The sequence below is a fragment of the Bacteroides xylanisolvens XB1A genome, assembly GCF_000210075.1.
Classification (GTDB): Bacteria; Bacteroidota; Bacteroidia; order Bacteroidales; family Bacteroidaceae; genus Bacteroides; species Bacteroides xylanisolvens.
The window spans coordinates 4,389,723-4,432,195 of the sequence record NC_021017.1 but is presented as its reverse complement, the minus strand read 5'-3'; the positions used below and the strand labels follow the sequence as shown (position 1 = coordinate 4,432,195).

The 42,473-nt window shown below is 43.6% G+C and carries 31 protein-coding genes; 9 read left to right on the top strand and 22 right to left on the bottom strand.

Annotated features, from left to right (window positions below; genetic code table 11):
* The first annotated feature begins 220 nt into the window (after positions 1 to 220).
* The 3 genes from BXY_RS16910 (at position 221) to BXY_RS16900 (ending at position 3,193) form a co-directional block, all read left to right on the top strand.
* Complete coding sequence (locus BXY_RS16910) at positions 221 to 1,732, top strand: bifunctional ADP-dependent NAD(P)H-hydrate dehydratase/NAD(P)H-hydrate epimerase (RefSeq protein ID WP_015532498.1); 1,512 nt, start codon at positions 221 to 223, stop codon at positions 1,730 to 1,732.
* 72 nt (positions 1,733 to 1,804) lie between these two features.
* Positions 1,805 to 2,872 carry a DUF4831 family protein gene (locus BXY_RS16905; protein ID WP_009039717.1) on the top strand — a complete coding sequence of 356 codons (1,068 nt, stop codon included), beginning with the start codon at positions 1,805 to 1,807 and terminating at the stop codon, positions 2,870 to 2,872.
* A 36-nt stretch (positions 2,873 to 2,908) separates the two neighbouring features.
* On the top strand, positions 2,909 to 3,193 hold the full coding sequence (locus BXY_RS16900) for a hypothetical protein (protein WP_004301893.1): 285 nt from the start codon (positions 2,909 to 2,911) through the stop codon (positions 3,191 to 3,193).
* A gap of 18 nt (positions 3,194 to 3,211) precedes the next feature.
* Here BXY_RS16900 and BXY_RS16895 read toward each other — a convergent pair whose 3' ends face one another.
* The 16 genes from BXY_RS16895 to BXY_RS16820 form a co-directional block, all read right to left on the bottom strand.
* Positions 3,212 to 3,562: a PqqD family protein gene (locus tag BXY_RS16895; RefSeq protein WP_015532497.1), complete on the bottom strand. Its 351-nt coding sequence runs from the start codon at positions 3,560 to 3,562 to the stop codon at positions 3,212 to 3,214.
* 97 nt (positions 3,563 to 3,659) lie between these two features.
* A complete protein-coding gene (locus BXY_RS16890; RefSeq protein ID WP_004309797.1) occupies positions 3,660 to 5,048 on the bottom strand; it encodes an MFS transporter in 1,389 nt (462 codons plus the stop codon).
* A gap of 249 nt (positions 5,049 to 5,297) precedes the next feature.
* Positions 5,298 to 5,693, bottom strand: a complete 396-nt coding sequence (secG, locus tag BXY_RS16885) for a preprotein translocase subunit SecG (RefSeq protein WP_004301890.1) — start codon at positions 5,691 to 5,693, stop codon at positions 5,298 to 5,300.
* A gap of 6 nt (positions 5,694 to 5,699) precedes the next feature.
* Positions 5,700 to 6,473: a hypothetical protein gene (locus tag BXY_RS16880; RefSeq protein ID WP_008775527.1), complete on the bottom strand. Its 774-nt coding sequence runs from the start codon at positions 6,471 to 6,473 to the stop codon at positions 5,700 to 5,702.
* Between the two features lie 5 nt (positions 6,474 to 6,478).
* Positions 6,479 to 7,006, bottom strand: a complete 528-nt coding sequence (lptE, locus tag BXY_RS16875; RefSeq protein ID WP_004301888.1) for an LPS assembly lipoprotein LptE — start codon at positions 7,004 to 7,006, stop codon at positions 6,479 to 6,481.
* On the bottom strand, positions 6,993 to 8,234 hold the full coding sequence (locus tag BXY_RS16870; protein ID WP_015532495.1) for a sigma-54 interaction domain-containing protein: 1,242 nt from the start codon (positions 8,232 to 8,234) through the stop codon (positions 6,993 to 6,995). Before BXY_RS16870 ends, lptE begins: the two co-directional genes overlap by 14 nt.
* Positions 8,235 to 8,243: 9 nt before the next feature.
* Entirely contained in the window at positions 8,244 to 9,338 is a 1,095-nt protein-coding gene (gene pdxA, locus BXY_RS16865; RefSeq protein ID WP_008645324.1) for a 4-hydroxythreonine-4-phosphate dehydrogenase PdxA, read from the bottom strand.
* A gap of 4 nt (positions 9,339 to 9,342) precedes the next feature.
* Positions 9,343 to 10,383: a DUF4837 family protein gene (locus tag BXY_RS16860; protein ID WP_004309802.1), complete on the bottom strand. Its 1,041-nt coding sequence runs from the start codon at positions 10,381 to 10,383 to the stop codon at positions 9,343 to 9,345.
* A gap of 18 nt (positions 10,384 to 10,401) precedes the next feature.
* Positions 10,402 to 11,436 (bottom strand): 23S rRNA (adenine(2503)-C(2))-methyltransferase RlmN, encoded by a 1,035-nt coding sequence (gene rlmN, locus BXY_RS16855; protein ID WP_004309803.1) that lies wholly within the window; start codon positions 11,434 to 11,436, stop codon positions 10,402 to 10,404.
* 103 nt (positions 11,437 to 11,539) lie between these two features.
* Positions 11,540 to 14,893 carry a DUF4062 domain-containing protein gene (locus tag BXY_RS16850; RefSeq protein ID WP_015532494.1) on the bottom strand — a complete coding sequence of 1,118 codons (3,354 nt, stop codon included), beginning with the start codon at positions 14,891 to 14,893 and terminating at the stop codon, positions 11,540 to 11,542.
* Positions 14,894 to 15,103: 210 nt separating this feature from the next.
* Positions 15,104 to 17,245: a peptidylprolyl isomerase gene (locus BXY_RS16845; protein WP_015532493.1), complete on the bottom strand. Its 2,142-nt coding sequence runs from the start codon at positions 17,243 to 17,245 to the stop codon at positions 15,104 to 15,106.
* Positions 17,246 to 17,364: 119 nt separating this feature from the next.
* Positions 17,365 to 18,621 carry a hemolysin family protein gene (locus tag BXY_RS16840; protein ID WP_004314044.1) on the bottom strand — a complete coding sequence of 419 codons (1,257 nt, stop codon included), beginning with the start codon at positions 18,619 to 18,621 and terminating at the stop codon, positions 17,365 to 17,367.
* 57 nt (positions 18,622 to 18,678) lie between these two features.
* Positions 18,679 to 19,296 carry an LPS export ABC transporter periplasmic protein LptC gene (gene lptC / locus BXY_RS16835; protein ID WP_015532492.1) on the bottom strand — a complete coding sequence of 206 codons (618 nt, stop codon included), beginning with the start codon at positions 19,294 to 19,296 and terminating at the stop codon, positions 18,679 to 18,681.
* A 43-nt stretch (positions 19,297 to 19,339) separates the two neighbouring features.
* On the bottom strand, positions 19,340 to 20,665 hold the full coding sequence (locus BXY_RS16830) for a hypothetical protein (protein WP_008017009.1): 1,326 nt from the start codon (positions 20,663 to 20,665) through the stop codon (positions 19,340 to 19,342).
* A gap of 65 nt (positions 20,666 to 20,730) precedes the next feature.
* A complete protein-coding gene (locus BXY_RS16825) occupies positions 20,731 to 22,008 on the bottom strand; it encodes an OmpP1/FadL family transporter (protein ID WP_015532491.1) in 1,278 nt (425 codons plus the stop codon).
* Positions 21,995 to 22,783, bottom strand: coding sequence for a type III pantothenate kinase (locus BXY_RS16820; RefSeq protein WP_008645330.1), 789 nt, complete (start codon positions 22,781 to 22,783; stop codon positions 21,995 to 21,997). Before BXY_RS16820 ends, BXY_RS16825 begins: the two co-directional genes overlap by 14 nt.
* Positions 22,784 to 23,435: 652 nt before the next feature.
* Between BXY_RS16820 and lnb the strand changes: the two genes are divergently transcribed.
* The 5 genes from lnb to BXY_RS16795 all read left to right on the top strand — a co-directional run bounded on the left by lnb (position 23,436) and on the right by BXY_RS16795 (position 31,568).
* On the top strand, positions 23,436 to 24,623 hold the full coding sequence (lnb, locus tag BXY_RS16815; protein WP_015532488.1) for a lipoprotein N-acyltransferase Lnb: 1,188 nt from the start codon (positions 23,436 to 23,438) through the stop codon (positions 24,621 to 24,623).
* Positions 24,623 to 26,197 (top strand): alkaline phosphatase family protein, encoded by a 1,575-nt coding sequence (locus tag BXY_RS16810; RefSeq protein WP_015532487.1) that lies wholly within the window; start codon positions 24,623 to 24,625, stop codon positions 26,195 to 26,197. Before lnb ends, BXY_RS16810 begins: the two co-directional genes overlap by 1 nt.
* Before the next feature lie 197 nt (positions 26,198 to 26,394).
* Complete coding sequence (gene secA / locus BXY_RS16805) at positions 26,395 to 29,712, top strand: preprotein translocase subunit SecA (RefSeq protein WP_009039709.1); 3,318 nt, start codon at positions 26,395 to 26,397, stop codon at positions 29,710 to 29,712.
* 241 nt (positions 29,713 to 29,953) lie between these two features.
* Positions 29,954 to 31,060, top strand: a complete 1,107-nt coding sequence (locus BXY_RS16800) for a DUF6340 family protein (protein ID WP_004314052.1) — start codon at positions 29,954 to 29,956, stop codon at positions 31,058 to 31,060.
* Between the two features lie 61 nt (positions 31,061 to 31,121).
* Positions 31,122 to 31,568 carry a hypothetical protein gene (locus BXY_RS16795; protein WP_008020975.1) on the top strand — a complete coding sequence of 149 codons (447 nt, stop codon included), beginning with the start codon at positions 31,122 to 31,124 and terminating at the stop codon, positions 31,566 to 31,568.
* A gap of 132 nt (positions 31,569 to 31,700) precedes the next feature.
* On the opposite strand, the gene BXY_RS16790 is transcribed toward BXY_RS16795, so the two are convergent.
* From BXY_RS16790 to BXY_RS16770, 5 genes are all read right to left on the bottom strand, one after another.
* Positions 31,701 to 33,713, bottom strand: a complete 2,013-nt coding sequence (locus BXY_RS16790) for a DUF5689 domain-containing protein (RefSeq protein WP_015532486.1) — start codon at positions 33,711 to 33,713, stop codon at positions 31,701 to 31,703.
* The gene (locus tag BXY_RS16785; RefSeq protein WP_008645339.1) at positions 33,713 to 34,981 is read right to left on the bottom strand and encodes a ComEC/Rec2 family competence protein; all 1,269 of its coding nucleotides are present in this window, start codon (positions 34,979 to 34,981) and stop codon (positions 33,713 to 33,715) included. The genes BXY_RS16790 and BXY_RS16785 overlap by 1 nt, the downstream gene beginning before the upstream one ends.
* A gap of 22 nt (positions 34,982 to 35,003) precedes the next feature.
* Positions 35,004 to 36,755 carry a RagB/SusD family nutrient uptake outer membrane protein gene (locus BXY_RS16780; protein ID WP_008645340.1) on the bottom strand — a complete coding sequence of 584 codons (1,752 nt, stop codon included), beginning with the start codon at positions 36,753 to 36,755 and terminating at the stop codon, positions 35,004 to 35,006.
* 31 nt (positions 36,756 to 36,786) lie between these two features.
* Positions 36,787 to 39,963: a SusC/RagA family TonB-linked outer membrane protein gene (locus BXY_RS16775; RefSeq protein ID WP_015532485.1), complete on the bottom strand. Its 3,177-nt coding sequence runs from the start codon at positions 39,961 to 39,963 to the stop codon at positions 36,787 to 36,789.
* Between the two features lie 247 nt (positions 39,964 to 40,210).
* Positions 40,211 to 41,233 carry a FecR family protein gene (locus BXY_RS16770; RefSeq protein ID WP_015532484.1) on the bottom strand — a complete coding sequence of 341 codons (1,023 nt, stop codon included), beginning with the start codon at positions 41,231 to 41,233 and terminating at the stop codon, positions 40,211 to 40,213.
* 133 nt (positions 41,234 to 41,366) lie between these two features.
* On the opposite strand from BXY_RS16770, the gene BXY_RS16765 reads away from it, so the two are divergent.
* Positions 41,367 to 41,942, top strand: a complete 576-nt coding sequence (locus BXY_RS16765) for an RNA polymerase sigma-70 factor (RefSeq protein ID WP_004315857.1) — start codon at positions 41,367 to 41,369, stop codon at positions 41,940 to 41,942.
* Between the two features lie 313 nt (positions 41,943 to 42,255).
* On the opposite strand, the gene BXY_RS16760 is transcribed toward BXY_RS16765, so the two are convergent.
* Positions 42,256 to 42,473, bottom strand: a 218-nt coding sequence (locus BXY_RS16760; RefSeq protein ID WP_208946832.1) for an ATP-binding protein, incomplete at its 5' end; no start/stop codon positions are given.

Here is a 42,473-nt window from a genome sequence, read left to right as displayed (position 1 = left end):
TTCAGGAGAAATAAAAGTAAGTTCATAATGGTGCTGCATTGAATTATTTTTTGGCGGAGTTATTCTAACACTTAATAGTTCAAAAGCAGATATTTCTCTGACCCAAAGATAGAACTAATGATGAATTAAAAGTTGCAATTATGGTTTTCTTCCCACAACAAACGGGAAAAGTCAGAAGAATCATGTACATTTGTAATCCGAAAACTAAAAGAACATCGCAATGAAAATATTTCCAAGCAGCAGTATCAAGAAATTGGACGCTTATACCATTGAGAACGAACCTATTGCATCAATCGATCTGATGGAACGTGCAGCAACCGTATTAACAAAAGCCATCACAGACAGATGGAATACAGAAACGCCGGTCACTATCTTTGCCGGACCGGGGAATAATGGCGGAGACGCTCTCGCCGTAGCCCGCATGATGGCTGAAAAAGGATATAAAATCGAGGTATTTCTCTTCAACACGAAAGGAGAACTTTCACCCGACTGCCAGACCAATAAAGAATTGGTAGAAATGATGGAAGAAGTAAAATTCCACGAAATCAGTACCCAATTCGTACCTCCCGTCCTGACGCCCGACCATCTGGTAATCGACGGATTATTCGGTTCAGGTCTGAACAAACCGTTGAGCGGCGGATTCGCTGCCGTAGTGAAATACATCAATTCCTCCCCTGCTATGGTAGTAGCCATCGACATTCCTTCCGGACTGATGGGAGAAGAAAACACATTCAACGTAAAAGCTAATATTATCCGTGCCGACGTAACTTTCAGTCTGCAACTGCCGAAGCTCGCCTTTCTTTTCGCAGAGAACACGGAATTTGTCGGAGAATGGGAAGTGCTGGACATCCAATTAAGCGAAGACGGTATTGAAGAGATGGAAACGAACTACGAAATGTTGGAAATAGAGCAAATCCGTTCACTCATCAAGCCACGCAAACAGTTTGCCCACAAGGGGAACTTCGGCCATGCACTATTGATTGCCGGTTCAAAAGGAATGGCAGGAGCCTCTGTTCTCGCTGCCCGCGCCTGCCTCCGTTCGGGAGTAGGGTTGCTGACTGTCCATGCGCCAATGTGCAACAACGACATCTTGCAAACCTCCATACCCGAAGCAATCGTAGAAACCGACATCAACGAAACCTGTTTTGCCGTACCTACCGACACGGACGACTATCAAGCAGTCGGCATCGGCCCGGGACTGGGACGAAACGAGGAAACGGAAGCTGCCTTGTTGGAACAACTGGAACACTGCCAGACTCCTGTTGTAGTGGATGCCGACGCACTTAATATCCTCGCCAACCACCGTCATGCACTTACCCACCTACCGAAGGGTTCCATCCTCACCCCGCATCCGAAAGAACTGGAACGTCTGACCGGCAAATGCCAGGACTCTTACGAACGTCTGATGAAGGCCTGCGAACTGGCCCGTGCCGCCCATGTTCACATTATTTTAAAAGGAGCCTACTCCGCCATCATCACCCCCGAAGGTAAATGTTTCTTCAACCCAACCGGAAATCCGGGAATGGCAACCGGAGGTAGCGGTGACGTACTGACCGGAGTAATCCTGGCACTGCTTGCCCAAGGTTACCCCACCGAGGAAGCCGCTAAAATCGGCACTTACATTCACGGACTGGCGGGCGATGTCGCTCAAAAGAAGCAAGGAATGATCGGAATGATCGCAAGCGATATTATCACCTGTCTGCCGACAGCATGGCGACTTGTAAGCGAATAAAAGTTAAGAACTTACCCTTTTTTCAATAACTTCATTAACTTTGTTTTCAAAACCAGTTAAAAAGAACCGAATATGAAAAAGTTGATTATAGCAGCAGGACTACTTATGACAACGTCCGCCTATGCACAAACCGAAGTACTGACGGGGGTTACCCGAGGAAAAGACTATGGAGTGGTTTACAGTCTTCCCAAAACCCAAATAGAACTTGAAATAAAAGCCAACAAAGTCAACTATACTCCCGGAGAATTCAGCAAATATGCTGATCGTTACCTGCGACTGACCAACGTCTCCGCCGACCCTGAAGAGTATTGGGAACTAGCTAGCGTAAAAGTGAAATCCGTAGGTGTGCCCAACAGCGAAACTACGTATTTCGTAAAATTGAAGGATAAGACAGTAGCACCGCTTATGGAACTGACAGAGGATGGCATTGTGAAAACGATCAATGTTCCTTACAGCAATAGCAGTGCAGGCAAAAAAGCTGCTCCCGCCCCCGCAGTCCTCCAAAAGAAAGCGAATCCTCGCGAATTCCTGACCGAAGAGATTCTGATGGCTAGCTCTACCGCCAAGATGGCCGAGCTGGTGGCTAAAGAGATCTATAATATCCGCGAAAGCAAAAATGCCTTATTGCGCGGACAAGCTGATAATATGCCTTCAGATGGGGCACAGCTTAAGATTATGCTCGACAATCTGAATGCACAGGAAGAAGCCATGACACAAATGTTCTCCGGCACCTGCAACAAAGAAGAAAGAACATTCACTGTCCGCCTTACCCCTGACAAGGAATTCAACAATGAAGTTGCTTTCCGCTTCTCGAAGAAGTTAGGTGTAGTTGCCAACAATGATTTGGCAGGAACTCCGTTTTATATCAGTCTGAAAGACCTGAAATCGGTCAAGATGCCACAGGAAGACGGTAAGAAGAAGAAAGATTTGGATGGAATCGCCTACAACGTCCCCGGACAAGCTATGGTTACACTGACCGACGGTAAAAAGAAACTTTACGAAGGTGAGCTTCCTATTACCCAATTCGGTGTGATAGAATATCTGGCTCCGGTTTTGTTCAACAAGAATTCTACCATCAAAGTTTATTTTGATCCGAATACGGGAGGATTGCTCAAAGTGGACAGAGAAGAAGGGAAATAGAAAAACAAGGAAGTGAACTTCTAAAAAACAAAGAATATGGTTGGTGAAGGACATGCATTCGACATGATACGCCGAATAAAAGAGGGACGGGAAGCTTCCCGCCTACGTCGTGAACGTGCTAACGATAAGTTGAAGCATCTAAACCGTGCAAACGAACCTTATCCACTACCTAACACCACTCCTGAAGAAATGGAACGTATCATCCACGACTCGGAGAAAAAGAAAGAGAAAGACAGCAATTATTTTGTTTGGGGAACGCTTATTATCATGGGAGTCCTGATAGCAATTGCCGTCATACTTTGGGCTGTATTTATCAAATAAATAATAATAAGTTCCTATTTATACGACTGGTATCACCAGTTTTATAAATCCATCTTTCTGCATTTGAGAAAGATAAGCCGATACACGCAACTCGTAGCCCTCTTCATTTTGAAAGTGGTCTGCGAGTTTTTCTATAATCTCACGAACATTGCGTTTTCCATCTATCAGTTCCCATACAGCTGTACCGTGTTCTTCCAATTTCACATGAAGTTCTTTCGACATTCCTTTTGGCACAAGGAAGCGTTGCATCCACGGATATTTAAGACGGGGAAAGGAGAGCACAATTGTCTCCCCTTCCCTTTCTGCTGTAATATGTTCACTGCGACAGGGAATGACCTCTAACAGGTTGATTTTCTCTTTGGCAGCCATACTTCTTATTTTTTATTTCAGAGTATTCATACTGATACTCTTCTGTTTACACCTTGATACAAAATTCCTTTGTTACTTTAGGTATTGAATTTCCTAGTTACTTTTGGATATTCGCCTCTTCCAAACCGTATCCCTTCTTCTTGTTCTCTGCCTTCAACATCAAAGCCACAATCAGAGCAAGCACACCAAAGAGAGCAAAAATAGCCATCGGCAACGTGTAATCATAAGTCTGTGCACCGTCTACTACCGGACCTTTGCAATAAGTATTCAACACCCATCCGATCAACAAAGGAACACCCATCAATCCCCAGTTCTGTACCCAGAAAATCAATGCATATGCGGTACCCAACTGTTTTTCCGGAATAATCTTCGGAACAGACGGCCACATAGCTGAAGGCACCAACGAGAAGGCAAATCCCAATATAATCATGATGATAGTAGCAAACCACCATATATTCAGTATAGGCAGAGCAAACATCGTATGCACAAAAATAAGCATCACTGATCCGATTATCATCAATGTGGCTCCCTTACCAATACGGTCATAAAGCGAGCCGAACAACGGAGTCAGGATAATCGCACCAATCGGCAACAATCCGGGAATCGTTCCCGCCAACTTCGGATCTACATTATACTTCTGCACCATCAAGTCGGCAGCATACTTGATAAAGGGGAATACAGCCGAGTAGAACAATACACATAGTAATGCAATCAACCAGAATCCCTTATTCGTAATGATATACACAATATCTTTCATACGGAACGGCTCTTCCGGTTCCAATCCCTCTGCATCCAAAGAAGCATCCAACTTCTTATCATAGAAAGTATAAAGGAAGAAAGCAATCGTACCCACGCACAACATAATCAGACAAAACAAAATCGGAGCAGGAATATTGGTATGGAATGTGCCACTCTCATCCGTAGATCCGAAAAAGTCGGCCAAAGGAACCGTGAGCACCATTGCCAGAGTTGTTCCGATACGTGCCGTAGCCATTTCAAGTCCCATAGCCAATGCCATTTCCTTACCCTTGAACCATTTCACGATAATTTTGGAAACTGTGATACCGGCAATTTCCACACCTACACCGAAGATAGCATACCCCAATGCAGCCAGGGTTACCTGTGTTTTGAATCCGAAGAGCATGGCACCTTCCGGAAAAGTAGTAGAAATCGCATAGTATTTCAATCCACAACCAAACACCATCAATAAGCAAGCCCCCATTCCGGTGAAACGAACTCCCATCTTATCCAAAATGATACCACCGAAGATCAGCATCAATAGGAATACATTAAACCACCCGTAAGCGCTTGTGAAGAAACCATAATCAAGACTGTCCCATAGTAGTTCTTTCTCAAGCATGGGTTTTAGAGGAGACATTACGTCAGTGAGGAAATAGCCGCATAGCATAGTAAATGCGACCAATGCTAGAACACTCCATCGGAGTACGGCGGAGTCATTCAATTTCTGTTTCAAATGTTCTGTCATTGTTATATTAAAAAATAGTAGTTAATAATCTTCATACGACCAACAAAGGTAGTTAAATCTCGTTTGTTTCTATCAAAAAGAGATTGTTTTTACAAGAAAAAGTTAAGTGCGGATTACACTGACCACGCGGAAGATTGAAAATCCGTGTAATCTGCGTAATCCGCACTTAAATATCAAAGAAATGCAGCATCCGTCTGCACCTTCCCATTAATGGTTTTACCCCAAAGTCTTACCTGACAACGGAGTGAATTACTCTGCTGCAGGAGCAGGAGTTTCAGTAGCCGGTGCCGGAGTTTCTGTAGCAGGTGCATTGGTAGCAGGAGCTTCAGTTTGCGGCGCAGCCGTACCTGCGGGTAAGTTATACGGGTTAGTCTGTTGTTCTTTCTGTGCCTGTTCCAACACTGCGTCTTTAGCAACAGCAGAGCGAGGAACTACATAAGCAGTAGCAATGCTCATTACCACCATGAAGATAGCTAAGCCCCATGTTGCTTTTTCCAGAAAATCTGTAGTCTTGCGCACGCCCATGATGGCGTTAGATGAAGAGAAACCAGAAGCAAGTCCGCCTCCTTTTGAGTTCTGAATCAGCACGATGAAACACATCAACAAGGCTGCAATAACCATTAAGATAACGAATAATAAGTACATTTTTAGTTATTTTGAATTAGCGTTAATAATCAATTTCTCCAAAAATCTGATTTGGTCTGCAAAGTAAGCATTTTTTTTTGGATATTTCAAGCTTAATTTTTTAATTATTTCAAGAGCTTTTGAATATCGTTGCTGTTTAACATAGATTTTTGCCAAAGTTTCCGTAAAACAGCTGTCATCTTCCTCTTCTTCCTTCATCGTTTCTTCTTCGGTAAGTTCGTCCGAAGAGGTTGGCGAAGATGGCATTTCTTCTCTTAAAGGTTTCTTGCAGAGGGGAGAGTCGCTCTCGCTCTTTTCTATAAAGTCGTCAATCAGTTCGTAGCCTTTGAGTTTGGGTGTTTCTTCGGCCGGCTGTTCCGTGGCCGGAGTCTCCTCCAAAAGATAAGAGGTGTAATCCATCGAATAGTCGAAGCTGGTCCGGGCAGTCACCTCTTCGGGTACTGTGGACAAGAAAGCGTCGATCAATGCTAATGTGCGGTCTACGGACGGTTCGTCTTTCAGCACCTCCGTGAGAGGTACTCCCTTTTTCCGTGCTTGCACATCATAGCGGTCACCTTCAATCAACCGGAACAACTGCCGTCTGTCTGCAATGTAAAGAACTGCTTTCCGCAGTTCTCCACCAAAACTAATATCATGGAGAATATACAGATTCTTCAGATACAGCAGACGAAGTGACTGAAAATACGGATACCTCGCAAGAAGATTGCGCAGTTCGTACAAAGTATCCCTATTCAGCGTCTCGGGATGCTGAATCCATTGTTGAAAGTTAACAGAAGTCATTTATATTACCAGTTTGCTACAGTTGCATTAAAAATTTGGTCGGTGATCTCTTTAGACATTTCAGCAATCAATCCGTCCTGTACAGCAGTCAACAACTGGGTAGAGTCGTAGGTACGGAACGCAGAAAACTGTTGTTCAAAGTCTTCGGCATGATTGGTGTTGTTGACAAAACGTACATTGACGGTGATAGTCAACTTCGTCTCCGAAGAATAACCGTCGGCAGATACTGCCTGATTGTACTGATTGTACCCTGTGATTTCTCCGTCAATCTGCAAGTCGGCATTTTGACTCGGCTTGAGCAGTTGCAGACGAGTCTGCCGGATGAAGATATCTTTCAGGTCCTCATTGAACTTGGTTGCCAACGGAGCATACACATACTCCGACTTGATCGGGAAGTCGGCTATCGAAATGGTCTTTACCTTATCATAATTGATAGACGATCCGTTAAACTTATAGGAAACAGTGCACGCAATGACTACCAACGGCAAGCCGAACAGTAACAAAGGGCGTATTATTTTCTTAATCCAATTCATATTCTTTTATTTTTCTATAAAGTGTACGCTCGGAAATATTCAAGTCCTTGGCCGCACTCTTCCGCTTTCCATGATGCCTCTCAAGTGCTTTGCGTATCATTTCTTTCTCCACTTCGTCCAGTGACAAAGGAGATTCTTCTACATATTCTTCCGTGTCTTGTATGTCATCATCATCCTTGCAAACCGTGGGCTGCATGGTGTGAATAATAGCAGGTACCGAAGATTGATGCGCCGTCACTACCGGAGTAGTAACCACCGTTCCCATTTGTCCTACCTGCCCCACCTGTCCGGCACGTTCCGCCATCAGGTTGTGCACCATCTTCTTCAGCTCCGCCACTTCCTGGCGCATATCGAACAGAACAGAATAAAGAATCTCCCGTTCGCTCTCAAAGCCTTTACTCTCACGCGTTCCCATCAGCGCGGGAAGACGTTGCGTATTTTGTGCGGGAAGATAATTCTGCAAGATAGCAGCAGAGATCTCCCTGTTGGTTTCAATGATAGATATTTGCTCGGTGATGTTCTTCAACTGGCGCACGTTTCCGGGCCACGGGTAAGCCAACAACTCTTTCTTCGCATCCTCCGTCAACTGAATAGCAGGCATCCGGTATTTCTCTGCAAAGTCTGCGGAAAACTTACGGAACAACAAAAGTACATCGTCACCACGTTCACGCAAAGGCGGTATTTGGATAGGCACCGTATTCAACCGGTAATATAAATCTTCACGGAAACGTCCTTCTGCAATCGCTTGTGTCAGATTGACATTGGTAGCCGCCACCACACGCACATCCGTTTTTTGTACTTTGGACGAACCTACTTTCATAAACTCGCCACTCTCCAGTACACGGAGCAAACGTGCCTGGGTAGACATCGGCAACTCCCCTACTTCATCAAGAAAAATAGTACCGCCGTCGGCTTCGCCAAAGTACCCTTTCCGTTCGCCAATCGCACCGGTAAACGCACCTTTCTCATGTCCGAACAGTTCGGAATCAATCGTACCTTCCGGAATAGCGCCACAGTTGACAGCAATATACTGTCCGTGCTTCCTCCGGCTATATTGATGAATAATCTGCGGAAAACTTTCTTTTCCGACTCCACTTTCTCCGGTAATCAGCACAGACAAATCGGTAGGAGCTACCTGAATGGCAACATCTATGGCGCGCGACAATGCTTCAGTATTTCCAATAATACCGAAACGCTGTTTCACTTGTTGTATCTCTGCTTTCGTCATCACTCGTTTTTAATCTTCGTCTACTGTATCCAGCTTCAGTTTATCACTATCGTCACGTTTCTCGTAATACTGTTTACGCAACGGATTGGCACGAGCCACTTTTTCCCGCTGACGATTACGGAACACGTCGATGGCAACATAGATTGCCTGACGGAAAGAATCTTCACAAGCCACTCCCTTGCCTGCAATATCGTATGCCGTTCCATGAGCCGGAGAAGTACGTACTACCGGCAGTCCTGCCGTATAGTTCACCCCGTCTTCCATAGCCAAGGCCTTAAACGGAGCCAGCCCTTGATCGTGATACATCGCCAGGATACCGTCAAAATGAGTATAATTGCCCGAACCCATAAAGCCATCGGCCGCATAAGGACCGTAGCAAAGGATTCCTTTTTCTTCCATTTCTTTCATGGCAGGGATAATCACTTCCTGCTCTTCCATTCCCAACAAACCACCGTCTCCGGCATGAGGATTGAGAGAGAGCACCGCAATACGCGGAGCGCCGATACCGAAATCCTGTTTCAGACAACGATGGAATATCATCAGTTTCTCCTGAATCAGTTCTTTGGTAATCGTAGTCGCGATCTCTCTGACAGGGATATGTGTCGTCACCAAAGCCACCCGGAAATCATTCTTCATCAAAATCATCAATGACTTATCACCATTGCCCAGACGTTCTTCGATATATTCCGTATGTCCGGGGAAAGAGAACTCTTCCGACTGAATCGTATGTTTGTTGATCGGAGCTGTTACGATAACGTCTATCAACCCTTCGCGATATTCTTCGATGGCACGTTCCAAAGCCCCCAACGCAGCTTTACCGGCTTCGGGATCGGGTTTGGAAAATTCCACTTTCACCTCATCATCCGTACAGTTCACCACGCTCAAACGGTTGTACCCCGCTTCGGTAGCAGAGTTGACAATGCTGAAATTGGTCTGTATATCCAGCGCTTTGCGATGATAAGCCGCTACTTTCGGTGAGCCATAAATGATCGGAGTACATAGTTCCAACATCGTAGGGTCGGAAAATGTCTTAAGAATCACCTCATAGCCCACCCCGTTAATATCTCCTTGGGTGATACCTATCCTTATCTTGTTATCTTCCATGTTTTTATTTATTAGTTTGTTCCGCTTCCTTAGATGCCTCTCCCAATGGAATCTGCTTCTGCTGAACTTCATTCGGAAGTTTCAGTGTATACAGAGATGCTTCCATCTGGCGTACCAGGTTGCGTTTCATTTTATCAGGTGAATAAACAAATATTTCTGCTGTAATAATTCGTTGGTTTTTCTCGTCCAGACGAGTATGAGACACATACGGACCACCCATAAAGTCGCCCTTCATACGCCACAGGCCACGTGCTTCCATTGTGTAGCTGTTCTGTACATTGATCGGACGGACATCGGTCAGCAAACTATCGGTCGACATATAAACGCCTTCCTTGAATCCGGGGATATTGGCTTTCATCACGGAGTCACGTTTGTGCACAAAATATTCTTTGGTAAACGTATCCTTGTCAGTGTACGGATAAGAGTACATCACAAAGTTACGGTCAGCAGTACCTGTGTTGGTAGAAGCCCAAAAGAAATCATCCCCGGTCTTTGAATTAGCCAGTTCGGCATCCACCCAGATGTCGCATCCGAACAAACTGTCCACTTTCTGCGAAATGAAATTACTGTGTTTCCCTTCCAGGAACGTAATCTGACGGTTCATTTCCGCACGGGTAAAGAAGTCGACAATCGTCTTTTTGTTCTCTTCCACAAACTTCTCAAACTCTTCTTCGTTCGGAGCCTGGATAGTCAATATCATCTGCGGATTGGCATACACGTCCTTCGCATATTTGAACGAGGCTTTCGTATATATATCCTGTATATCTACAATAATAATGTTACGTATCAACTTCAGCGTAGAATCATAATCTTTCGGTGAAGTATACATAATCCGGAAAGAAGGTTCCGACTGCGGCAAACCGGGCATATCAGCATCGAGCGCATCATGTAAAGCCCTTCCGGCAGCACGATCCCAAACACCGTGATCTACTACAACCAAAAGCTCGTAAGCACGACCACTAGAGGTGTGATTTCCTTTCAGACCACAAGATGCAACGACAAAGGCTACCAAAGCGATGCATAAAATAAAAGAGTACTTTTTCATGATGTTCGGTTTTATATATTAACTTTCATTATTTTTCTCCTGTTTCGCTGTCGACAGCATACCGCAAGCGGCAAAAATATCTTCGCCTCTGGATGAACGGATAGTGGTGAAAAGTCCGTGTGACGTCAGATAATCACGAAAACGGGTCATCGTATCCATGTCCGCCCCCTCGAGGTCTACCCCCGGTATGGCATGAAAACGAATCAGATTCACCCTGCAATCCAGCCCGCGAAGAAGTTTCAGCAACTCTTTGGCATAGACCTGCGAATCATTGAGCCCTTTAAAAACAATATATTCAAACGAAAGTCGACGTTGTTTACTAAAATCATAGTTTTTTAACAGTTCCACCATTTCGGTGATTGAAAACGCCTTTTCCGCCGGCATTAATTCAGCACGCTGAACGGTCAGCGGAGAGTGAAGGCTGATGGCAAGGTGGCAGTCATTTTCTTCGATAAAGCGCTGCAATCCTTTCCGTAGCCCGACAGTAGAAAGCGTGATACGCTTCGGACTCCATGCGTAACCGTAGGTAGCGGTCAGTAGTTCCAATGCCTTCAATACCTCATCCAGGTTATCGAGCGGCTCGCCCATTCCCATCATTACGACATTAGTCAGTTTGTCCCGTTCCGGCAGCGAATGAATCTGGTTTATGATCTGGCTGGCGGTCAGGTTAGCGGTATACCCCTGTTTGCCGGTCATACAGAACTTACAGTTCATCTTGCAGCCCACTTGTGACGACACGCACAACGTTGCCCGGTCATCATCCGGTATATAAACCGACTCTACAAAATGGTTCTCACCCACTTTATAAAGATACTTCACCGTACCATCTACAGAGCGCATTTCATCTACCGGAGCTTCCGCTCCCACCTCATAGTTCTGCTTGAGCAACTCCCGGTGTTTCAATGACAAATTAGTCATATCATCAATCGAGGCTACCTTCTTTTCGTAAAGCCAGGATGCAATCTGCTTGGCAGCAAAGCCGGGCATACCCAGTCTTTTTGTCAATGATTGAAGCTCTACAAGAGTCATTCCTAAAAGGGGATATTTAGACATTCTTCTTTCTGTTGATAGTTTATATCTGCAAATGTAAGGAAATAAAGTCGATTTCCGTATAGCAGGAATGTAAAAGTTAACAAAAAAGGAAAGTATGCCTCCGTTATGATTCAACCACGCTGATATATTGAAGTAGCTTTTGCGCCATTTCAGAATCCTCGCCATTCTTTTTCACTTCATGACCGTACGCCTCACGGAAACAAGCCAGCGCCTCTTCCCGTTCATTACAAAAGCTGTGCAAAACCCCTAGGTTCTGACAAGCCAGAATCGTATCTTCATCCTCCCATCCCAGATATTTCTTTCGCAGTTCAAGCTCTCTGAAGAAAGCCTCTTTCGCCATTGGATAATTCTCCAACTTCACATAAGCCTGTGCTTTGTAATAATATACCAGACAGGAAGCATTAGGGTCAGTATCATCGTGAAAATCCAAAGACGTTGCAATACGAATCACGTTATCATAGTCTTTATTCATGTAATACTGCTGCATAATATCACATCTCAATGCCTCGTAGCGGACAGTCAATTCCGCCAGACGCGGTTTTTCGCTGAAATACATTTCATGCAGAAGAGACTCACGGAAGAATAAAGTAGACGCCTGCTCATCGCCACGTTCATTCATCATCCGTTTGAATTCCCTGCACAGATAATACAACTGTTTATGACAAGCGACGATCTGTTTTTTGCTATCTATCTGTATAGCAATGTCCAACGCCTGATTCATCAGCATCCATGCTTCATCGTATCGTTTGATATAATAAAGACATTTACCCTGCATACGCAAACATTTAGCCACTCCACCGGACAGTCTGCCATTCAATGACTCGTGCATTTCAGCTACTTTCCGGAATTTCTCGGCAGCACTCTCTTCCTCATCCTTATAGTAATCACAATAAGCCAGATATTCGGAAAGTTCAATGACTTCTGCCTGACTCTTCTCGTCAGCAGAAGCCGCATGATAATCAAGCGCCCTATTCAAATAGATCGCCGCTTCATTGTATTGCTCATTGTAGTAATATGCCAGAGCTAGATTTCGGCAGGTGTTGGCAATCTCCAGTTCCGGAGTCGGTACAATGTTTTCCTGCATCACCAATGCTTTCAAGAAACAGTCGCATGCCGTTTCGTATTCTTCATTACGGGCATACCGGCATCCCTCATTCATCTTCAATACCGACTTGGCAATGAGTGGCATGGCAGCACCTTCCATACTCTTCTCACTCACAGCAGCTGCCGCCTTCGTCAGATGGAAAGAACTGCTCAAGAAAGTAGCCATATCATTAGCAATGACAGGAATTAAAAAAGAATCGATCTCATCAAAGTCCAATTCGGCATAGACTTCAGGCGTAACTTCAGGATTGTCGTTCATGATCGCCTTCCAGCTATCTTCCAACAGAGAACGATTCGTGCGATACAGAATCTCGAAAATCTCCACATCACAAATCCAATCCTTCAATATATCCCATTCTTGCATCTTATAGCATTGATAGGTAATCTCCACTTTATAACGATACGAATCATGGTAGCAGAACTGTTTCATGCGATAGTTATAATCGGCAAAAGTCAACGGATGGGAAAGGATTTCTTCCTCATCCAGCAGAGCGGAAATAATTTCATGGCGACTATCATCTATACATTCGTCATCTTGAGCGAAATAGCGTTCGATTGCCTCTACCATTTGTGTGTCACCAATGCAATATCGCCCTCCTTTGTTGGTGAGCCAGCTGCTCATTTCCACTCTCAACTGCGACCAAAGTATCTGATTAATGTCTGCCATGCTCTTCACTTCATCTTCGGTAAATCCTTCTAAAGTAAGTGAAAGCATCAGAAGCGTTCTTCCAATCTCTTCGAAACCATAATCAGCCGACAAACGCCGTAACACACTGTCATAGAATTGCCCAACCTCATTGAGCCGGCAATATCCACTCATATATTCATTGAGAGCATCGTACTGACCGAACGAAACCAGCTCGTTGAGCAATACACTTAAACAGCGCGGTTGTTTAGCCAGCACCCACGAAGCAAGAATATCTTCCTGTTGTGCAGACAAAGCCTTGGAGTAAGTAGACAAATATTGCTTTGAGAACGACTTGGCATCCGCCTGTGAAAAGCCATTCAACTGGAAATGGGCGTAGCCATTCTGAACAAAGGGCAGGTAGGCAGTGGATGACGCAGAAAAGCTCAACACGACTTTCACGTTCGGGGGAATAGATGCAAATAAAGAAAACAGGGATGCTTCAGTCGGATTCAGATAACTGATGTCATCAATCAACAGAATGATAGGGTATCTTGATGCACCCAGCGCACTCCACAACTGACTGAACTTTTGAATAGAATTCAAATCTTCTTCAATCTCCTTGAGGTTTCGAAGTGTGTTCCCTGAAAAAGTGTTCAAGCCAGCATCTCCCATCAAAACCGAGTTTTTCACGGCGTCCATGATGGATTTGGCAGTGCTTTGGGTCGAGTCCAGTTCTTTTGAGACTTCCGCTGCGAACAAATTTTCTTCACCCAAAGATTGATGCTTGAGTGCGTTCTGGCATTTGGAAGCTAACATTCTCGCCAACGTTTCCGGATAGGAAGACAATGTAGTACTATCCAAGCGATGATAGATAGGAATCATCGGCATATCATTGTTCACCAAATCGCTCCAATGAGCCAACAAAGCGCTCTTGCCAAGACCGCAACCGCCCGTTACCACCAGACACCGCTGTTCATCCGCCGCCAAAAAATCAGCAAACGCCTGATCTGCTTCAGGTATTGGGTGATAGTTGAATAAGAGTTCATTGCGCGTCAGTTGTTCTTGCAATGCTTGATTATCTTCAACGGTCAGTACATCCGGAAACTCCCGTTCAAGCAATTCCGTGAAAGCAGCTTCCACAAGGTTACACAACTGATCGGGCGAATCATACTCCTGCACAGGATAACGATCCTGTTGCAAAATACTCTCTTTCAGACGTTTCAATTTAAGAGACTCCTCTTCAGGGCAAGACAGTTCATCATCTGCCGACTGTTTTATATAAAAATAGGCATGTAACGGATTGGGATTGCGCAGTACACCAAACTGCATTTCAATTTCCGTCACACTCAAATGGTGATTCAAGTCATCTTCTATCCAACGATATTCCAAGCTGTCATTGAGAGTTTGAGATAAATCTTCATAATTGGGACACCATCCATAGCGGTCGCCTACCATACCAATGAAGAAAGGCCGGGAGTTAACGATCTCTTTCAGGCATATTTCAACAACCTTGCCGCTTTTCGCATCTTCTTCTGTGATTCCCCAACGCAAATCAACCAATGAAATGGTGGCACCACGGCTGGCAGCCTTCACTTGCAAACCCTTAAAGAGTTTGACTAATGCAGAACGTTCCATCTCCATGTCTCTGAACGTTGACGAAAGGAATACACGGATAACACGTGAATTTTCAGCGGGAACTGAATACTGGGCTAGTTGTTTAGTCATAATATAGATTCGTATTAGTTAATGAAGTATTTCGCAAAGCCAATTGATAAAGATTAGCAAGATATGGAAATTTAATCAGATAACAAAGACCATAAACAAAAAAACGACCACAAAAAAGGCACGGATTACACGGGTTTCGCGGTTCCCTCAAAAGTTTAAACCGCGTAAATCCGTGTAATCCGTGCCTAATATCTATTACTTGCTACTTGTTTAGAAGAACAAGAAGCGTGTATCTTTTACGTTTGCTTTCAGATACAAATCATTCATCAGACGGCTGGCAAAACGTGCGTGCATGTTAGTCAGCGTAGCTTCTTCAGCTTTTGCGTCGAATGTTTCGTTCAACTTGTCTCTACCGTATACTTGCAATACAAATACTCCGGCGTTACCTTTAATAGGAGCGCTCAACTGATTCACTTCAGCTGCAGAAGCATAAGCACCTACCAGCGGTTCGCTGCTGCGCAATGCTGATACGTATGCAGGAGCTGCAAAAGTAACCATCTTCAAAGAGTCGCTGACTGCATTAGTCATCTCTTTGTACTGGTTGAATGAAGTTGCATTGGCAGCTTTCATGTCAGCCATAATCTTTTCAGCTTTCTTATCTTTTACGATTTCAGCTCTCAACTGATCCTGTACTGCTTTCAACGGACGATATCCTTCCGGCTTAATGCCTACCAGACCTACTACCATCATGTGATCGCTTTCGCCACATTCGTACAAGCCGGAAACATCACCCGGTTTTGCTTTATCAAACGCCCATCTCAACGCTTCTTTTGTACCTCTTACACCACCGATATTGTGTTCAGAGCTGCTCAAATCCATTCTGTCGAGCAGTCTGTAACCGGCTTCTTCAGCGTTAGCTACCATCTTTTCTACACTCGGATTAGCTGCGATAAACTGGCTGAAATCATTATAAGCACGGTTGTAAGTTTCTTTGCTGAACTCTACTTCACGTTTGATAACAGCTACTTTATATTTGTCTTTTACAGATTTCTTGTTCGTTACCTGAAGAATTACGTTTGCTTGTCCCATCGGCAAGTTCACCAGTTCGTTTACACCTGCATTGTTGATAGCAGAGATGAATTTCAGGTTATCGCCGTCTATCTGCGCACCTTCATACTGTGCAGAAGTTAGCCAGTTTGCATCACCAGTCTGACCATATTTCTTTGCCAGATCAGCAAAGTTAGCGCCGCCTTTGATCGCATTGTAGATACTATCAGCCAAGGTCTTTGTCTTCACAGCATCTTCTGCGTATACCTGAATCTGACGGAATTCGACAGAGTCGGCAGCAGCAGCTTTAGCTACAATTTTGAAAGAGTTGATTGTATTGTCGGCACCGTTATAGTAAGGACCATAAATAGTACCTATCGAAGCAGAGTCCAAACGGGCAACTACATCTGACGGGAAAGCTGTTTTGTTATAGAACAAGTCTACATAAGGAGCTTCCGAGCCAGTCGAGCGGATGAAAGAAGTATAATCTTCCGTAGTAGTAGCCAACTGTTCAGTAGCTTCGTCCACTTCTTTCTGGATAGCAGCTCTGTCTTCAGCACTTGCAGTCACTTGTACATCAATGTACTTGATGTCACGAGTTTCCTGATATTGCTTGAATTGTTCTTTCTTCTTGTTATACAAGTCTTTCAGTTCCGATTCTTTCACTACGATTGTAGAGTCCACTACAGAAGAGTAAGGAATACCAGCCATCAACACGTTGTACTGGTTCACTCTTGCATCGAAAGCGTCCTGTGCTTCCACCGGATTAGAAAGAAGAGCTTTAGACACCAATGCCTGATACTTTTCTGCCAGACGGCTCTCGATCAGTGTTTTCTGAATGAAAGACCAGTATTTATACATGTTATTGTATTGTTCAGCATACTGTGCCGGCATTTGTGATTCGCTCATCTTGGCATATTCCACGAGGAACTTGTTCAACATATCCTTGTCGAAGTTTCCTGTTTGCGGATTCTGGAAAGGAGTTTGTCTCAACAAAGGATGAACGCCAGCTTTCAGGATGTCCTGGATTTCAGCAGCAGAAACAGTCAGTCCCAATGCTTTTGCTTCTTTTTCAATCAGTTTATTGTTTACGTAGGAACGCCATACTTCATCGCGCACCTGATTGGTTTGTTCGTCATTCAAGGCGGTCACCCCACGCATGAGTTTCACCACTTCGGTATATTCTTCTACCAAATTCTGATACTCTTGAGCGGAAAGAGCGTCTCCGTTCACCTCACCTACGTCATGTGCCTGATGCGGCTGCATCACCTTCCATGCGTCACCCGCAATGAAAGCAAACAGCGCCAAGCCGATAACAATCACCAATAGAGGTCCTTTCGACCTAATGTTTTGTAACGTTGCCATTTTGATTAATACGATTTATGTTTATTATTATTTCTTTCTTTTGTCGTTTTAGCGCACGAAGATACAAAAAATGCTAATATGCATCTATTTATTGGCTAAAAATTTCTTGATTATCGTCATTATTCCAAGACTTTTAATCGCACGAGTTCTATTTTTGTCGCTGTGACCTTAATTATCTTGAATTGATAACGTCCTACCCGGACCACTTCATGCAACTTCGGGAAGCTCTGATATTGGTTCAGGATCAACCCTCCTACTGTCAGATAATCATCCGATTCGGGCAAGTCGAGTCCGTACGTCTCATTGACTTTTTCTATCTCCAGGCGGGCGGACAACACATACTCGCGTTCGTCGATTTGCTTGCTGATATAGGAAGTGTTATCGTGTTCGTCTTCTATATCTCCAAAGATTTCTTCAACGAGGTCTTCCAGAGACACGATGCCGGACGTACCGCCAAATTCATCCACCACTACGGCAATCGTTTTCTTTTGCTGCATGAAAAGTTTCATCAGTTTATGGGCGGACATGGTTTCGGGCACAATCGGCACTTGTTTCACATTCTCATGCCAGTTTTTCGGGGCACGGAACATTTCCGACGAATGGATATAACCGACTACGTTATCGATATTCCCGTCATATACGATTATCTTGGAGATTCCGGATTCTATGAAGCGGCTTTTCAGCTCGTCCAGCGAAGTAGTCAGATCGACAGCCACCACTTCGGTACGGGGAACGATGCAGTCGCGGATTTTTATGTTCGAGAAGTCGAGGGCGTTCTGGAAGATTTTCACTTCCGTGTCCAGCTCTTCTTCATTTTCGGCATTATCAATGCTGCTTTGTACGAAGTAATCGAGGTCGACTTTTCCAAAAGCTCTGTCGGACGCATCCTTATTAACCTTCATTCCAAAGAGGCGAAGGAAGATACAAGACAAGCCGGAGGCTAATTTGGAGATGGGATAGAGAACCACATAACAAACAATAAGCGGAATGGCAAAAACATTCAAGACCAGATTGGGATTGATTTTGAAGATTGTTTTCGGCAAAAACTCTCCAGTCACCAGGATAATCAGGGTAGAAATAACGGTCTGCGCCAACACCATCAGGAAATGATTGTCAATGAATCCCGCCAGCAGATTGTCGCCGATAATCTGTGCCATCAGAATACCATAGATGACTAGTGCGATATTATTCCCCACCAACATGGTAGAGATAAATTCATTCGGGTTCTTGAAGAAGATAGAAAGGATGCGGGACGTAATTCCCCCCTTGCGTTCCATCTCAAAACGCAGTTTGTCTACCGACACAAAGGCAATCTCCACTCCTGAAAAGAAAGCGGAAAAGACCATGGTGATAATTAGAGAGATATAAATATTCATAAGTTTTGATTTACGATCAGACGATTTACGAGGTACGGTACAATGATATGACTTCGCCTATTTCGCAGCATCTTTATTCACTGAATCCGGCAGTGCTTTTGTTTCCGGTTGGGGCGGACCGCTACTCGCTTCCTCGTCCACATAGAAAATACCTTCAATATTACGAATGGTATATATAGTCATTTGCTGGTTCGAGTCGAAGCCGTGTCCTGTGATAATTCTGTCCGGTTGCTGAATACGTATAAACTTGTCGGAATACACTTTTTGAGTGGCCTCATTCCAGTAGAGCAGTTCGGTATTAAAACGCTCTCCTTTGCGGTTCTGTATATCCACATTCCCTATCAGCTTCCAAAGCCTTTCTTTGTCATAATAATAGGCAGTATCTGCTTTAATACTGGCTTCTACATTAAAGATAGAGTCGAACTGCTCCATATACACACCTTTTTCAAACGCCCAATACGAAGGCTTTTTACGGTCGTACATTATCCACTCTTCCGTGTTCACCCTATAACGTGTCACTCCGGAATCGGAAATAAGGGTAGTAACTCCCAATGTGGTCATCACCGGAAGAGAATCACGTTCTGTGATAGCCTCTCCCATAGCTTTCTGTTTTCCGCCACAGGAAGATAATAAAAGAAGCATAACAACCACCCCGAAGGTGATTGTTATGCTCATGCTTTTATGCAACAAACGGTTTCTTCGTTTTCGCAACATACGGTTATCTAATCGTTGTAGTCTCTCCTATCCAACCGCCGATAGTGATGCGGTCGCCTTGCTTGTAACCTAACATAAACAGGTCTTTAGCTTGTGGAGTATGACCAGAATATCTACCGATCAAGCTGTTAGCTTCTTCAGCTACGCTCGGATCTACTTGTTTTGCACGTTGCAGTTTGTCGATTACTGCAAAGTAAGTACACTTGTTCAAAGCTGACTCGTCGCTCCAGTTAGGGCTCATTGCATACAGATTGGCAATCAGGATATATGGAGCACCATAGTTTTCGTTGAACCCGATAGCTTTCTGGCAATATGCTCTTGCTTGAGACAGTTTTTTAGCAGAAGCCAATACTGCTGCGGCAGCGTATGCTTTTTCAGCTTTCTTCACGTTGTCAGTTTCCAATCCAATGGCTTCGTCGAAGAATTTGACAGCACCGTCGATGTCACCTTTCTTAAATGCTTGGTAAGCACATCCGGTAGCGGCATCTGCACTAGGTTCTATTTTGTACACATAGAAAGCAGCCTGTTGATAAGCTTCGCTTTCCGTACATCTCATCATTTTCATGATGTCAATTACTTTCTTCAAGTAAGCCAGGTCTGTTTGGTTAGCTTCTACTTTCGGTCCATAGATGTTTTGCAGTGATTCGCAATCAGCTGTTCCGCTGTTTACAAACAAAGCAACCAGATTATCTTTGATACCTTGCAAGTTTTTCTTCTTTGCTTCGTTCGTTTCAGCAGCAATAGCAGCATCAGCATATTCAGAAGCAGCCAGATAATCCTGAATGAATTGTTCCTTATGGTTAGGATCTGTTTTCAGTTTATCCAAAGACATTTGCAGGAAATAGAAGATAGTAGCGGCAGCAGATTCAGCTTTTACTGCATTTACCGACTGGCTCAACCATTGATAAGCCTGATTAACATCAATTTTCGGAGCGAAAGCGATGTAATCTACTGCTTTGATACCCAGAGCTTCATCAGCAGAAGACACTTTTGTACCTTTAGCCAAGAACTCATCTGTGTATTTGATACGCAAATCATGCGTATTCATCAGTTCATCAAAATATTTCTGATATTCCGGATTATTCCTATCCTTGATTTGTCCCATCAAGCCTTTCAGAATTTTATATCCGTCAGTAAAAGTATAGAAACGAAGCGTCGGGCAGTTTTCCAACACAGCTTTCCAAGGAGTATACGCATCTTTAAAGTTACCTGCACGCACAGCTTCATGCGAGATACTACTGTTCGAGTTACAGTTAGTCGCATCCTGTGCTACCACAGTGGTTGCCCCTGCCGAAAGGAACAACATAGCCACAAGCGTTTTAATTTTCATTGTATCTAAATTTTAGTTGTTATTATTATAGTCGTCTATTCTTTCTCTTCTTACATTCATTTCAATTACTCTACTCTGCGTTTGAAGAACCAACGTTCGTTGAACGTCAATCCGATGCTAACGCGGAAGATATTTTCGTTTACAAAGGTCGATTCCTGTCCACTTACACGAACAAACTGTCCGCTGATGCTAAGGATGGAACGGGAACGAGGCACAGGCAGACCGAAACCGGCTGTTACGCCATATTCGCGGGCTGCGTCTTTACCGCCAATCTTATAATACGGAGTCGTATAATAAGCTCCCAAACGATATTTGATGTGGGATAAATAGGAACGTCCAATCAAATTGGGAATATATTCCGCACCCACTGATATTTTATGACGGTCGCAATACGTGTATGTTTCATTGAACTCCTTACGCACAGCATCATCCGATGTATTTACACCAAACTTAGCTTTTGACCACTGTTGCAAACTATAATCTGCACCGACAGTCAAGCGTTTGTCATAGTTGTATGTGAATCCGACTCCGAACACATTCGGAAGCTCCAACGTAGCATCCAAATTGTTGCTGTTAGTCGTACTAACCTGCGTCGTTACAGTATAATCATTATTCAGTTTATGTTTCGGAGAAAAAACCGCCCCAATTGTCACTGAATGTTTTTTGCTCAACTCCTGTGTGTATTGTACTCCAAAATCTAATTTATAGTCCGAAACCGATACGGTAGTTTGGCTTATATACGAATTGGCGGAAGCTGTGTTCGGATAAAGCATTGTTAAAGAACGGGTCATATCTCCCCAAAAATAAGAAGCGTTCACACCCACAGACAGGTTTTTCAGGATTTTCACCCCTGCACCAACATACAACTGATGCAAGCCACCTTCACCAACAAGGCTTTTCGTACTATACGGAGAAGTACTTGTAGGTTCATTGTTTTTCGACACGTTATATCCTATATTAGAAAACGGCAGCAACCCAATACTCATCGCCACTCTCGGATGCAGGCGGAATTGCATAGCCAAATAGTCAAAGCTTGAATTCTTTGCGTTCAATTTTTCACCACCGCCACTAATATTCATATTTTGCAGACTAACGCCTCCTTCAAAAATAAACGTCAACGAGTCAATGGCTGTATACGAAGCAGGATTCAGCGGATTGCTCTGTGCTCCATCCCGAAGTCCAAAAGCAATTCCCCCCATCGCCTTGCTATTCCCGAAACTCTGATCGGACAAGTCGCCATAGCCATATCGTGTATAAGGAGAGTTTGTATTATTTTGAGCGATTGCCATTCCGGTAACCATCGTGAGCAAAAGCGCACAAAGTGTGTGTTTAAATCCTACCATTATTATAGTTTAAAATTCTATTTAATCCTTTCAACACTAAAAATCTATCTGCAAAGATGATACTTTTTACGCTGCTATCAAAAGAAAAATCATCTCCGCCCGTTAAAAAAACCAAAAGTTCAGGATATTTATGCTTCATAGACTCAATATAACCTGAAATTTCGTATTCCATCCCTTTCATCACTCCGGCACGTATAGCCGTTTCGGTGTCCCGTCCCATCGGGAGTTTGCGCCCGTTGGTGTCCACCAGAGGCAAACGTCCTGTAAACTGATGCAATGCCTTGAAACGCATTTGCATACCGGGAGAAATATTACCGCCATGATACTGGCCTTTTGAGTCGATAAACTCGTAAGTAATGCAAGTTCCCGCATCAATCACCAATATATCCCGATGAGGAAACTGCTCATTAGCACCCACTACGGCAGCCATACGATCATATCCCAATGTTTCGGGAGTTTCGTACAGGTTGACAACCGGAAGCGGAGTCTGATGATTGAGCCAGAGCAAAGGAAACGGCAAAGCGGCCAAATCAGCTAATACCTTTTCGTTTAGATCAATGACAGTAGCCACGATCCCCTGTTCAACCGGATATTGAGAACAAAGAGCTTTCAAGCAACCTAAAGACTGATTGGATTCAGCTACTACATCCACGATTTCTCCGCCGTCGAAGAAAGCAATCTTTGCCTTTGTATTTCCTATGTCGATTATTAAATTCAAATCTTTTGGTTCTTTAGCGGGCGCAAAGGTAAAGTAAAAAAAGAAAAGTTGAAGCATAGAAGAGGAATTATCTTCTTTTTTCATTTTAGAAATCCCCCAAAACAAAAAATCGAACTATCTATTTTTAAATAGATCAATTATCTTTTATTGTTTATTATGTATTCCACTTTGCGTTCGGCAGTCCTTTTTCATTACATCATAAACAACTAATAAGCAATAGATTACAAGAGAAAAACAGCGTTCCACAAAGCGTTCCACTGTTTTGTAATCAATTTTCCGTTCAAGCAGAAACATTATTTCATCCAAACAGAGGCTCCGTTTTATCTCATCTAAAGGCAAATTTCCTGAATCATCTTCATTTTTTCATTCACAAAACACAGAAAAAGTGTGTTGAGCGAACTATATTATATAGATTATTATATTTTAGTATTTATATATGTTCGGTTGGTGGTTCGCCTACTTTTTTTCGAGCGTTGCAAACGCATGACAGACAAGCAGTTGAGCCACCTTCAGGGGGTGTTCGTTTGGCTGTTCGATTTTTTAGCCCCAAAATAGAGGCTCTATTTGAGGGAAACAGAGCCTCTGTTTAAGCCATATAGAGCCTCTGTTTGTATGAAATAGAGACTCTATTCCGATAAAACAGAACCACCGTTTTCCCGAATCCAACAATTCTTCCTATATTTGCCACCAAAATAAAACGAGCCTGCTAATGAAACGGTTTTTCTTATATACAATCCTCTCCTTCTTCCTGTTGCTTCCGTCCGCCGGACAAGCACCTGCCAACAGCAACGACTCCATCCGCTTGAGCTTGTTGACTTGCGCTCCCGGAGAAGAAATATATTCCCTGTTCGGACACACTGCCATCCGCTATGAAAACCCGTCACAAGGGATTGACATTGTGTTCAATTACGGATTATTCAGTTTCAACACTCCTAACTTCATCTTCCGCTTCTCGCTCGGAGAAACCGACTACCAACTGGGAGTGACGGATTATGAGCATTTTGCGGCTGAATACGCATTCTACGGACGCAGCGTGTGGCAGCAAACACTGAATCTGACTGATGAAGAGAAAACAAAACTAATCCAGTTATTACAAGAAAATTATCGTCCGGAAAACCGGGTGTACCGCTATAATTTCTTTTACGACAATTGCGCCACCCGTCCCCGGGACAAGATAGAAGAAAGCATTGCAGGAAAGGTGGTTTATCCGACGGAACCGCAGGATGGTTCGCGCACTTTCCGCGACATCGTACATCAATATTGCAAAGGACATCCGTGGGCGCGTTTCGGCATCGACCTCTGCATCGGAAGCGAAGCCGACCAGCCCGTCACACAACGGCAAATGATGTTTGCCCCCTTCTATCTGATGGATGCTTTCGACGGCGCACAGATTTCCACAGATACCTATTCCCGTCCGCTTGTCAAGACCAACGAGCTGATAATCGACGTCACTCCCGAACCGGATAAAAGCGGCTGGATGCCCACTCCGCTCCAATGCTCGTTACTCTTATTTATACTGACAGCCGCCGCCACGATCTATGGCATCCGCCGAAGAACCGGATTATGGGGGATCGACCTTGTTCTTTTTGGCATGGCAGGTATCGTGGGATGCGTCCTCGCCTTCCTCGCCCTCTTCTCCCAACACCCGGCAGTCAGCTCCAATTTCCTGTTATTGGTTTTCCATCCGGGACAACTTCTTTTCCTTCCCTACATCGTATATTGTGTCCGAAAAGGGAAGAAATGCTGGTACTTGACCTTGAATCTGGTCGTTTTAACACTTTTTATAGTGCTTTTTCCTGTAATTCCGCAAAGATTTGACTTTGCTGTTGTACCTTTGGCACTCGTTTTGCTGATACGTTCAGCAAGCAATCTGATTGTGACATCTAAAAAGAAATAATGAAAGGACTACTAACTTCCCTCATCACCGTACTGACTTTCACCGGGCTACAAGCCCAGTCACTGCCTTCCGCCCCTAAATTAGTGGTAGGGCTGACTATCGACCAACTGCGTACGGACTATCTGGAAGCATTTTCGTCACTCTACGGCGAGAAAGGCTTCAAACGTCTTTGGAAAGAGGGAAGAGTGTTCCATAACGCCGAATATACCTTCTGCGGCGTAGACCGCGCTTCTGCCATCGCAGCTATTTACAGCGGCACGACGCCTTCCATGAACGGAATCATCTCCCAACGATGGATGGACGCCTCTACCCTTCGCCCCGTCAACAGCACAGACGACACAGCATTCATGGGATATTACACCGACCAAACGGCCGCACCCACCAAATTACTGACTTCCACCATTGCCGACGAGCTTAAAATAGCTACCCAAGGCAAAGGACTCGTATATGCCATCGCCCCCGATTGCGACGCCGCGCTTTTCGCAGCCGGACATGCCGGAAACGGTGCTTTCTGGCTCAATCCCAACACCGGAAAATGGAGCGGAACGACCTATTATGGAGAGTTTCCGTGGTGGGCAAGCCAATACAATGACCGGCAGGCGATTGATTTCCGTATTGCGGGTATGACATGGGAACCGGTATTCCCCCGTGGCATGTACACTTTTCTGCCAGATTGGCGGGATATACTCTTCAAATATAAATTTGATGACGACCGTAACAATAAGTACAGACGCTTCATCGCCAGCCCTTTTGTGAATGACGAAGTGAACGCACTTGCCGAAGAAGCATTGAACAAAAGCTCCATCGGCATGGATGACATTACTGACTTATTGGCACTTACTTATTATGCAGGAAACTACGCACATAAATCCGTACAAGAATGTGCCATGGAAATACAAGACACCTACGTGCGTCTCGACCGCAGTATCGAAAACCTGCTCGAAGCGCTCGACAAGAAAGTAGGACTACAAAACGTGCTTATTTTCGTCACTTCCACCGGATATACGGACAGCGAATCGGCTGACTCGGGATTGTACAAGATTCCCGGCGGAGAGTTTTATCTCAACCGTTGTGCCGCCCTATTGAATATGTACCTGATGGCTACGTATGGCGAAGGAAAGTATGTGGAAGCTCACCACAACCAGCAGATTTATCTGAATCATAAATTGCTGGAAAAGAAGGAACTGAATCTGGCAGAGATCCAACAAAAGTCAGCAGAATTCCTGATGCAGTTCAGCGGAGTGAACGAAGCATATTCAGCCAACCGGCTGTTGCTGGGTTCATGGACACCGGAAATTCATAAAATACGCAACGGCTACCACCGCAAACGTTCGGGCGACCTCGTAATCGACGTCCTTCCCGGATGGACCATCGTCAACGAGAACGGCGGCGAAAACAAAGTGGTACGTCATTCTTATATCCCTTCACCGCTGATTTTCATGGGACATTCCGTAAAACCGGCCATTATCCAGACACCTGTAACCATTGAACATATTGCGCCCACACTGGCACATTTCATGCGCATCCGGGCTCCCAATGCCTGTACTTCTGCTCCTATTACCGACCTACGGTAAAAATTTACTCACAAAAACAGGGAGCAAAACATAAATAAATCAGCATTTTAATGTAACTTTGCGGAGATTATTCGCCACAAATCCCACAGATTCACACAGATTAAAAAGAAAGATCCGTGTTCTATATGAAAAAATCTGTGTAAATCCGTGAAATCTGTGGTGCAGAAAAAGATAAATAATAAACTAAATAATATAACATGGGATTTAATGAATTTTTAAGCTCGATTTTCGGAAACAAATCCACACGAGACATGAAAGAAATCAAGCCCTGGGTGGAAAAGATCAAAGCTGCCTACCCGGAGGTTGAAAAACTGGACAACGACGCCCTCCGTGCCAAAACGGAAGAACTCAAAAAATATATCCATGAATCGGCTACTGCCGAACGTGCGAAAGTGGAAGAGTTGAAGGCAAGCATCGAGACACTGGAACTGGAAGACCGCGAAGAAGTCTTCGCACAAATCGATAAGACAGAAAAAGAAATTCTGGAGAAATATGAAAAAGCACTGGACGAAGTACTGCCCGTTGCTTTCTCTATCGTGAAAGCCACTGCCAAACGTTTCACAGAAAATGAAGAAATCGTTGTTACCGCTACGGATTTTGACCGCCAACTGGCTGCAACGAAAGATTTTGTACGCATCGAAGGCGACAAGGCCATCTATCAGAATCACTGGATAGCCGGTGGAAACGATACGGTATGGAACATGGTTCACTACGACGTACAGCTCTTTGGTGGTGTCGTTCTGCACAAAGGTAAGATTGCGGAAATGGCAACCGGTGAAGGTAAAACATTGGTGGCTACCCTCCCGGTATTCCTTAACGCACTGACCGGAAACGGTGTGCACGTGGTTACCGTGAATGATTACCTCGCCAAACGTGACTCCGAATGGATGGGACCTCTTTATATGTTCCACGGATTGAGCGTGGATTGTATCGACCGCCATCAACCGAACTCCGACGCACGCCGTCAGGCATACCTGGCAGACATCACGTTCGGTACGAACAACGAATTCGGTTTCGACTACCTGCGTGACAACATGGCTATCAGCCCGAAAGACCTTGTACAACGTCAGCACAACTATGCCATCGTCGATGAGGTCGACTCGGTATTGATTGACGACGCCCGTACTCCGTTGATTATCTCCGGTCCTGTACCGAAAGGCGACGACCAATTGTTCGAGCAACTCCGTCCGTTAGTAGAACGTCTGGTAGAAGCACAGAAAGTATTGGCTACCAAATATCTCTCCGAAGCTAAGAAACTGATCGCATCCAACGATAAGAAAGAAGTGGAAGAAGGATTCCTCGCTTTATACCGCAGCCACAAGGCATTGCCGAAAAACAAGGCTTTGATTAAGTTCCTTAGTGAACAGGGAATCAAGGCAGGTATGCTCAAGACGGAAGAGATCTACATGGAACAGAACAACAAGCGTATGCATGAAGTTACTGATCCGCTGTATTTCGTAATCGACGAGAAACTGAATAGTGTAGACCTGACAGACAAGGGGGTAGACCTGATTACCGGTAACTCTGAAGACCCGACATTGTTCGTTCTTCCGGACATCGCCGGACAACTTTCGGAACTGGAAAACCAACATCTGACTAACGAACAACTGCTTGAAAAGAAAGATGAACTTCTGACAAACTATGCCATCAAATCGGAACGTGTACACACCATCAACCAGTTGTTGAAGGCTTACACCATGTTCGAGAAAGATGATGAATATGTAGTGATCGACGGACAGGTGAAGATTGTAGACGAGCAGACAGGCCGTATCATGGAAGGTCGCCGCTACTCTGACGGATTGCACCAGGCTATCGAAGCCAAGGAACGTGTGAAAGTGGAAGCTGCTACGCAGACCTTTGCAACGATTACTTTGCAGAACTACTTCCGTATGTATCACAAACTGTCCGGTATGACCGGTACTGCTGAAACGGAAGCAGGCGAACTTTGGGATATCTACAAATTGGACGTAGTCGTGATCCCGACCAACCGTCCGATTGCAAGAAAGGATATGAACGACCGCGTTTACAAGACGAAACGCGAAAAGTATAAAGCTGTTATCGAGGAAATCGAAAAATTGGTTCAGGCAGGACGTCCGGTATTGGTGGGTACTACCTCGGTAGAAATCTCCGAAATGTTGAGCAAAATGCTTACCATGCGTAAGATTGAGCACAAGGTATTGAACGCCAAACTGCACCAGAAAGAAGCGGACATCGTTGCTACTGCCGGTTTGAGCGGAACAGTAACCATCGCTACCAATATGGCTGGTCGTGGTACCGACATCAAGTTAAGTCCGGAAGTGAAAGCTGCGGGCGGTTTGGCAATTATCGGTACGGAACGTCACGAATCCCGTCGTGTAGACCGCCAGTTGCGTGGTCGTGCAGGACGTCAGGGTGACCCGGGTTCTTCTGTATTCTTTGTGTCACTGGAAGATGATTTGATGCGTCTGTTCTCCTCCGACCGTATCGCCAGCGTAATGGACAAACTTGGTTTCCAGGAAGGCGAAATGATCGAGCACAAGATGATTTCCAATTCTATCGAACGTGCCCAGAAGAAGGTGGAAGAAAATAACTTCGGTATTCGTAAACGTCTGTTGGAATATGACGACGTGATGAACAAGCAGCGTACAGTGGTTTACACCAAACGCCGCCACGCTTTGATGGGTGAACGTATCGGTATGGACATCGTGAACATGATTTGGGACCGTTGTGCCAATGCTATCGAAAACAATGATTATGAAGGTTGCCAAATGGAACTGCTTCAGACATTGGCGATGGAAACTCCGTTCACTGAAGAAGAATTCCGTAACGAGAAGAAAGAAAAGTTGGCCGAAAAGACTTTCAACATTGCGATGGATAACTTCAAACGCAAAACTGAACGTCTGGCACAGATCGCTAATCCGGTTATCAAACAGGTATATGAAAATCAGGGACACATGTACGAAAACATCCTGATTCCTATTACAGACGGTAAACGAATGTATAATATCTCTTGTAACCTGAAAGCGGCTTACGAATCGGAATCTAAAGAAGTGGTGAAATCGTTCGAGAAATCAATCCTGCTCCACGTCATCGACGAAGCATGGAAAGAAAACCTCCGCGAACTGGACGAACTGAAACATTCCGTACAGAACGCAAGTTACGAACAGAAAGACCCGCTGTTGATTTATAAACTGGAATCTGTGACTTTGTTCGACGCCATGGTGAACAAGATCAACAACCAGACTATATCTATCTTGATGCGCGGACAAATTCCTGTACAGGAAGCTCCGGACGAACAGGCTGCCCGTCGTGTGGAAGTGCGTCAGGCTGCTCCTGAACAACGTCAGGATATGAGCAAGTATCGCGAAAACAAGCAGGACTTGAGTGATCCGAACCAGCAGGCTGCTGCCAGCCAGGATACTCGTGAACAGCAGAAACGTGAACCTATCCGTGCAGAAAAGACTGTAGGACGTAACGATCCTTGCCCATGCGGAAGCGGCAAGAAGTATAAGAACTGCCACGGTAAAAACCTTTAAGAAGTTGAGAAGGGAGAGTTGAGAGTTGAGAGTTAAAAGTTGGGTAAGTAGGAGTTTCTATTTCTTTGTGCTCATTTTTGAATCAGCTTCGCTCAAAAGCCTTATTTAATTTTTAACATTAAGGTATAATCTCAAGTTTCAATACACAAAAGAAAGTCTCAAACGGTTAAAAACTGTTTGAGACTTTCTTTTATTCCTCCAAAATTGTACTTTTGTTCAAATTACTAAATAGAACAAAACTATGGCAAAATCTTATTCACTGGCTTTCGTCACTATCTTCCTGCTGACACTGGGCAGCTGTCAGAGTTTGGAACAGATTTCCATTGATTATCTGCAACCTGCCGACTTGAGCTTTCCTCCGCAACTCCGGAAAGTAGCTATCGTGAATAACACCAGCAACACACCGGATAACAAACTAATAACAACGACTGAAAAGATCAAAGAAGGTACACCGCTCGTAAGTCGTGCAACGGCATACGCCAACGGAGATCCTAAGATTGCCACCGAGTCACTGGCTGAAGAAATCGCACATCAGAATTACTTTGAAGAAGTAGTCATCTGTGATTCTGCTTTGCGGGCAAATGATAAACTGGCCCGCGAAAGTACATTGAGCCAGGAGGAAGTCCGTCAGTTAGCCTCTAGTTTGGGAGTGGATTTTATCATTGCACTGGAAAATCTGCAACTCAAAGCAACTAAATCTGTCCGTTTTCTGAATGAGTTCAACTGTTTTCAAGGAGCAGTAGACGTAAAAGTATATCCCACGGTGAAAGTGTATCTTCCCGAACGTAGCCGGCCGATGACTACGCTCCATCCTAACGACAGCATCTTTTGGGAAGAGTTTGGAGGTACTGCCGTAGAAGCTGCCACCCGCATGATTCGCGACAAACAAATGCTGGAGGAAGCAGCGGTATTTGCAGGGACAGTTCCGGTGAAATATCTCGTCCCTATGTGGAAAAAAGGAACACGGTATCTGTATACCGGAGGTTCGGTTCCCATGCGTGATGCTGCCATCTATGTACGCGAAAATTCATGGGACGACGCATACGAACTTTGGAACCAGGCTTTCGAAGGTACCAAGAACCAAAAGAAGAAGATGCGGGCAGCTCTCAACATAGCTGTTTATTATGAAATGAAGGATAGTCTCGCTAAAGCGGAAGAATGGGCGGAAAAAGCACAGCAACTAGCCAAGAAAATTGATAAAAAGAATATCACAGATAGTGTTCAGGCCAGCATTGACGATGTGCCGAATTATTATCTCACATCCTTGTATTTAGCCGAATTGAAGGAGAGAAACGCTCAATTACCTAAGTTAAAATTACAAATGAGCCGATTTAATGATGATTTTTAAGGAAATTGTGTATCAAATCTTATTTTTTTTATACCTTTGAACTTATAAAAAGAAGGAACCCATGAAACTAAGCCAACAATCACTATCCATTATCGAATCGGCTATCCAAAAGGCAGTCGCTAAATATACATGTAACTGTGAACAAACAGTTGTAACCGACATCCATCTCCAACCGGACCAGACATCGGGACAACTTAATATTTACAATGATGATGATGAAGAACTGGCGAACATCATGGTCGAAGAATGGGCTACGTATGAAGGGGATGATTTCCTTGAAAGCGTGGAACCTTCTCTACGCAACATTCTTTGCAGAATGAAAGATGCCGGAGACTTCGACAAGGTGACTATCCTGAAGCCTTACTCTTTCGTTCTGGTGGACGAAGAGAAAGAAACCATAGCGGAATTGTTACTGGTGGACGATGATACGATCCTCGTGAATGATGAATTGCTGAAAGGGTTGGATAAGGAATTGGACGAGTTCTTAAAAGAGTTGTTGGAAAAATAATATACAGCATTTTTAGGATAGAGTTCGTTCAGAATTAATATAAATATCCGAAAGCATTATATAAAGAGAATCGGAAGCAAGCAGGGTATTTCCTGTTGCTTCCGATTATTTTTATAGATACTTCCCTATTGATTATTTATTATATTTGATCGAGATATTAGCAAGTCGAAGCGGCATGAAGCCCGATACGCCGGACGGAAGTCGAACAGGTCGCAATCTGATACAGATATTATCGCGGTTCAATAAGGCATCCGGCAACTTAAAGTCATAGACTTTATAACCAGGAATGTTCTTCTCCGTCTGTCCACCTGCAGCCGTTCTATCAAACTGTCCCAGAATGGTAAACTCTGAATTATCTACTTTCACCCATTCACCACTCATCGAATAAGCATATTCAACCACAGCCACAGGGCCACCTCCCCAACTTGCATTCATTTCAACCTGAAGAGACAGGGATGTAGAAATACCTACTGTCGATATTTTGTCTACGTAAAAATATGAACTTGTAGACCACGGTTTACTATTGAAAGCTCCTCCTCGCATACGCCCATAATATCCATCTGTGGTATTAAGATTCATATCTCCCCGGAAATCATCCTGGAAACCTAATATGTAATCTGCATAGGTTTGCTGGAAATGCTTATTCCCGTCTTTATTAAGAATAGCATTTGACTGCGATGCTTCTCCGCCTGTCGGATGATACTCCGTAAATGTAGAAGCACCTATTTCTTTCCAATCGGGCACATTACAATCCCACTCCACGAGCACCGAAGTGATCTCGTTCATATCACCGATATTGATGTCCTCTCTATGAAGCGGAAGAATACACAACCGGCTTTCGGAGATGTCAAAATTGGTAAGCTTGACTTTCGCTACGATTCCGGTGATGGTTCCTGAACCTCTAGGAAGTGTCTCATGCGCATAAGGAGCATCGAGCGAAGTAAGCATATATGTATTAGAGCCGTTTTTATCTCTGATGCAGGTTGGATAGTATCTGTAGTATGCCGGGAATTTCTCCACCCAATAATTTTTATTCGCCTTACGGTCGGCAGCTCCCGGATCGGTAGTCTTGAAATTAGTAAATGCGCCTACCGGAGAGGCAATCTCGACATCTTTTAAGGTCACAAGGCTGAATACCATATTATCCGTTAGTTCTGCGATTGTTTTTTCAGGAATCGTGAAGGTGGAAAGTTCCGAACTGATTACATGGGCGGCAGTGATACCGCTAATCAGTCTGTAGGTAAAGCTGCCCTCTGATTCTTCCTTTATCGTTCCATCTTTCAAACACAATGAGACCTTGGCAAATTGCGCAAATGTAATCAGAGACTCTGATTCAAATACCACTGTCTCCCCGGTCTCATTCTGAATGACATAACGATTGTTCGGGAAGTTTTTCGATGTACCAGTGGCAACGATCGTTCCTTCAATATATACATTGTTAGTAATTCCACCGACAGGATAGCCATAAACGGTTGGATAGCTGACAAGTTCTGCATTCGCATATTCAGAATATGCTTGCGACAGGTTGATTGTAGTCGTGGCTTTACGTTGGTATTGATCGTCATAACTCAATACGATACTTCCTGTGCGGGGTGATTGAGAATTTGTTTCCGTATTGAAATAAAGTTTTCCGTCACTTATCCGATACTCTTTCACCCATTCCACTGTCGGCGTAATCACAATATCCGTTTCAGGCACATTGGTCGAAATATCCATATTATATTCGCCTCCTTTGGTAAAGAGTTCCATATTATCACTGGCAGGAACTATAAATGGATAACGGGATAGTTGTTTTATCTTGATTACATCCGAAGTCTTCCCATCTTTTGTAAACACACGAATATCACAGAAACGTTCGGAATCACTGATATTTTCATCATAAGTCACTGTGAAATAAGTTCTTGATGACTGGGCTCCACGTATATCTGTAGAAAACCAGGTTGATTCTGCAAAGTCTATGCGCCACTCGGTATTGGATTTCACTTCAACCTGAACCGGAGTACCTTCAGCCTGAAGAATAATCTCATTATTTGTTATTTCCAATATGCCGGCTTCATTTTCGTCAGAGCATGACGGAAACATGATAATTGCCATCACAGCCCCAAAAGCTGCCCAAGCTATTGAATCTTTAATTTTCATATTCATCAATTATTAGATTTAATTTCACCTGTTTTATATAGTATCTCATAAGCTTCATTTCGATCATTCAACACAAAGATCTGAAACTTCTCTCCTCCCGGATAAACACGTGTAACAACATGTCCGGCGGGTTTTATCTTCAAACCGTCTTCACCCAGCCTGCTCCTGTTACTGTCTACCATACCGGCGGCAAAAACCGACCGTTCACCGGCATAAAGGCTTTGAGACAGCATCCGGCTTAGCGGAGCCGGTTGAGGATGATAGTAATCCCACACGGGAATCACGTAGGCTTGCGCTTTCACTTGGGAAATGTAGGTATCACACATAGCGTCAGAGTATGCATGATGATTGGCCACTACCACATCTGTTTCGCCCAGCAATGTAGCTACAGGTGTTTCTATGTCAAACCATTCCGGCGCTTTTTCCACTCCAAGGATATCTCCGCCCGAGAAGTAATCGAAATTACCGTATGTGATACGTATTCCGCAACTGCAACGGTTCTCGTTCAACTGTTCGCTCGAAGAAGCGGTAGATGGCACAAGCTCTTTGGAAGTCGTTCCGCTGCCTGTCCAAATTTTACCGTTACCCACAATATTACGTACTTCGAATGTAGGATAGGAACCCGGAGCTTTTAATAGTTTGATTTGTGTGTTACTTCCTGTCACAAACCCTTCATTCTTTTTACCTTCCCGGTCACGAGCGGCAACATATAATTTATAGTTTGAGATATGGGCACCCGTAACTTTAGCCGCCGTCGGATAATCGTATGTAGGATAGCCACGATCTATCAATGTGGAAATATCCAGAAGATTACCCACATGAGTTATTCCGGTAAGTTTGTAGTCCAGCCCTACTTTTTCGATTGCCAGTTTTCCATTTTGTCCGATATGGTCTGTATCGAAGTGAGTGAGCAAGGCATAATCAATAGCACCGTTATTTTTCAACGGCAATGAGAAATGTTTTATATATTGGGCAATCCATTCAGCAGGCCGTTTAGAGTCATTAGGAACTGCTTTCATAATCTCCTGGGTACCGGTGTGTACTCCCAAATCTCCTGCATCCAGCAACATGGTAGTCCCGTCCGGGAAAATAAGATAGGCTGCATTCCCTCTTCCCGTGCTAATCTGATGAATGTCCAAATAACCAGCCTGCCACTCCGGAAGGTATTCATACACTTTATCTACAGCATCATCCGGAAAAGGCTTTTCCTGTTGGCAACTAGCGAATGTAGGCAGCATCATAACGGCTCCTAGAAATAATATCTTACTATTCATTGTTTTATTCTTTAATGTTCTATTAATCAATTTGTTTAACACTGTATATACCGGCTTCCTCTTTCGTCATTTCATTGCCGCCTCCATATCCCGGATTCTGTCTCAAGACGTTGCTGACGGAAATTGATTTTTCCGGAATAGGAAAGAGTTCATAATGATCGTCATTAGTAGCTTTGTGATCCCACCAGGTGCCTGTTGTATATAAGCCCCAGCGACGAAGATCGGTACGACGACGCTGCTCGCCAAGAAATTCGACCATCCACTCATCGAGAATCCGATACTTGTCAATATTCGTTTCAGTCACCGGATCAGGGTCTACTTCATTCTCAAAGTTGCGTTTACGCACTTCGTTGAAAAGATTGGCTGCTTCTTTCTTATATCCGCTTCTGTATTTACATTCGGCAAGCATATAATAGATTTCTGCAAAACGAAGAACCGGATAGTCAGGATTAAAAGCAAGTGTCTTGTCTGTATTGTCCGGCACCGGCAGTTTGCACAAACGTATTCCCGAATTCTCTTCTCCGGTACTTATATTGGAAGGAAGTTCATTTACGGAAGAATATTCTCCGTCTTTCACTTTCTTAAATTGTGCTACCTGGTCAACAAATTCAAGAACCTCACCCGGGTATTCATACAGTCCCGTACATTTCACCTCTGTTCCACTTCTTGATATACGTTGTAATTTTCCGTAAAGAAACATTCCTTCGTATTTGCCATTTCCTTTATATACATACAATTTCTTACGAAGGTCTTTCGCATGAAACTTGGCAAAAGGACGTCCGAGTTTGTCCGTATAGGGATCACCATTGGGTTTCAGAGATGGTTGAAGATGCATACCGTTCGTAGAGGAATAGCCGCTAAGATCGAAATAGTTCTTCGCATTATAATGATTATAACGTTCGAACTGCCACTGAAACAGAGTTCCTTTTGCATATTGCGACTGAACGGACCACATCACTTCTTTCGACTTGTTATTTTCGAAGGTGAAAGGACCGAACCAGTCTTCTTCCAACTCGTAATAGCCGTATTTACCGTCTAGTAAATCCTGACAAATCTGCGCACATTCAGCAAAGCGACTTTCCCCTGTATAGACTTCTGCATTAAAATATAATTGAGCAAGTAGAGCAGCCGCGGTTCCTTGGCGTAAGTAACCTTCTTCCAGCATATCTGCTGTTTTTTTCTCTAGTTTGGGGATGGCGGCAAGCAGGAGTTCTTCCACATAATTAAAGGTTTCCCGTGCTGTGGAACGTGGAGATTCCTCTGTGGTAGAACGTCGGTAAATAGGCATACCGCCATAGAAATCAAGTCCTCTCAAATAGAAATAGGCCACTAATGTCTGGAGCTGCATCTGATGATCTGCCTTCAGTTCTTCCGTCATACCTAATGAAACATAGTCTACACCAGCTAAGTCTTCTTTACAGGCTAAAGCCATGGCTACTCCCATACCTACTCCACGCCATGTTTCTTCGTTGTTGGGGTGAAGTGGTGTCCAGTCATGGTGTTGCAGCTGGGCGTATCGGACATCATTGTAATGTATTCCTTTTTGTGTGACACACATCTCGTCTGTTGTACATTCCTGAAGAATGGCACGGTCGAATCCGTGAAACCAACGCCAGTGCGTGAAAGAGCGTACCAGAAAAGAGTAGACAGTTTCCTTAGATGTGAAATAAGTATCCGGAGTTACTTCGGAATACCACTTCTCATCCAGATTAGTACAACCGGAGGCCACCAGAAGGGTGAGGAAAGAGATTATAATTAGAATATTTCGTCTCATATCATTATATTAGTTTATAGGTACTTTACTATTAGAATTGGATTTTCATACCAAAGGTATATCTACGAGTTTCAGGATAAATATTATTAAACCATTCATAACCGGGATCCAAACCGTTCACATTCACTTCCGGATTCAATCCTGAATATTTTGTAAAACAGGCAACGTTACGGACGGTCAGGTAAAGATCAATCTTATCTATATACTTTTGCCATTTTTTCATGTTAAGAGAATACCCCAGGCTAATGGCATCAATCTTCAAGAATGTACCATCCTCAAGCCAGTAATCGCAAAGTTGCTTTACTTCTTTGATGTGCCGGTTATCAATGTATGCGTTGCGAAGAACATTCTGGCCTGCCACTTCAGAAAGTCCATAGTACATATTTATGGTATTGAACACATCGAAATCGATCCAGCTACGCAGGTTGATGCCTAAAGAGAGATTTTTGTAAGTGAAGGTATGATCCCATGATACCATCAATGCAGGAATGGCATTGCCGATATATCGTTTGTCGTCATATGTTTTTTTATCGCTAAGGATTACATTGTCATTCTTATCATACAGAAGCCACCTGCCATTGTCCGTGATACCGGCATATTTCCAGATGTAATAGCTTCCGATTTTTGTTCCGGCCTCAATTCTACCGGCTGATCCGTTTGTACCCGGTGACGGAAATCCTACACGATCCTGATAGGTATTATTGCCCCACAAAGAGGTAATTTTGGAGGAAGAGTGTGATAGGCGCATAGTAGTTGTCCAATTAAAGTTTCTGGTTTTGACGGGTACTCCTCCTATCTCGAACTCCCATCCGGTATTCTCAAGATTACCGTAATTCATGGTGGTTGTTTCATAAACAGCGGGAGGATTGGGAACGTTGATATTATATAACATTCCGGAAACTCTTCTCTTATAGATATCAAACTTACCAAAAAGACGGTTATTCAGAAATGCATAATCCAAGCCGATGTTAAGCTCTGCTTTCTTTTCCCAGTGCAAGTCATAATTGACGTTACGGGCCGGTCCATAAGAGGTGATCCATGTACCGTTATAAGGCCACATTGAATTGGAAGAATACATGGCAGTGGATGCTCCTGCAGAGAAATTGTTATTTCCCGTTACACCGTAACCAACGCGTACTTTAAGGTCATCGAGAAAACTGACGTCACGCAGAAATGCCTCATTGGATATACGCCATCCACCTGATACTGCCCAAAATGTTCCCCAACGATGATTCTTTCCGAATTTTGACGAGCCCTCGTGGCGAACACTTCCTGTAAGCATATAGCGGTCTTTATAGCTATAATTCGCCCGGCCAAAGAATGAAATAAGACGTTCACGGGGATATTTGTGGGAAGACATTGCCGCCTTTCCGTCCGAAAGCCAGCTACCTGTCCCCATATCCCAAGCCCCTACTCCATCCACAGGAAAATCGTAGTTAGTCATATTAAAGTTTTCAGAGTTATTTTCCCAATAACTATATCCGGCTACCGCACTAACCGTATGGTCGTCTGCAAAAACACGCATGAAATTGATGGTAGGTTCAAAAGAGACATTGACTGTTTTGCTATATGCATGAAATCCTCTTCCTTTATAACTTCCATTTAAAGAGGTTCTGTGTAACGCGGACGTATAATGTGTCTGCTGATACTGGCGATCTTCCCAGCCAAGAGTGGCTTGTGTCGAGAATCCGGCAGGCAAATTGAGCTTTACCGTCGCATCCGCCTTCAGCCATTTATCAACATTATCTGCCTGTTTCAACATTACTTCTGCTAAAGGATTGTAATATTCACTACCACCAACCAATACATTATATCCTGTTTCACTAGTGCTGTCATATACATGTTCCGTCGGATTCATCTTCAATGCCATGTCGAAATAGGAACTACTGCTCCGCTGATCCCGGTGTGCTTCCCGGTATTCTGTGTGCAAGCCTATTTCCAGCAAATCATCGAGAAGGTTAAAATTTGCATTGATGCGCCCCGAATAGTCTTTACGGTTGTCACCAATTGCGATACCTTTTTGATCCTGTGCCATAATAGTAGCATATATTTTAGCTGTATGGCCGCCGCCCGAGAGGTTGACAACATGGCGTTGGGAGAGTGCTCCTTCATTCAAAAGTTCACCGTACCAGTCGGTGGATGCACCTAAATCTGTTCCTACTCCGAACCTAACGAAAGCATCACGATCAAGGACCTGCGGTCTCCTGGAAACTTGCTCGGTAGAGAGTTCGCCCGTATATGATAAGGTTATGGGACCTTCTTTTGCTTTCTTGGTAGTCACTAAGATGACACCACCGGCTGCTCTTGTTCCGTAAATAGCACCTGCAGAGGCATCTTTCAAAACATCAATAGACTGAATATCTTCCTGACTGATAGAACGTAAATCACCTCCGGGAATTCCGTCTATCACAATCAAAGGAGAAGAAGAAGCATTGATGGACGCTACTCCACGCAGCTGGAAACTGGCAGAAGCATTCGGACTGGAAGTCTCGGAAACATTCATACCGGAGATTTTACCCTTTAAAGCTGTCGCAATAGTGGAGCCTCCCATTCCAGTCACTAAATCTTTGGATGATATGGAAGTGATGGAACTGGTCACTGCACGTTTCTCCATCGTTCCATAACCGATAACGACTACCTCATCCAGCAACTGATGATCTTCTTTCAATACCACTGACAAGTTTGTACGGTTTCCCACCTTTACTTCAAGAGACTGAAAGCCAATGTATGAAATCACCAATATAGCATCAGATGCAACCGTCAACTTAAATTTTCCATCCAAATCGGAAACTGTACCTTTCCCGACCACTCCTTTTTCCTGAATACTGGCACCTATTACCGGCTCTCCCTGTACATCCAATATGATACCAGATACAATCATTTTCTTTTCCTGTTGCGGTGACTGTACCTCAACAGACAGTATAATCTTCTTGTCTAGCACTGAATATCGCACATTAGTGCCAGCAAAAACTTCCTTAAGCACACTAAATATATTACTTCTATCAACTGATATAGATACGCGGCGATTCAAATCCACATGTCTGTTATTGAAAAAGAAATCAAAATCAGACTGCTCTTCAATCTCTTTTAAAATATCCTCCACCCGCTGATTGTGTACATCAATACTGATTAAAGTTTTTTGTGCATAACTATCGGACGCATAACATAGCCCGATAGAGCATACCAAGAATAAAATCAAAAGTCTCATAGATAATGGGATTTTGTTAGAAACTCGCCAAAGCGACTTTACCACCCATAAAAATTGGATGCTAAAATAATTTTGCATAAATTTGTGATGACTTAAAGTTAATAAAAAGTTTATCTAAGCTTGTCGCCAAACAAGCATCAAAAAGATTTACCGATTTCCATACGGGAAGATACGCCAATATCATCCCGTATGTTTTTTAATTAAGGGGCTCTGTCTTTCATTGCATTTTTGTTTTAAGGTTAATCAATCAGTATATTTCTATTTTGCTCTTTTCATCCTTCATATCCGGCGAATCAAGATAACGCCAGCGGATTTGAGAAGAAAGCCGAAAATATTCCAAAATACGTTCCAAACGTTGATTAGTAAATGTTCCCGTAAACGAGTCTCCTTTCAAGCGATCATTTTTAATAATGAATTCCACATTATACCGTTTTTCCAACATTCGCAGGCCTTCTTCCAAAGGAGTATTTCTGAATATAATCTTACCTTCTTTCCAGGCAATCTCCGATTCTCCGGAAGTGGCATAAAGCTGAACCTTATTATCTTTTGAATCATAGACCAATTTCTGTCCCGGATCCATCAGCACTTTTTTCGAGACATCATTTGATTTATAAATAAAACCGATCTTTCCTTCTACCAATGTTGCTGAAATCCGATCTTCTTTTTCGTAAGCCTCTACATTAAAATGAGTTCCCAGTACTTCTATTTGTGATTGATGGGAAGTGGAGACTATAAATTTCTTTTCCGGATTCTTAGCCACTTCAAAATAAGCTTCTCCCTGTAAAGTCACATTTCTTGTATCATTATCGAAACGTGAAGGATAACTTAGTGTTGATTCCGAATTCAGGTAAACAAGTGTACCGTCGGGCAGGGTCAATGAGGTCATCATCCCAGGATTTGTTTTCACTTCCATGATTTGTGCCAATTCCTGTTCGTTTCCTCCCCAATATTGGAGCATCAATGTAACGAGAAGTGGAATGAACAAAATTGCTGCCGCACGTTGTGCCCATTGCCACCACATTGTTCCCTTGTGGCTGTTACCCGACATTCTACTTTTCACCTTCAACAATGCTTTCTCCGTATCGACTTTCTTCATAACATTAACTGTATCCGTGGCAAGATAAAGAGCATGTATCTGTTTTGCCATCCGTCGATTTTCGTCCGATTCGCTCATCCACATCTCAACTTGCAGACGTTCTTCTTCCGTTGCCACTCCTTCACAATAACGGGGAAGCAGTTCTTCTATCGTATTTCTATCTGTTTTATCCATATCTTTTTTATTGCCTTTTACTATATGACAAGGAAGAATGGGAAGACTCCTAAACTAAAAACCATTTTTTTTCAAAAAATCTTTGTTTCTATCTAAAAAAGCTATATTTGCAGTTAAATTATGGAGCTAATACATGAAAGGAACTTATCAATCAGACAATGATTTTCTATTATCAGCCGTTCAACGCGGAGATCAAAAAGCATTCGATACACTGTTTCGGAGATATTATCCGATGCTGTGCGCGTATGGTCACCGGTTTGTCGAGTTGGAAGATGCAGAAGAGATTGTAGAGGATTCTCTTTTATGGATTTGGGAAAATCGGGAAACACTGGTTATCGAGTCCTCTCTTAATTCTTATCTTTTTAAGATGGTGTATCGCAGGGCTTTGAACAAGCTTGCACATATTGATGCCACCCAACGGGCGGATACCCGCTTTTATGAAGAAATGCAGGAAATGCTGCAAGATACGGACTATTATCAGATTGAAGAACTTGCAAAACGGATTGAAGATGCTGTCGCGGCACTGCCCGAAAGTTATCGGGAAGCTTTTGTGATGCACCGATTCCGGGATATGAGTTACAAGGAGATTGCAGAAACACTGGGGGTATCGCCCAAAACAATAGATTACCGTATTCAACAAGCGTTAAAGCAACTGCGCGTGGATTTGAAAGATTACCTCCCGTTACTACTACCTCTCTTATTTCCCTAGAGAGACGAAACATATAAGTAACCACCAATATTATTTCATTTGGCTATTACCTGTCAGCTAAAGTATTAATAGATAACTTGCGTTGTATTAAAGATAAACTTACGTTCCTCTAAGGCTAAAGTTCCCTTTGACCTGAAACAAACTATAAACGAAAGTTCCAATTATATAAATGCAACCTTCATTTTTATAAATGCAAGTCTCATTTATAAAAACAAAGCTTCCGTTTATAGATTTCTCTTAGACAAAAACAACTTTGGCAGTAAGGAAAAGGAAGTTTGCAATAAGGAGACAGTAACTTATCTATTAACTAACTTCATCTCTTTCTATAAGGAAGTGTAAACCAGAAAGTAGATCCTTTACCTTCTTCTGAATCTACTCCTATTTTTCCCCCGAGACGCTCAACAATCGTACGACAGATGGAAAGTCCTAAGCCGGTACCTTGAATGAATGGATTATATTTTACGAATCGTTCGAAAACATGTTCACACTGTTCGTTTGACATACCACAGCCGGTATCTGATACATAAAAAT

Excerpts from the sequence above, each read along its gene's own strand:
- BXY_RS16910 (WP_015532498.1), top strand. The coding sequence starts at position 221 with ATGAAAATATTTCCAAGCAGCAGTATCAAGAAATTGGACGCTTATACC.
- BXY_RS16905 (WP_009039717.1), top strand. The coding sequence starts at position 1,805 with ATGAAAAAGTTGATTATAGCAGCAGGACTACTTATGACAACGTCCGCC.
- BXY_RS16900 (WP_004301893.1), top strand. The coding sequence starts at position 2,909 with ATGGTTGGTGAAGGACATGCATTCGACATGATACGCCGAATAAAAGAG.
- BXY_RS16895 (WP_015532497.1), bottom strand. The coding sequence starts at position 3,562 with ATGGCTGCCAAAGAGAAAATCAACCTGTTAGAGGTCATTCCCTGTCGC.
- BXY_RS16890 (WP_004309797.1), bottom strand. The coding sequence starts at position 5,048 with ATGACAGAACATTTGAAACAGAAATTGAATGACTCCGCCGTACTCCGA.
- secG (WP_004301890.1), bottom strand. The coding sequence starts at position 5,693 with ATGTACTTATTATTCGTTATCTTAATGGTTATTGCAGCCTTGTTGATG.
- BXY_RS16880 (WP_008775527.1), bottom strand. The coding sequence starts at position 6,473 with ATGACTTCTGTTAACTTTCAACAATGGATTCAGCATCCCGAGACGCTG.
- lptE (WP_004301888.1), bottom strand. The coding sequence starts at position 7,006 with ATGAATTGGATTAAGAAAATAATACGCCCTTTGTTACTGTTCGGCTTG.
- BXY_RS16870 (WP_015532495.1), bottom strand. The coding sequence starts at position 8,234 with ATGACGAAAGCAGAGATACAACAAGTGAAACAGCGTTTCGGTATTATT.
- pdxA (WP_008645324.1), bottom strand. The coding sequence starts at position 9,338 with ATGGAAGATAACAAGATAAGGATAGGTATCACCCAAGGAGATATTAAC.
- BXY_RS16860 (WP_004309802.1), bottom strand. The coding sequence starts at position 10,383 with ATGAAAAAGTACTCTTTTATTTTATGCATCGCTTTGGTAGCCTTTGTC.
- rlmN (WP_004309803.1), bottom strand. The coding sequence starts at position 11,436 with ATGTCTAAATATCCCCTTTTAGGAATGACTCTTGTAGAGCTTCAATCA.
- BXY_RS16850 (WP_015532494.1), bottom strand. The coding sequence starts at position 14,893 with ATGACTAAACAACTAGCCCAGTATTCAGTTCCCGCTGAAAATTCACGT.
- BXY_RS16845 (WP_015532493.1), bottom strand. The coding sequence starts at position 17,245 with ATGGCAACGTTACAAAACATTAGGTCGAAAGGACCTCTATTGGTGATT.
- BXY_RS16840 (WP_004314044.1), bottom strand. The coding sequence starts at position 18,621 with ATGAATATTTATATCTCTCTAATTATCACCATGGTCTTTTCCGCTTTC.
- lptC (WP_015532492.1), bottom strand. The coding sequence starts at position 19,296 with ATGAGCATAACAATCACCTTCGGGGTGGTTGTTATGCTTCTTTTATTA.
- BXY_RS16830 (WP_008017009.1), bottom strand. The coding sequence starts at position 20,665 with ATGAAAATTAAAACGCTTGTGGCTATGTTGTTCCTTTCGGCAGGGGCA.
- BXY_RS16825 (WP_015532491.1), bottom strand. The coding sequence starts at position 22,008 with ATGGTAGGATTTAAACACACACTTTGTGCGCTTTTGCTCACGATGGTT.
- BXY_RS16820 (WP_008645330.1), bottom strand. The coding sequence starts at position 22,783 with ATGCTTCAACTTTTCTTTTTTTACTTTACCTTTGCGCCCGCTAAAGAA.
- lnb (WP_015532488.1), top strand. The coding sequence starts at position 23,436 with ATGAAACGGTTTTTCTTATATACAATCCTCTCCTTCTTCCTGTTGCTT.
- BXY_RS16810 (WP_015532487.1), top strand. The coding sequence starts at position 24,623 with ATGAAAGGACTACTAACTTCCCTCATCACCGTACTGACTTTCACCGGG.
- secA (WP_009039709.1), top strand. The coding sequence starts at position 26,395 with ATGGGATTTAATGAATTTTTAAGCTCGATTTTCGGAAACAAATCCACA.
- BXY_RS16800 (WP_004314052.1), top strand. The coding sequence starts at position 29,954 with ATGGCAAAATCTTATTCACTGGCTTTCGTCACTATCTTCCTGCTGACA.
- BXY_RS16795 (WP_008020975.1), top strand. The coding sequence starts at position 31,122 with ATGAAACTAAGCCAACAATCACTATCCATTATCGAATCGGCTATCCAA.
- BXY_RS16790 (WP_015532486.1), bottom strand. The coding sequence starts at position 33,713 with ATGAATATGAAAATTAAAGATTCAATAGCTTGGGCAGCTTTTGGGGCT.
- BXY_RS16785 (WP_008645339.1), bottom strand. The coding sequence starts at position 34,981 with ATGAATAGTAAGATATTATTTCTAGGAGCCGTTATGATGCTGCCTACA.
- BXY_RS16780 (WP_008645340.1), bottom strand. The coding sequence starts at position 36,755 with ATGAGACGAAATATTCTAATTATAATCTCTTTCCTCACCCTTCTGGTG.
- BXY_RS16775 (WP_015532485.1), bottom strand. The coding sequence starts at position 39,963 with ATGAGACTTTTGATTTTATTCTTGGTATGCTCTATCGGGCTATGTTAT.
- BXY_RS16770 (WP_015532484.1), bottom strand. The coding sequence starts at position 41,233 with ATGGATAAAACAGATAGAAATACGATAGAAGAACTGCTTCCCCGTTAT.
- BXY_RS16765 (WP_004315857.1), top strand. The coding sequence starts at position 41,367 with ATGAAAGGAACTTATCAATCAGACAATGATTTTCTATTATCAGCCGTT.